Source organism: Cellulosilyticum sp. (assembly GCF_982396655.1).
Genome location: NZ_CEVXFV010000026.1, coordinates 1 through 51,969, shown reverse-complemented (window position 1 = coordinate 51,969; position 51,969 = coordinate 1). Strand labels below are relative to the sequence as shown.

General features: G+C 34.6%; 47 protein-coding genes, 12 tRNA genes and 1 other annotated feature. Of the genes, 50 read left to right on the top strand and 9 right to left on the bottom strand.

Annotated elements, in window-relative coordinates:
• The first annotated feature begins 244 nt into the window (after nt 1-244).
• The 24 genes from pth (at nt 245) to AC1VAQ_RS12095 (ending at nt 13,212) form a co-directional block, all read left to right on the top strand.
• Nucleotides 245-808 (top strand): aminoacyl-tRNA hydrolase, encoded by a 564-nt coding sequence (pth, locus tag AC1VAQ_RS12210; protein ID WP_302600132.1) that lies wholly within the window; start codon nt 245-247, stop codon nt 806-808.
• A gap of 14 nt (nt 809-822) precedes the next feature.
• Nucleotides 823-4,380 carry a transcription-repair coupling factor gene (gene mfd, locus AC1VAQ_RS12205; RefSeq protein WP_303244275.1) on the top strand — a complete coding sequence of 1,186 codons (3,558 nt, stop codon included), beginning with the start codon at nt 823-825 and terminating at the stop codon, nt 4,378-4,380.
• Between the two features lie 67 nt (nt 4,381-4,447).
• Nucleotides 4,448-5,443 carry a peptidylprolyl isomerase gene (locus tag AC1VAQ_RS12200; RefSeq protein WP_302600130.1) on the top strand — a complete coding sequence of 332 codons (996 nt, stop codon included), beginning with the start codon at nt 4,448-4,450 and terminating at the stop codon, nt 5,441-5,443.
• A gap of 189 nt (nt 5,444-5,632) precedes the next feature.
• Nucleotides 5,633-6,181 (top strand): stage V sporulation protein T, encoded by a 549-nt coding sequence (spoVT, locus tag AC1VAQ_RS12195; protein ID WP_302600129.1) that lies wholly within the window; start codon nt 5,633-5,635, stop codon nt 6,179-6,181.
• Nucleotides 6,182-6,345: 164 nt separating this feature from the next.
• A complete protein-coding gene (gene mazG / locus AC1VAQ_RS12190; protein ID WP_303244276.1) occupies nt 6,346-7,047 on the top strand; it encodes a nucleoside triphosphate pyrophosphohydrolase in 702 nt (233 codons plus the stop codon).
• Nucleotides 7,048-7,183: 136 nt separating this feature from the next.
• A complete protein-coding gene (locus AC1VAQ_RS12185; RefSeq protein ID WP_302600127.1) occupies nt 7,184-7,462 on the top strand; it encodes an HU family DNA-binding protein in 279 nt (92 codons plus the stop codon).
• An 82-nt stretch (nt 7,463-7,544) separates the two neighbouring features.
• On the top strand, nt 7,545-7,784 hold the full coding sequence (locus tag AC1VAQ_RS12180) for an RNA-binding S4 domain-containing protein (protein ID WP_302600126.1): 240 nt from the start codon (nt 7,545-7,547) through the stop codon (nt 7,782-7,784).
• A 69-nt stretch (nt 7,785-7,853) separates the two neighbouring features.
• A complete protein-coding gene (gene yabP / locus AC1VAQ_RS12175) occupies nt 7,854-8,135 on the top strand; it encodes a sporulation protein YabP (RefSeq protein WP_302600125.1) in 282 nt (93 codons plus the stop codon).
• A gap of 14 nt (nt 8,136-8,149) precedes the next feature.
• Nucleotides 8,150-8,830: a spore cortex biosynthesis protein YabQ gene (gene yabQ / locus AC1VAQ_RS12170; RefSeq protein ID WP_303244277.1), complete on the top strand. Its 681-nt coding sequence runs from the start codon at nt 8,150-8,152 to the stop codon at nt 8,828-8,830.
• A gap of 105 nt (nt 8,831-8,935) precedes the next feature.
• Nucleotides 8,936-9,214 (top strand): FtsB family cell division protein, encoded by a 279-nt coding sequence (locus AC1VAQ_RS12165; RefSeq protein WP_302600123.1) that lies wholly within the window; start codon nt 8,936-8,938, stop codon nt 9,212-9,214.
• Between the two features lie 44 nt (nt 9,215-9,258).
• A tRNA-Met gene (locus AC1VAQ_RS12160) sits at nt 9,259-9,332 on the top strand.
• 110 nt (nt 9,333-9,442) lie between these two features.
• Nucleotides 9,443-10,553, top strand: a protein-coding gene (prfB, locus tag AC1VAQ_RS12155; protein WP_303244278.1) for a peptide chain release factor 2 whose coding sequence is annotated in 2 segments (ribosomal slippage) — nt 9,443-9,517 and nt 9,519-10,553 — 1,110 coding nt in all. Because the reading frame shifts where the segments join, the coding sequence is not laid out codon by codon here.
• A gap of 20 nt (nt 10,554-10,573) precedes the next feature.
• Nucleotides 10,574-11,029 (top strand): chemotaxis protein CheW, encoded by a 456-nt coding sequence (locus AC1VAQ_RS12150; RefSeq protein WP_302598939.1) that lies wholly within the window; start codon nt 10,574-10,576, stop codon nt 11,027-11,029.
• 73 nt (nt 11,030-11,102) lie between these two features.
• Nucleotides 11,103-11,696, top strand: a complete 594-nt coding sequence (locus AC1VAQ_RS12145; RefSeq protein ID WP_302598938.1) for an XTP/dITP diphosphatase — start codon at nt 11,103-11,105, stop codon at nt 11,694-11,696.
• A gap of 64 nt (nt 11,697-11,760) precedes the next feature.
• Nucleotides 11,761-12,303, top strand: a complete 543-nt coding sequence (locus tag AC1VAQ_RS12140) for a metallophosphoesterase family protein (protein ID WP_302598936.1) — start codon at nt 11,761-11,763, stop codon at nt 12,301-12,303.
• Between the two features lie 109 nt (nt 12,304-12,412).
• Nucleotides 12,413-12,483: transfer RNA gene (locus tag AC1VAQ_RS12135), tRNA-Gly, on the top strand.
• A gap of 6 nt (nt 12,484-12,489) precedes the next feature.
• Nucleotides 12,490-12,562, top strand: a tRNA-Arg gene (locus AC1VAQ_RS12130).
• Between the two features lie 7 nt (nt 12,563-12,569).
• Nucleotides 12,570-12,643: transfer RNA gene (locus AC1VAQ_RS12125), tRNA-His, on the top strand.
• Between the two features lie 28 nt (nt 12,644-12,671).
• Nucleotides 12,672-12,743 (top strand) — tRNA-Gln (locus tag AC1VAQ_RS12120).
• 5 nt (nt 12,744-12,748) lie between these two features.
• Nucleotides 12,749-12,821 (top strand) — tRNA-Lys (locus tag AC1VAQ_RS12115).
• Nucleotides 12,822-12,874: 53 nt separating this feature from the next.
• Nucleotides 12,875-12,956: transfer RNA gene (locus AC1VAQ_RS12110), tRNA-Leu, on the top strand.
• A 28-nt stretch (nt 12,957-12,984) separates the two neighbouring features.
• A tRNA-Gly gene (locus tag AC1VAQ_RS12105) sits at nt 12,985-13,055 on the top strand.
• Nucleotides 13,056-13,061: 6 nt separating this feature from the next.
• A tRNA-Arg gene (locus tag AC1VAQ_RS12100) sits at nt 13,062-13,134 on the top strand.
• A gap of 6 nt (nt 13,135-13,140) precedes the next feature.
• Nucleotides 13,141-13,212 (top strand) — tRNA-Gln (locus AC1VAQ_RS12095).
• Nucleotides 13,213-13,334: 122 nt separating this feature from the next.
• On the opposite strand, the gene AC1VAQ_RS12090 is transcribed toward AC1VAQ_RS12095, so the two are convergent.
• Nucleotides 13,335-13,790: a CYTH domain-containing protein gene (locus tag AC1VAQ_RS12090; RefSeq protein ID WP_302598934.1), complete on the bottom strand. Its 456-nt coding sequence runs from the start codon at nt 13,788-13,790 to the stop codon at nt 13,335-13,337.
• Between the two features lie 243 nt (nt 13,791-14,033).
• Here AC1VAQ_RS12090 and AC1VAQ_RS12085 point away from each other — a divergent pair, with 243 nt between their 5' ends.
• Nucleotides 14,034-14,579 (top strand): DJ-1 family glyoxalase III, encoded by a 546-nt coding sequence (locus tag AC1VAQ_RS12085; RefSeq protein ID WP_302598933.1) that lies wholly within the window; start codon nt 14,034-14,036, stop codon nt 14,577-14,579.
• A gap of 166 nt (nt 14,580-14,745) precedes the next feature.
• Here the strand turns inward: AC1VAQ_RS12085 and AC1VAQ_RS12080 are convergent, their stop codons facing one another.
• A complete protein-coding gene (locus tag AC1VAQ_RS12080; protein ID WP_479903961.1) occupies nt 14,746-15,189 on the bottom strand; it encodes a hypothetical protein in 444 nt (147 codons plus the stop codon).
• Nucleotides 15,190-15,501: 312 nt separating this feature from the next.
• On the opposite strand from AC1VAQ_RS12080, the gene tig reads away from it, so the two are divergent.
• From tig to AC1VAQ_RS12030, 10 genes are all read left to right on the top strand, one after another.
• A complete protein-coding gene (gene tig, locus AC1VAQ_RS12075) occupies nt 15,502-16,800 on the top strand; it encodes a trigger factor (protein ID WP_302598930.1) in 1,299 nt (432 codons plus the stop codon).
• Nucleotides 16,801-16,965: 165 nt separating this feature from the next.
• A complete protein-coding gene (clpP, locus tag AC1VAQ_RS12070; protein ID WP_302598929.1) occupies nt 16,966-17,547 on the top strand; it encodes an ATP-dependent Clp endopeptidase proteolytic subunit ClpP in 582 nt (193 codons plus the stop codon).
• An 18-nt stretch (nt 17,548-17,565) separates the two neighbouring features.
• Nucleotides 17,566-18,855, top strand: coding sequence for an ATP-dependent Clp protease ATP-binding subunit ClpX (gene clpX, locus AC1VAQ_RS12065; protein WP_302598928.1), 1,290 nt, complete (start codon nt 17,566-17,568; stop codon nt 18,853-18,855).
• 148 nt (nt 18,856-19,003) lie between these two features.
• Nucleotides 19,004-20,650: an ATP-dependent protease LonB gene (lonB, locus tag AC1VAQ_RS12060; RefSeq protein WP_302598927.1), complete on the top strand. Its 1,647-nt coding sequence runs from the start codon at nt 19,004-19,006 to the stop codon at nt 20,648-20,650.
• Between the two features lie 65 nt (nt 20,651-20,715).
• Nucleotides 20,716-23,022: an endopeptidase La gene (gene lon, locus AC1VAQ_RS12055; protein WP_302598925.1), complete on the top strand. Its 2,307-nt coding sequence runs from the start codon at nt 20,716-20,718 to the stop codon at nt 23,020-23,022.
• 32 nt (nt 23,023-23,054) lie between these two features.
• Complete coding sequence (yihA, locus tag AC1VAQ_RS12050) at nt 23,055-23,648, top strand: ribosome biogenesis GTP-binding protein YihA/YsxC (RefSeq protein WP_302598924.1); 594 nt, start codon at nt 23,055-23,057, stop codon at nt 23,646-23,648.
• Between the two features lie 31 nt (nt 23,649-23,679).
• A complete protein-coding gene (locus tag AC1VAQ_RS12045; protein WP_303244002.1) occupies nt 23,680-24,312 on the top strand; it encodes a hypothetical protein in 633 nt (210 codons plus the stop codon).
• Between the two features lie 97 nt (nt 24,313-24,409).
• Nucleotides 24,410-24,482 (top strand) — tRNA-Gly (locus AC1VAQ_RS12040).
• A gap of 6 nt (nt 24,483-24,488) precedes the next feature.
• Nucleotides 24,489-24,563, top strand: a tRNA-Pro gene (locus AC1VAQ_RS12035).
• Between the two features lie 70 nt (nt 24,564-24,633).
• The gene (locus AC1VAQ_RS12030; protein WP_302598922.1) at nt 24,634-25,173 is read left to right on the top strand and encodes a hypothetical protein; all 540 of its coding nucleotides are present in this window, start codon (nt 24,634-24,636) and stop codon (nt 25,171-25,173) included.
• A gap of 244 nt (nt 25,174-25,417) precedes the next feature.
• Here AC1VAQ_RS12030 and AC1VAQ_RS12025 read toward each other — a convergent pair whose 3' ends face one another.
• The 3 genes from AC1VAQ_RS12025 to AC1VAQ_RS12015 all read right to left on the bottom strand — a co-directional run bounded on the left by AC1VAQ_RS12025 (nt 25,418) and on the right by AC1VAQ_RS12015 (nt 27,777).
• On the bottom strand, nt 25,418-25,945 hold the full coding sequence (locus AC1VAQ_RS12025) for a DUF4364 family protein (RefSeq protein WP_302598921.1): 528 nt from the start codon (nt 25,943-25,945) through the stop codon (nt 25,418-25,420).
• Between the two features lie 57 nt (nt 25,946-26,002).
• Nucleotides 26,003-26,926, bottom strand: coding sequence for a tRNA modification radical SAM protein MnmL/YtqA (mnmL, locus tag AC1VAQ_RS12020; RefSeq protein ID WP_479903960.1), 924 nt, complete (start codon nt 26,924-26,926; stop codon nt 26,003-26,005).
• 416 nt (nt 26,927-27,342) lie between these two features.
• The gene (locus AC1VAQ_RS12015; protein WP_302598917.1) at nt 27,343-27,777 is read right to left on the bottom strand and encodes a hypothetical protein; all 435 of its coding nucleotides are present in this window, start codon (nt 27,775-27,777) and stop codon (nt 27,343-27,345) included.
• 153 nt (nt 27,778-27,930) lie between these two features.
• Here AC1VAQ_RS12015 and AC1VAQ_RS12010 point away from each other — a divergent pair, with 153 nt between their 5' ends.
• Nucleotides 27,931-28,635 carry a winged helix-turn-helix domain-containing protein gene (locus AC1VAQ_RS12010; protein WP_302598916.1) on the top strand — a complete coding sequence of 235 codons (705 nt, stop codon included), beginning with the start codon at nt 27,931-27,933 and terminating at the stop codon, nt 28,633-28,635.
• 3 nt (nt 28,636-28,638) lie between these two features.
• Nucleotides 28,639-30,030, top strand: a complete 1,392-nt coding sequence (locus tag AC1VAQ_RS12005; RefSeq protein WP_479903959.1) for an ATP-binding protein — start codon at nt 28,639-28,641, stop codon at nt 30,028-30,030.
• 120 nt (nt 30,031-30,150) lie between these two features.
• On the opposite strand, the gene AC1VAQ_RS12000 is transcribed toward AC1VAQ_RS12005, so the two are convergent.
• Entirely contained in the window at nt 30,151-31,320 is a 1,170-nt protein-coding gene (locus AC1VAQ_RS12000; RefSeq protein WP_302598914.1) for a THUMP domain-containing class I SAM-dependent RNA methyltransferase, read from the bottom strand.
• Nucleotides 31,321-31,634: 314 nt separating this feature from the next.
• On the opposite strand from AC1VAQ_RS12000, the gene AC1VAQ_RS11995 reads away from it, so the two are divergent.
• The 7 genes from AC1VAQ_RS11995 to phoU all read left to right on the top strand — a co-directional run bounded on the left by AC1VAQ_RS11995 (nt 31,635) and on the right by phoU (nt 39,230).
• Nucleotides 31,635-33,482 (top strand): 5'-nucleotidase C-terminal domain-containing protein, encoded by a 1,848-nt coding sequence (locus AC1VAQ_RS11995; RefSeq protein ID WP_479903958.1) that lies wholly within the window; start codon nt 31,635-31,637, stop codon nt 33,480-33,482.
• Nucleotides 33,483-33,696: 214 nt separating this feature from the next.
• Nucleotides 33,697-34,599 carry a phosphate ABC transporter substrate-binding protein gene (locus tag AC1VAQ_RS11990; protein ID WP_302598912.1) on the top strand — a complete coding sequence of 301 codons (903 nt, stop codon included), beginning with the start codon at nt 33,697-33,699 and terminating at the stop codon, nt 34,597-34,599.
• 644 nt (nt 34,600-35,243) lie between these two features.
• Nucleotides 35,244-36,068: a phosphate ABC transporter substrate-binding protein gene (locus AC1VAQ_RS11985; RefSeq protein ID WP_302598911.1), complete on the top strand. Its 825-nt coding sequence runs from the start codon at nt 35,244-35,246 to the stop codon at nt 36,066-36,068.
• Between the two features lie 57 nt (nt 36,069-36,125).
• Entirely contained in the window at nt 36,126-36,989 is an 864-nt protein-coding gene (pstC, locus tag AC1VAQ_RS11980; RefSeq protein ID WP_302600252.1) for a phosphate ABC transporter permease subunit PstC, read from the top strand.
• Nucleotides 36,980-37,768: a phosphate ABC transporter permease PstA gene (gene pstA, locus AC1VAQ_RS11975; RefSeq protein ID WP_302600251.1), complete on the top strand. Its 789-nt coding sequence runs from the start codon at nt 36,980-36,982 to the stop codon at nt 37,766-37,768. Before pstC ends, pstA begins: the two co-directional genes overlap by 10 nt.
• An 18-nt stretch (nt 37,769-37,786) precedes the next feature.
• Nucleotides 37,787-38,536 (top strand): phosphate ABC transporter ATP-binding protein PstB, encoded by a 750-nt coding sequence (gene pstB / locus AC1VAQ_RS11970; RefSeq protein ID WP_302600250.1) that lies wholly within the window; start codon nt 37,787-37,789, stop codon nt 38,534-38,536.
• 16 nt (nt 38,537-38,552) lie between these two features.
• Nucleotides 38,553-39,230 carry a phosphate signaling complex protein PhoU gene (phoU, locus tag AC1VAQ_RS11965; protein WP_302600249.1) on the top strand — a complete coding sequence of 226 codons (678 nt, stop codon included), beginning with the start codon at nt 38,553-38,555 and terminating at the stop codon, nt 39,228-39,230.
• Between the two features lie 100 nt (nt 39,231-39,330).
• On the opposite strand, the gene AC1VAQ_RS11960 is transcribed toward phoU, so the two are convergent.
• A complete protein-coding gene (locus AC1VAQ_RS11960) occupies nt 39,331-40,851 on the bottom strand; it encodes a methyl-accepting chemotaxis protein (RefSeq protein ID WP_479903957.1) in 1,521 nt (506 codons plus the stop codon).
• A 190-nt stretch (nt 40,852-41,041) separates the two neighbouring features.
• Here AC1VAQ_RS11960 and AC1VAQ_RS11955 point away from each other — a divergent pair, with 190 nt between their 5' ends.
• Entirely contained in the window at nt 41,042-41,653 is a 612-nt protein-coding gene (locus AC1VAQ_RS11955) for a thiamine phosphate synthase (RefSeq protein ID WP_302600247.1), read from the top strand.
• A gap of 185 nt (nt 41,654-41,838) precedes the next feature.
• Entirely contained in the window at nt 41,839-42,489 is a 651-nt protein-coding gene (locus AC1VAQ_RS11950; protein WP_479903956.1) for a cytidylate kinase-like family protein, read from the top strand.
• A gap of 209 nt (nt 42,490-42,698) precedes the next feature.
• On the opposite strand, the gene AC1VAQ_RS11945 is transcribed toward AC1VAQ_RS11950, so the two are convergent.
• The gene (locus AC1VAQ_RS11945) at nt 42,699-44,705 is read right to left on the bottom strand and encodes a methyl-accepting chemotaxis protein (RefSeq protein ID WP_479903955.1); all 2,007 of its coding nucleotides are present in this window, start codon (nt 44,703-44,705) and stop codon (nt 42,699-42,701) included.
• A 195-nt stretch (nt 44,706-44,900) separates the two neighbouring features.
• Nucleotides 44,901-45,590, bottom strand: a complete 690-nt coding sequence (locus AC1VAQ_RS11940) for a hypothetical protein (RefSeq protein WP_302600187.1) — start codon at nt 45,588-45,590, stop codon at nt 44,901-44,903.
• Between the two features lie 226 nt (nt 45,591-45,816).
• Between AC1VAQ_RS11940 and deoC the strand changes: the two genes are divergently transcribed.
• The 4 genes from deoC to aspS all read left to right on the top strand — a co-directional run bounded on the left by deoC (nt 45,817) and on the right by aspS (nt 51,509).
• Nucleotides 45,817-46,500, top strand: a complete 684-nt coding sequence (deoC, locus tag AC1VAQ_RS11935) for a deoxyribose-phosphate aldolase (protein ID WP_302600188.1) — start codon at nt 45,817-45,819, stop codon at nt 46,498-46,500.
• 346 nt (nt 46,501-46,846) lie between these two features.
• Complete coding sequence (locus tag AC1VAQ_RS11930) at nt 46,847-47,743, top strand: chemotaxis protein (protein ID WP_302600189.1); 897 nt, start codon at nt 46,847-46,849, stop codon at nt 47,741-47,743.
• 53 nt (nt 47,744-47,796) lie between these two features.
• Nucleotides 47,797-48,041: a binding site (T-box leader), on the top strand.
• Nucleotides 48,042-48,168: 127 nt separating this feature from the next.
• Nucleotides 48,169-49,440: a histidine--tRNA ligase gene (gene hisS / locus AC1VAQ_RS11925; protein ID WP_302600190.1), complete on the top strand. Its 1,272-nt coding sequence runs from the start codon at nt 48,169-48,171 to the stop codon at nt 49,438-49,440.
• Between the two features lie 269 nt (nt 49,441-49,709).
• Nucleotides 49,710-51,509 carry an aspartate--tRNA ligase gene (gene aspS / locus AC1VAQ_RS11920; RefSeq protein WP_302600191.1) on the top strand — a complete coding sequence of 600 codons (1,800 nt, stop codon included), beginning with the start codon at nt 49,710-49,712 and terminating at the stop codon, nt 51,507-51,509.
• Nucleotides 51,510-51,969: the final 460 nt, after the last annotated feature.

The window sequence follows — 51,969 nt, the reverse complement described above, 5'->3', positions numbered from 1 at the left end:
ACGGTGGTGTGAGAGGTCGGATAATCAATTAATGGTTATCCTCCTACTCGATTAGAGTAGGAAATAATTAAGAGGCATAGAGACTTGATGAAAATAACATATTATAACATACTGAGGTGAAGAGAAGAGTTAGCAAAATAGTCATTAGATGATTTAGAAGTAGACTTATGAATTGGAAAACGTAGTTAAATCGTGCTATGATAGAGAAAAAGAAATAATTGTTAATAGAAATTTGGAGGAAGATATGAAGTTAATAGTAGGGCTTGGAAATCCAGGCATGCAATATGCGGCAACACGTCATAATATCGGTTTTGAGGTTATAGATAGCCTTGCAGAAACGTATAATATACAAGTAAACAAAAATAAATATAAGGCGCTGATCGGAGAAGGCAGAATTGGTGGTGAGCGTGTAATTTTAATGAAGCCTCAAACATTTATGAACTTAAGTGGTGAGGCTATCCGTGCATGCATGGATTTTCAGAAGATAAGTAATGAAGATGTGATTGTAATTTATGATGATATCTCATTAGATGTAGGACAAATTCGCATTCGTGGTAATGGAAGCGCAGGTGGGCATAATGGGATTAAGAGTATTATTGCACATATGAATACACAAGAATTTCCTAGAATTAAAGTGGGCGTAGGACAAAAGCCACCAGGCTGGGACCTTGCAAATTATGTTTTAGGAAGATTTTCAGAAGATGATATGAAAATTATAGGGCCTAAGCTTAATGATGTTGTGAAGGCTGTAGAGTGTATGGTAACAGCAGATATTAATAAGGCAATGAATCTATATAACAAAAAATAAGATGGTGATGAATAGTGACTTATAAATATAAAGGCCTTGTAGAGCCTCTTAGAGAGCTTTCAGGGATGAAGGAAATGATTAGCCAGCTCGAAGTTAAGTCGGTTAATGCATTTGGAAATAATGTAGGAATTAAAGTTACCAATATGGTGGATGCTTGTAAAGGCCACTTTATTTATGGTGTCAGCGAATTTGTAAATTTACCGTCTGTAATTATTACTTATGATGAAGTAAGTACAAAAAGGATATTTGAGGATATGGAAGCACTTAAAGGGAAGGGAAAAGTGTATACGTATCCTTCTCGTGATATCCTTTTTTATAATGCGGACGTGCATAGTATGGACATTACATCTGCTCGTATTCGTGTTATTGAAGCATTAAATAATGAAGAGGATATTACACTGATTATTCCGGTACAGGCTCTTTTAAACCCACTATCGCCTAAAGCAACGTGGCAAAGTTATACAACAACTGTAAAAGTAGGGGAAATTATTAATATTACAGCCTTACAGAATAAATTAGTACAAATTGGTTATGAGCGTGTAGGGCGTGTGGAAGGAATAGGACAGTTTGCTGTAAGAGGTGGAATAATGGATATTTATCCACCTACAATGGATGAACCTTATCGTATTGAGCTATGGGATGATGAAGTAGACTCTATTCGAAGTTTCAATGTCCAAACGCAGCGTTCTATAGAAAAGGTAGAAGAACTTTTAATTGTCCCAAATCAGGAAATTGTATTTTCGCCTTCTGTTCTGCGAGATGCTGTACCTGCTATTAAAGAAGATCTTAAAAAGATTGTTTCCAAGCTGCAAGAGGAAGGAAAAAGAGAAAGTGCTGAGAAGATTAAAGAACAAGTAAATGAAGCAATTGAACAGATTCAAAATGACATTAGCCCTAAAGGGCTAGAACTCTATGTGCCATATACGGAACTTGAAACAGTTTCTATATTAGATTATTTACCAAAGCATACGATTATTTTTATAGATGAACCAGTTAAAGTAAAAGATAAAAGTGAGCGTACTTTGTTTGAATATAGAGAGAGTATGAAAGATCGTTTAGAATATGGGCATATTTTACCTAAGCAGGTGGAACTAATTTTTGAATATGAAGCAATTAGTCAAAGAATAGAAGACTTTAAAAAAGTATATCTTATGAAATTTGATTCCAGTGAAGAGCAGCTTCCAATAAGTCTTACGATGTCGTTAAATGTACATGAGCATAGTAATGTATATCGTAATATAGAAATACTAGAAGAAGATCTTAAGAAGTGGAAGGAAGATAAAGAGCGCGTTATGATTTTGTGTGGCATGCGTGCTAAGGCCCAAAGGTTAAGTGATGCCTTAGAGGAGCGAGGCTTACTCGTAAGTAATACAGAAAATCCAGAAGAAGAGGTACAGCCAGGGCAAGTTTTAATTTATAAAGGTGCCCTTGAGCGAGGATTTTATTATAAAGATCTAAACTGGCATATTGTAGCAGATAAAGATTTGTTTGGACAAGATAAGAAAGCTAGGAAGTCTAAGAAAAAATTTAGCGGTGCTAAAATACAAAGCTTCTTGGAACTCTCTCCTGGAGATTATGTGGTACATGAAATGCATGGTATTGGCGTGTTTAAAGGGATTGAGCAGATTGTCTTTGAAGGGATAAGCCGTGATAATTTAAAAATAGAATATGCAGATAATAATATTCTGTATGTTAATATTAATCAAATGGATATGGTACAGAAATATGTTGGTGCAGAAGGAAAAGCACCTAAACTTAGTAAATTAGGCGGTTCAGAGTGGAGAAAGTCTAAGGCAAAAGTAAAAAGTGCCATTAAGGATATTGCAAAAGACCTTATTAAACTATATAGCCAAAGACAATATAACAGAGGTTTTAAATACGACCCAGATAATGTATGGCAAAGAGAGTTTGAAGAGATGTTTCCTTATGAAGAGACAGATGATCAGTTAGAAGCCATTGAAGATGTGAAGAAGGACATGGAAAGTGATAAGATCATGGACCGTCTTATTTGTGGTGATGTAGGATATGGAAAAACGGAGGTTGCTATTCGTGCAGCCTTTAAAGCCGTTCAAAGTGGTAAGCAAGTTGCTTATCTTGTGCCAACGACTATATTGGCTCAGCAGCATTATAAGCGATTTGCTGAACGTATGGCAGATTATCCGATTAATGTAGAACTCCTGTCAAGATTCCGTACAGCTAAACAAGTCAAGCAAACGATAGAAGGACTTGCAAGTGGACGTGTAGATATTGTCGTTGGGACACATAGACTACTTTCTAAAGATGTGAAATTTAAAGACCTTGGACTTGTTATTATAGATGAGGAACAACGCTTTGGCGTAACACATAAAGAGAAATTAAAGCAAATGCGTACACAGGTAGATGTGATGAATTTAACGGCGACACCTATTCCTAGAACGCTTCATATGAGTCTTATAGGAATAAGAGATATGAGTGTCTTGGAAGAAGCACCCCTTGAAAGAAAACCAGTACAGACATATGTTATTGAATATAGTGAGGACTTTATCAAAGACGCCATTAATAGAGAACTAGGCCGCGGTGGGCAGGTTTACTATCTTCATAATCAAGTTAAAAATATTGAGGATGAAGCTATGAAAATTCAAAGGCTGGTACCGAATGCAAGAGTATCATTTGCCCATGGTCAAATGAGCGAGCGAGAGCTTGAGAAAATTATGATGGAATTTATTAATCAAGAGATAGATGTCTTAGTATGTACGACAATTATTGAAACAGGATTAGACATCCCTAATGCGAATACAATCATTATGAATGATGCAGACCGTATGGGCTTAAGTCAGCTCTATCAATTACGCGGCCGTGTAGGACGTTCAAATAAAATGGGATATGCTTATCTTATGTATCAGAAGAATAAGGTACTTAAGGAAATCGCAGAGAAGAGACTACAGGCTATTAAGCAGTTTACAGAACTAGGTGCTGGATTTAAAATTGCGATGCGAGATTTAGAAATTCGTGGCGCTGGGAACCTTTTAGGTGCACAGCAGCATGGGCATATGGAAAGCATAGGATATGATTTATACTGTAAGATGCTTAGTGAAGTTGTAAATGAAGAAAAAGGTGAAATCACTGAGGAAGAATTTGAAACAACTATTGAGATTAAGATTAATGCATATATTCCAGGTGGCTATATTCCAGATGAAGTTCAAAAGTTAGACATTTATAAGAAGATTGCCTCTATCCATACAGAAAGCGAATATATGGATATTGGAGAAGAAATAGAAGATAGATATGGTAATATTCCTCAATCTGTTTATAACCTTTTAGATATTGCTATGATTAAAGCAATGGCTCATGATTTATATATGACGCTTGTGTCTGAAAATCAAAAGATTGTAACTTTTAAATTTAAAGAAGATGCACCGCTTAACGCAGCAGTAATCCCAGAAATTGTGGCGGCTTATCGTGGTGGAATGAAGTTTGTAGCAGGTAAAGAACCTATGATTAAAATAGCAGTACAAGACATACCTAAAAAGGAATTACTTGCTTATATTAAGAATGTGTTACGTGAGCTTAAAAAATTGAAGAGTGACAATTAATAGGCTATAATAAGTATAAATAAAACTTATATAAAGCATAAGAAAAGCTATAAGGAGAGAGATGCAAGTGAAGGGCAAAAAAAGAATATTAGCTTATATATTAATAATTGTCATATCAACAATAGGTATAACCGGTTGTATGAATTCAGATAAAACAGTGGCAACTATAAATGGGGAGAAAATATCAGAACCAGTTTATAGAATTTGTCTCTGGATGACTCAAAAATACTTTGAAAGTGTGACAACAAATATATGGGAATTAGACAGCGTTGAAGGAAAAACACCAGAAGAATACGCAAAGGATAAGGCACTTAATTCATTAAAGCTTTCGGTAGCAGCTAAACAAAAGGCAGATGAGTTAGGCATTAAACTCACAAAAGAAGATAAAAAGCAGATTAAAGAATTCGCTAAGGAGTATATGAAAGATAATGAGGAGTTTGCAAAAGCCTTTGGAATCAAACAAAGAGACTTTGAACAATTTGTTACTTACAGTACCTTAGTAGATGAAGTGATTCAAAAGTTAGGTGAAAACTATATGCCTAATGAAGAAGAGCTTAATAAAGCAGTTAAGGATATAAGAAGTCAGCAAGAGAGCGTAGTAATAGAGCATATCCTTATTTCAAATCGTAATGAGCAAGGTGATTTATTGCCAAGTGACAAAGACGAGGCAGTGCGAAATAATGCAAAGCAGATACTTGAGAAAGCTTTAGCTGGCAACGAAGATACCTTTAAAGAATTGATTACAACGTATTCTGAAGATGGTTCAGTAGGAGATAATCAAGGCGTTTATACAATCTTAAGAGGTCAAGTGGATAGTAACTTAGAGAAAGTAGCATTTGAACTAGGCGAGGTTGGCAAGGTGTATCCTGAAATCATAGAAACGTCTTATGGTTATGAGATTGTAAGAATTGTGAAAAGAGATTTTCTAGAGGATGAAAAAGCTGAAGAGTTAGCACTAGCAGAAGTTAGATCACAGTTTGCATCCAATGAATTAGCTAAGATGAGTGAAACGCTTAAAATTGAAAAATTAGAGGCTTATGACCAAGTTAATGTAATGAAATAAGCTTTTGTATATGTGGAATCCATATGAAAATAAGGCTACAATGTTTAAAATTGTAGCCTTATTTTTGTATAAATAGTTGTAAAAAAGTAACTGTATATGCATATTTTTGTAAATTATGTAGCATAATAGTTTTAAACGAAGATATGAAACATATATATATACTTTTAGACATTAAGGAGGTTGTTTTGTTTGAAAGCAACAGGCATCGTTAGACGAATAGACGATTTAGGACGTGTAGTTATTCCCAAAGAGATAAGAAGAACGTTGCGCATTAGAGAAGGCGACCCACTGGAGATTTTTACAGATAATGAAGGACAGGTTATACTTAAAAAGTATTCGCCTGTAGGAGAACTTAGTTCATTTGTAAAGGAATATGCGGATGCCTTAGCACAAGCTACAGGACACATTACATGTATCGCAGATAAAGACCAAGTCATAGCTGTTGCCGGAGGCTCCAAAAAAGAGTTTTTAGATAAAAGTATTAGCAGTAATTTAGAAAAGGTGATTGAAAGTCGTACTATATTTAAAGCATCAAAAGATGATGCTAAATTCGTCCCTATTTTATCTGAAGGTAATACAGATGTCTATCAATCAGAAGTGATTTCTCCTATTATATGTGAAGGAGATGCCATCGGTGCAGTTATTTTCCTATCTTCAAATAAAGATGAGATGGGAGAGGTGGAGGAAAAGTTAGCTTATTCCGCATCAGGCTTCATTGGGAAACAAATGGAACAATAGAAATAAAGGCCAATAACTTTATAAGTTACTGGCTTTTTTCTATAAAAATAGAAAATAAATCATAAATAAAGTACAAAGTTATGTTAAAATGCAAGTAGTATACATATGGTGTTATAAAAAGTTAGTATAGTTAAAAATAGATAAACAGATGAAAGGAGAAAAAAATGGAAAAAAGGTATAGCTATGAGGATTTACTTGAAATTATTGCTAGATTAAGAGGAGAGAATGGGTGTCCTTGGGATATAGAGCAAACACATGAAAGTCTTACAAGCTGTTTGCTTGAGGAAAGTTATGAATTGGTAGAGGCTATTCAAAATAAGGATGTGCCCAATATGCAAGAAGAGCTTGGTGATGTATTATTACAAGTTGTGATGCATGCACAAATTGCTAAAGAAGCCCAAGAATTTACAATGGAAGATGTGGTAAATGATATTGCAAGTAAAATGGTATATCGTCATCCTCATGTATTTGGTGACATAAAGAATGTGAATACGGCAGAAGATGTGCTTGTAAATTGGGAAAGGTTAAAACAAGAGGAAAAAAATGAAGTTACACCTTATGAAGCTATGGAAAGGGTGGCGAAAGCCTTGCCAGCTCTTACAAGAAGTCAAAAGGTTTACAAAAAAGCAAAGAAATCAGGACTTGTACAAGAAGAGATTTCGGAGGTTTTTAGTCAGATAAAAGAAAAGCTTGAAAGCCTTGAAAATAGCCTACAAACAGCGGAAAATGTGCAATATGATGAAGAAATAGGGAATTTACTGCTTGACATAGTAAATTTATCCACTTTTTTTAACATAAATGCGGAATTTGCCTTGACAAAGTCAGTGGAAAAGTTTATAAATAGATTTAGATATATTGAAAACTAAGGCTTTACGCAAGGAAAACAGGTTTTGAATTTACTTTTTATAAAAGCAAATTTAGGACAAATGTGGAGTATTGAGTAGAGATTAGTATTCAATACATATATCCATGTTAAACGCATGAATAGAGGAGGAAGAAATAATGAACAAATCTGAATTAGTAGCAGCTATGGCTGTAAAAGCTGAATTAAGCAAAAAAGATGCTGAGAAAGCACTTAAAGCATTCGAAGATGTTGTTATGGAAGAACTTAAAGCTGGGGGAAAAATTCAATTAGTAGGTTTCGGAACATTTGAAGTTACAGAACGTAAACCACGTGTAGGAAGAAATCCTAAAACAAACGAAGAAATGCCTATCCCAGGTGGAAAAGCACCTAAATTCAAAGCTGGTAAACAACTTAAAGACATCGTTAAAGAAGGCTAATTAATAAAAGAAAAATCTACACGTAAGTGTAGATTTTTTTGCTTTAATAGAGTAGAAAATTTTACATTAAGAGGAGGCACTTATGCGTATTGATAAATATTTAAAGTTAAGTCGTATTATTAAAAGAAGAACAATTGCTCAAGAGGCATGTGATGCTGGTAGAGTTATGATTAATAACAAAGTAGCTAAAGCTAGTACAGATGTAAAAATTGGTGATGTGATTGAAATCAGATTTGGTGAACAAACTACTAAATACGAGGTTGTAGAGATTAAGGAACATGTAAAAAAAGAAGAAACGAGTGACTTGTACCGCATTTTGTAATAAAACAATTTTACCTTCATATAAATAGATAATAGGTAATGCCTACTATTTTATGAAAGGGTGAGCAAGATGGATGATAAAGTAAATAAGAAGCATGTCATTAATATGATTGATAGGCAGAGATTATCTATAACAGGCGTTAGTGATGTGTTTTCTTTTGATGAAAATATAATAGAGCTAGAGACCAATCAAGGCTATGTAGATATTAAGGGTGATGGGCTGCATATTGTAAAAATGAGTATAGACGATGGAGAGTTAATTGTGGAAGGCATGGTAGATGAAGTGCTTTATCATGATAATCAAGGCCCTGGTAAGAAGAAGGGCTCCATCATCTCAAAACTATTTAAGTAAGATGGTGATGATGGATGAATGAAATCGTAAGCAGCCAAGCTCTATTATTTATTACCTCTATCGAAATTGGAATTGTTATGGGGATGATTTTTGACCTCATAAGAGTTATTCGAAAAATTGTAAAGCACCCTAGCTTTTTTGTTCAAGTAGAAGATTTACTATATTGGATTGTGTGTGGTCTGATAAGCTTTTATATGTTGTATGTTACGAACTATGCAGATATTAGGCCATTTATCTTAATAGGGATTATATTAGGGGCAGTGTTTTACTTTGCCACATTTAGTATTGTATTTATGAAAGCTGCAACAGCCGTTATCAACTATGTAAAGGCTTTGTTAAAAAGGCTCTGGCAGCTTTTTTTAATCCCTGTTAAATGGTGTATTAAGACGATTAAACGCCCTATTATTTATGCTAAAAAACAACTGGCTATAGAGAAAGAAAGACAATATGTAGCATATAGGAAAAAACAAAGAGTGAAGTATCAGCAAGAGGCAGATAGACAAACAGAAAAATATATAAATGAGAAGCTTAAAAAGATTAACCTAGAAGAAAAACGAAATGAAAAGCTTAAAAAACAAGCGGAAGAAGCACATAAGAAAGAGATGTTAGTTAAAAAGAAGAATGAAAATGAAGCAGAGCAAAGACCGGTAAAAAAGAGAAGGCCGATGGAAGAAAGAAAGAAGTCAGCCCAATAAAATAAAAGAAGAAATATATTTACAAAATACTGTAAAATGACTAATATTATATATAGATAATCTTTACATAGTTTATCTAAATATAATACAAAAGCAGGGATGCACATGAGACAAAAGAAACTGATTAAACGCATAACAGTTATTATAACAGTGTGTAGCTTGATGGGATTAGTAGTTAGTACATATAATATTGATAGACTTACTAAAAAAGTAGAAATTGATATTACTACAAGTCAAGATGAACTAGATAAAAATAAGAATAAATTAAACGAGTTACAAAAAGAAATGGAAGACATGGATTCAATAGATTATATTGAGCGTGTAGCCAGAGAACAGCTGGGAATGGTAGACTCTGATACAATTATTATTAGAGAGAAACCTTAGCCTTGACAAATAGAAAAATAAGTTTATACTGAACTTATAAATATCGCGGGGTGGAGCAGCTAGGTAGCTCGTCGGGCTCATAACCCGAAGGTCATAGGTTCAAATCCTGTCCCCGCTATGGAGATCCTTAAAGCCAGTTCGGCTTTAGGGATTTTTTTTATAAAAGTACTTCCTATAAATCAGAAGGTAATATATGATTAAAGAGAGAAGACAATAAGGAGTGATAAGATGTTAGAGATGGAACAGTTACAAGCGGCACTGGTACCATACAGAGCAAAATTAAGTGAAATGGGGAACTCTCTTTGACATCGATAAGTGTAAAAAGCGAATTGAAGAACTAGAAACCTTATCGATGCAAACTGAGTTTTGGAATGATATAGACAGAGCGCAGCAAACGTTACAGCAACTAAAAGGATACAAGGATACAAATGAGAAGTATGACAAATTGTGTGCAGACTATGAAGATGTAATTGTACTTATAGAAATGGCTAATGAAGAAGATGATGATGAGTTAGCTGGTGAAGCCAAGGAGGCAGCAAAGCAGTTTGAAGAAGATTATAACGAGATGCTTATCGCTACCTTATTAGATGGTGAATATGATAAAAATAATGCAATTTTAGAACTTCATCCGGGTGCAGGTGGAACAGAAGCTTGTGACTGGGTTGCAATGTTACTTCGTATGTATACAAGATGGGCAGAAAGCCGTGGATTTAAGGTAGAAGTACTTGACTATTTAGATGGTGATGAAGCTGGTGTTAAATCAGTGACATTACAAATCAGTGGTGAAAATGCTTATGGCTACTTAAAGTCAGAAAAAGGAATTCATAGGCTTGTACGTATTTCACCATTTGATTCATCGGGTAGAAGACATACGTCATTTGCATCTTGTGATGTGATGCCAGAAATCACAGATGAGATTGAAGTAGAAATTAAAACAGAAGATTTACGTATTGATACGTATCGTTCAACTGGTGCAGGTGGACAGCACGTTAATACAACAGATTCAGCTGTTCGTATTACACATATTCCGACAGGCATCGTTGTTCAGTGTCAAAATGAACGTTCTCAGATTCAAAACCGAGAAAAAGCAATGCAAATGTTAAAGGCCAAATTACATGAAAAAGAAGAACAAGAGCGCATGGATACTTTAGATGGTATTCGTGGTGAAAAGAAAGATATTGCTTGGGGAAGCCAAATCAGATCTTATGTTTTCCACCCATATAATATGGTGAAAGATCATAGAACAGGTGAGGAGACAGGAAATACTGGTGCGGTTATGGATGGCAATATTGATAAGTTTATGAATGCTTATTTAGCTTGGATTCATCAAAAAGATTAAACATGGGGGTTGATTGTTTTATGGCGACTAAACAGCTTGTAGTATTTAAGTTACAGGGGCAAGAATTTGGTATTGATATTATGAAAGTGCTAGAGATTTTAAATTATTGTACCATTAGAAGTGTACCAGAAGTACCCAGCTATATTGAAGGCATTGTAAATGTAAGAGGAGTAGTATATCCGATTATTAATTTACGTACAAGGCTTGAGCTTACGCCTTATGAAGATGAAAGTGTATGTAAGTTTATTTTGTTAAATTTAGAAGCAGTTAAAGTTGGATTTATGGTGGACAGTGTATCAGAAATACTTACAGTTGAAGAGGACGACATAGAGCAAGCGCCACAAATTCATCAAACAGACAAAGTTAGTTGTTTAGATGGTATTGTAAAAAAAGAAGAACGCATGATTCTTATTTTAGATGTAGATGTACTAGTTTCGGAAGCAGAAAATATTGTGCTTGAAGAAATTGGTTCATAGTAGATGCGGATAAAGAGGGGTGGACACCTAAAGGTGTAGCATCCCTCTTTTGTAGAAAATGAGGAGGAAACTTATGAAACAAATTATTGTAGCAACACAGAATCAAGGAAAGGTTAAAGAAATTAAAGCGGTATTAGGAGATTTGCCAGTAGAAGTAAAGACAATGGGTGAAATAGGTATTGATATTGATATAGAAGAAAATGGTACAACGTTTGAAGAAAATGCCATTATTAAAGCAGAAGCGTTAACAAAGTATACAGATGCTCTTGTTATTGCTGATGATTCAGGACTTGAGATTGATTATTTAAATAAAGAACCAGGTGTATATTCAGCAAGATATTTAGGGAAAGATACACCATATACAGAAAAGAATCAAATTATATTAGAGCGTTTAGAGAATGTAGAAAAAGAAAAACGTACAGCAAGATTCGTTTGTGCAATAGCTATGGCGATGAAAGGCAAAGAAACACAAACAGCTGTAGAGGCCATGGAAGGTTATATTGGCTATGAAGCACAAGGTACAAATGGTTTTGGGTATGATCCGATTTTCTTTGTACCAGGACTTGAGCGTTCTACGGCTACACTCACAATGGAAGAAAAAAATGAAATTAGTCATCGTGCTAAAGCCCTTCGTGTCATGAAGGAAAAGATTAAGGGTATGTTGTAGACAAGGGTTAGACTTGTAAGAAAGATATTAAGTTGGTGGTCAAAGAAGTAGAAGGAGTTAGTGGATGAAAGTACTAGTAATAAGTGACACACATAGAAATATTAAGAATGTAGAGATGATATTAGAAAAAATAATGCCAAGAGGTGTAAAAACTGTATTACACTGTGGAGATAATATTGATGATGCGAGAAAGATTCAGGAGTTATATCCAGAACTTACTGTTCATGCCGTATATGGTAATTGCGATGGACTTGGCTATGGCGATGACTATACAAAGGTAGTGGAGGTAGAGGGCGTACCTATCTTCATGACACATGGCAATCGCTATGATGTTAAATGGGGAGATTATCAGATGCTTATGATGGATGCAATGGCTCATGATGCACAGATGGCAGTATGTGGACATTCTCATTGTGCTTACTTAGAAAAAAGTGAAGATTTTGTAATGCTAAATCCAGGGAGTATAAGTGAGCCAAGAGATGGATGTGGATATTCTTATGCAATTTTAGACTTAGAAGAAGGCAAAATAAGAGATGTTTCCATTATGCAAATAACCGGAAATGATTGTATATCAAGGCATCCAGCAAATACAACAAGGTTTTTGTAAAAAAACTAAAAAAAAGTGTTGACGTATGCAAAGGTATTAGCTATAATATGTTTTGTCAGCGAGCGAGAAAAACTTCTAGTAAAGCTTGTTGATAAAACATATGAGATATGCGGGTGTAGTTCAATGGTAGAACTTCAGCCTTCCAAGCTGACTACGTGGGTTCGATTCCCATCACCCGCTCTTGTATATCCATAGCTCAGCTGGATAGAGCAACGCCCTTCTAAGGCGTGGGTCCGGGGTTCGAATCCCTGTGGATACGGTATATGGTGGGTATAGCTCAGTTGGTAGTAGCACTGGATTGTGGTTCCAGGTGTCGTGGGTTCGAGCCCCATTACCCACCCTGTTATGAAAATCATAACTTGTAATGTAGGGTTATCGCCAAGCGGTAAGGCACAGGATTTTGATTCCTGCATTCCAAGGTTCGAATCCTTGTAGCCCTGCTTTTGGGTCACTAGCTCAGTCGGTAGAGCACTTGACTTTTAATCAAGTTGTCCGGGGTTCGATTCCCCGGTGGCTCATTCTTGACATGACAATCACCTTGTGATAAGATGTTGAGGAGGTTAATTAATATGCGGGCGTGGCGGAATTGGCAGACGCACTAGACTTAGGATCTAGCGCCGCGAGGTGTAAGGGTTCGACTCCCTTCGCCCGCATGTAATATAACAAACACAAGCGTATTTTGCGGGTGTAGTTCAATGGTAGAACTTCAGCCTTCCAAGCTGACTACGTGGGTTCGATTCCCATCACCCGCTCTTGTATATCCATAGCTCAGCTGGATAGAGCAACGCCCTTCTAAGGCGTGGGTCCGGGGTTCGAATCCCTGTGGATACGGTATATAGGGTTATCGCCAAGCGGTAAGGCACAGGATTTTGATTCCTGCATTCGAAGGTTCGAATCCTTCTAGCCCTGTATGAAGAGAAGCTGTAAGACTTATGTCTTACAGCTTTTTTGCATATAGATTTATAATTATATCAAATAGAGGAGTTGAGGTGCATTTTTGCAACCTAACTCCTCTATTTATATAAATGTATTTATGAAGTAGGTTTGCCATATAGACTAAGCTGATTATTTTTGTATCTGGCGTCAAAGGTAATATCAGCGCCAAACCATGTAGGTGCTATAAATTGATTTGCAGCATCTTCACTATCAAACTCTACTTCGACTGTTAAAAGCCCTTCTAGGAATCCATGATAAAGATCTAATTCGGCAGTTAGGTGCTTGTTCAAAGGAATATAATATCTTGTTTTTTCAATAGGATTTCCTTCTACTTTGTTATAAAGAGATAAATACTCTTCTTTTTCAATAGGCATTTCAAATTCTTCTCGTATAAGATGACCACTGGATTTAACTGTTAAAAAGAAATCATCACCCATTTGACGAAGTCTAATAACTGGTTTTGTGCTGATATAAGCTTGTGTTAATTCCTTATAAGGACATGAAGTTAAATCGGGTAAGGTTTTAACTAAATATTTACGTTCGATTTCCATAATAAACTCCTTTAATCATTGAGGGATATGCATTTTATCGCATGAATATTCATATAGCTATTATAGCATGAATTGAAATAAAATTAGAGATATAGAGGATACAAAGATGTGGTTTCAGTAGCAGGATTTGTTATAAGTCATGAAAAAGTAATATAAAATATAATGCCAAAAGAAATATATTGTATTAAAATAGTATAAGAAACATATTATAAGAGAAAAATGTAATGAGAGAGGATGTTGTGAATGAAAGTAGCAGTATATTTTGCAACAGGTTATGAGGAAGTTGAAGCATTAGCTGTAGTCGATGTTTTAAGAAGAGGTGGCATTGATGTTACCATGGTAGGTGTAACAGGTAAAAGTGTTGCCAGTGCACGTAATATTAGCATTAATATGGATCAGACTATTGAAGAAGTTGACCATAGCCAAATTGATATGATGGTATTGCCAGGCGGTATTCCAGGTGTAGACAATTTAAAAGCTAATGATACTGTTGTAAAAAATTTAAAAGCCTTTAAACAAGAAGGTAAGTGGCTTGCAGCCATTTGTGCAGGACCAAGTATATTAGGTGAACTTGGTTTATTAGAAGGTGAGAAGGCAACTTGCTATCCAGGATTTGAAGATAAGTTAGTAGGTGCGGAGGTTGTAGGTGATCGTGCTGTAGTAAGTGGCAAAGTAATAACAGGTAAAGGTGCAGGAGCTGCTTTAGAGTTTGGCCTTACTATTCTTAGTGTTATTAAAGGTGAAGAAGCTGCTAAGAAAATTGCTAAGGCTATGATTATTGCAGAATGATACTATAAAAGGTGCTACATAATCGCATGTAAGAAACAAGTCACATGGCACTTATGTAACACCTCTAAAATATAGTGATAAATCATACAAATATAACATATTAATAGATTAGTGTATTAAAGTTACTTTAATAAATTATTTTTGTCTTTAAAACTTGGAATACATATTAAAACTTGAAGATAGAAATATGTATACGTTTAAATACCTCCATAAGCTCGTGTTCATAGACAATATCCACGCCTAATTCTTTAAAGGCAGTTTCTACTTTATGGATATTAAGTGTATAAATATGAGCAATCATTTCTGCTGTGTAATGAGGTGCATTTTGATATTGCCATTGTCTCTGTATAAGGTGGCAAATATCATGAGGTAAGTGGCATATCAGTGTAAAAAAGCTTAAGCGATCTAAAGAGGTTAGACTAAGCTCGTTCATCACCCTTAAAATATTATGAGTAGTTGTCTCAAAGAGTGTAGCGACCGCATTAATGTCGTAAGGCGCCGCTGCTGTTTTTAAAAAAGTATCTATAGCCTCTAGTTTTGGTCTTATATTTGTATTGTATATGTGTTCAAAATTTGTAAGAGACATATAGCTACTTGCGAAATTATCCATGCTACTTAAACCTTCCTGTATTAAAGTACATATTAAAAAGTATTACATAAGAATATTATACGGTAGGGGGGCATAAAAATACTAGATGTAATACTTGGAATATCAAAGAAGTATTACAAAGCAAAAAAATATGACAAAAATATAATAAAACCTATAATAATTTAAAATATTACAGATGAAATATTACAAAATATATTATAGATTTTCTTAAAGAACTATGATATAATAACGAAATGTTAGTTTAAAATGCTATATTTATGCGTTGACATTACAAAAAACATGTGATTTAAACCTTAAGGAGGATAAATTTAAATGAGTACACAAGTAGAAAAAATGGAAAAAAGCCAAGTAAAACTTACAGTAGAGGTAGAAGGCGCTAAAGTTGTAAAAGCAATCGACAAAGCGTATGAAGCAATGAAAAAAGACTTCAACGTACAAGGATTCCGTAAAGGTAAAGTGCCAAAAGCTATGATCGAAAAAATGTATGGCGTTGAAGTATTCTTCAATAAAGCAGCTGATATCTTAATCGATGAAACATTATTCGAAGCAATCGAAGAAAATAAAATCGAAATTGCTGCACGTATCAGACCAAATGAATTAGAAGTAACAGAAATGTCTAAAGAAGGTATGAAATATACAGCAATCATCACAGTTAAACCAGAAGTAACACTTGGTGATTACAAAGAATTAACAGTAGAAGTAGAAAAAGCTGAAGTAACAGACGAAGAAGTAGATGCTAAAGTAAATGCTGAAGCGCAAAAAAATGCTCGTGAAATCACAGTAACAGATAGAGCTGTAATGCCACAAGACAAAACAGTTATCGATTTCGAAGGATTCGTTGATGGTGTAGCATTCGAAGGTGGAAAAGGTACAGACTATCCATTAGTAATCGGTTCAAAATCATTCATCGACAACTTTGAAGATCAATTAATCGGTAAAAACATCGGTGAAGAAGTAGAAGTTAACGTTACATTCCCAGCTGACTACCACGTTGCTGACCTTGCAGGTAAACCAGCTATGTTCAAAGTAACAGTTAAATCTATCACAGTAAATGAATTACCAGAAATCAACGATGAATTTGCAGCAGATATTTCAGAATTTGAAACACTTGCTGAATACAAAGCTGATATTAAGGCAAAACTTGAAAAAGAAAAAGAAACAGCTAACAAAGCAGCTGCAGAACAACAAGCAATTGACAAAGCTGTAGAAAATGCTAACATTGAAGTACCAGAAGCTATGATCGAAGAAAACGTTGATAGAAATGTTGACACATTTGCTAGCCGTATGCAAGCTCAAGGTTTACAATTAGATCAATACTTACAATTTACAGGACAAACAATGGAAGCTTTCAGAGAAAACTTCAAAGCAGACTCTGAAAAACAAATTGCTACACGTCTTGTACTTGAAAAAGTTGCAGAAGTAGAAAATGTTACAGTTTCTGAAGAAGAATTAGACGAAGAATTAAAACACATTGCATTACACTACAACATGAAACTTGAAGAAATCAAAAAAGCTTTCGCTGGTTTCCAAGGTGAATCTTTAAAACAAGATCTTAAAGTTCAAAAAGCTGCAAAAGTAATTACAGAATCAGCTAAAGTTGTAGAAAAATAATAATAACAACTTTTAAGTGCGGGTTAAGAAATAAAGCGGATAAGCCGATTTATTTTTTAACTCGGCATTTATATATTATCTGAATTATTTTTATAATTGCAATGAGTGGTTGTATGATTTAATATTTGATAATATAAAATGAAATGATGTGAGGAGGCTACGAAGATGAGTTTAGTTCCAATGGTCGTTGAACAAACCAATAGAGGTGAACGTTCATATGATATTTACTCAAGATTATTAAAAGACCGTATCATTATTTTAGGGGATGAGGTTAATCAAGTAACTGCTAACCTTGTTGTAGCTCAATTATTATTCCTTGAAGCTGAAGACCCAGATAAAGATATTATGCTTTACATTAATAGTCCAGGTGGCTCAATTACAGATGGTATGGCAATCTTTGATACAATGAATTATATCAAATGTGACGTATCAACAATCTGTATGGGTATGGCTGCAAGTATGGGCGCCTTTTTACTTGCAGGGGGAGCAAAAGGAAAACGTTTTGCCCTTCCAAATGCTGAAATTATGATTCACCAACCATTAGGTGGTGCAAAAGGCCAAGCAACAGACATTCAAATTACAGCAGAACATATTATTCGTATTAAAAAACGTATGAATACTATGATGGCTGAATTTACAGGTCAAGATTATGAAACAATCTGTAATGATACAGAACGTGACAACTATATGACAGCTGAAGAAGCACTTGAATATGGTTTAATTGATAAAATCATTAAATCTAAATAATAAAAAAGGAGGTGCAGAATGCCAACAAAGTTTGATGATACAAAACAACTTAGATGTTCATTTTGTGGTAAAACACAAGAGCAAGTAAAACGACTTATTGCAGGACCTAATGTATATATTTGTGATGAATGTATTGAGTTATGTTCAGAAATTATTGAAGAAGAACTTGAAACAAGTTACGAAGAATCAGATTTAATGGATATTCCAAAACCACAAGAAATCAAAGCACACCTTGATGAATATGTTATTGGTCAAGATGATGCTAAGAAAGCATTAGCTGTTTCTGTGTATAATCATTACAAACGTATTAGTAAGGCACCTAGTAAAAATGATGATGTTGAGATTCAAAAAAGTAATATTTTACTTTTAGGTCCTACAGGTTCAGGAAAGACACTTCTTGCACAGACACTTGCAAAAATGTTAAATGTACCATTTGCTATTGCTGATGCCACATCACTTACAGAAGCTGGTTACGTAGGGGAAGATGTTGAAAACATCTTATTAAAACTTATTCAAGCAGCTAACTATGATGTAGAGAAAGCACAAATGGGTATCATCTATATCGATGAGATTGATAAGATTTCTAGAAAATCTGAAAATCCATCTATTACACGTGATGTAAGTGGTGAAGGTGTGCAACAAGCACTTCTTAAAATATTAGAAGGAACTGTAGCATCTGTACCACCACAAGGTGGAAGAAAACATCCACATCAAGAATTTATACAAATCGATACAACTAATATCTTATTTATCTGCGGTGGTGCTTTTGATGGTTTAGATAAAATCATTGAAAACAGAACTGGTAAGAAAACAATGGGATTTGGTGCAAATGTCGTAAGTAAAAAAGATAAGAGTGTAGGTGAACTCTACAAACTCGTAGAACCACAAGACCTTATTAAATTTGGTTTAATTCCTGAGTTTGTTGGGCGTATTCCTGCCATCGTTTCACTAGATAGCTTAGATAAAGAAGCACTTATAAAAATCTTAACAGAGCCAAAAAATGCTCTTGAGAGACAATATAAGAGACTATTCCAATTAGATAATATTAACCTAGAATTTGATAAAGATGCATTAGTAGCTGTAGCAGATCTTGCTATTGAAAGACAAACTGGTGCAAGGGGGCTTCGTGCTATTCTTGAAAACATTATGAGAGATATTATGTATGATGCGCCATCTATGGGTGAATCATTAGAAAAAGTTATCATTCATGAAGATGTTATTAAAGAAGGTAAACAACCTACACTTGTTTATAATGATAAAACAAATCCTAGAGATAAAAATAAGAAATCTAATAACGAGTCAGCTTAATAGATATAATCTAAAAAAGCAGCTTTCAAGCTAAATAAAATAGGTGCCTAAAATTACTTTTAGGCACCTATTTCTATTTTAAACTGTATCCTTTTTACCATTATGGGCAATACTTCAAGAGTATAAAACCATAATGGGAGGACTTTTTATGTTAGAAGGTTTATTAATAGGTGTACAGTTATTTTTTTCATGTGTTATAGGCATGTACTTTTTATTACAACTTAAAAATCAAACAACATCTAAATCAAATATATACAATGAATCTAGTAAAAGATTTGATAAGATGAAATCACTTAGGAAGATCAGCTTAACAGAGCCCTTATCGGAAAAACTACGACCTAAGGAAGAGGCGGATATTATCGGGCAAGAAGAGGGAATGAAAGCGCTTAAGATTGCCTTATGTGGGCCTAATCCTCAGCATGTGCTTATTTATGGGAATCCTGGAATTGGCAAGACGGCAGCAGCGCGAATTGCACTAGAGATTGCTAAGAATTCTCCTGGTACACCTTTTGAAGCCAATGCCAAGTTTATAGAACTAGATGCAACGACCTTAAGGTTTGATGAAAGAAGTATTGCAGATCCACTGATTGGCTCTGTTCATGACCCAATTTATCAAGGGGCGGGTGCTTATGGGCAAGCAGGGGTACCTCAACCTAAACCTGGCGCTGTAACGAAGGCACATGGTGGTATTTTATTTATTGATGAAATAGGTGAACTACATGGTGTGCAAATGAATAAGCTACTTAAGGTACTAGAAGACAGGAAAGTGTTCTTAGAAAGTGCTTACTATACAGAAAATGATGAGAATATTCCAAGGGATATTCATGATGTATTTCAAAATGGTTTACCAGCAGACTTTCGTTTAGTGGGTGCCACAACTAAAAGACCTGAGGATTTGCCACCAGCACTTCGTTCAAGATGTATGGAAATCTTCTTTAAAGATTTATCTTATGATGATATTCTATCTATTGTAGATCACACAATAAGTAAAGAACATATCGAGATAGATGCTGAGGCAAGAAAGCTTGTAGGACAGTACTGCGAAAATGGGCGTGATACAGTGAATATGTTACAAACTGCATATAGTTTAGTGAAGCTAGATGGTAGAATGAATATTATGCTTAAGGATATAGAATGGGTGGTAAAGGTTGGTCATTACAATATGCGTTATAGCAAGAAAGTGGATCCTACTAAAGCTAGCATCGGAAAGGTGAATGGATTAGCTGTCACTGGTACTGGAACAGGATTACTCCTAGATATAGAAGCTGTAGCCTTTAAAACTGGTAAAGAAGGCAGTAAGGTCAAGGTAACAGGTATTATTGAGCAAGAGGACTTACAAATGCGTGGTAGCACAGCTAAAAGAAAAAGTATGGCTGCAAATTCTGTAGAAAATGTACTCACTATTTTAAAAATGAGATATAATGTAAATACAGACGAATATTTACTACATGTTAATTTTGCTTCGGGTCTACCTGTAGATGGGCCATCTGCAGGACTTGCTATTTTTTGTGTTTTATATTCAGCAGTTTTAAATGAACCTATTCCAAATGATATTGCTATGACAGGAGAAGTATCTATTCAAGGATTAGTTTGTCCAGTAGGCGGTGTATATGAGAAAATTATGGCTGCTAAAGAAGCTGGCGTTAAGAAGGTTATTATTCCTAAGGAAAATATGCAGGAGCTATTTAAAGAGATAGATATAGAAGTTATACCAGTAGAAACAGTTGAAGAAATGGTCACACAGGTTTTCGGGGAAAGTATTATAGATGCAGCTAATCGCGCTATACATGCTTAGTTTGGTATAATAAAATTAAATGCCCAAGTAGAAAAAAGAAATGCAGAAATTAAGAGGGTGGATATATGAAAAAAGAAATAAATGCTATACCAGTATTACCACTTAGAGGAATTACAGTTTTTCCAGAGATGGTAATGCACTTCGATGTAGGTCGTGCTAAATCATTGAAAGCTATTGAAGAAGCAATGAAACAAGATGAAAAGCTTTTTGTAGTAGCACAAAAAGATGCTAGTGTAGACGAACCTAAAGAAGAAGATTTATATACAGTAGGAACTATTGTACACATTAAACAAATGGTGAAAGTAACTGAAGGACAAGTTAAGGTACTTGTAAAAGGTAAGTCTCGTGCTAAAATCATTAGTTTAGAAGAAGGGGACTATGTTTGTGCAAATGTAGAAGTTGTAGAGGAAGAAAAAGTTATGGATAAGGAGTATGAAGCATTACTTCGTACAATTGGTGAGCTTTTTGAACGTTATGCAGAACTTAGTCCTCGTATTACCGAAGAAATACTATATGGTATTTTAGGTGTTAAAGATAGTGTAGAGATGATTGACCTTATGATTGGGCATATTCCAGTAGAGGTAGCAAAAAAACAAGAAATTTTGGGCTGCTTAGATTTAAATGAACGTATGTATAAGGTTATTGAAATCTTAAATTCAGAGATTGAGATCTTAGATATTCAAAAAGATATTTATTCTAAGGTGAAAAAGAATATTGATAAGGCACAGAAGGAATACTTCTTAAGGGAACAAATTAAGATTATTCAAGAGGAATTAGGTGACAAAGATGGACTGGGGGCAGATATTGAGAAATATGAAGAGAAATTAAAAGCCCTTACGTTACCAGAAGAAGTTAGAACAAAGATAAAAAAAGAAATTAGTAGACTTAAGAAGACCTCTACAGCATCTCCGGAAAGTGGTACAATCAGAGGCTATATTGATACAGTTTTAGACTTGCCATGGGGTGTAGAGACTAAAGAAAACTTAGATTTAAAAAAAGCTTCAACAGTACTTGAAAAAGAACACTTTGGACTTACTAAGATTAAAGAGCGTGTGCTAGAATATTTAGCAGTTAAGAAGTTAGCGCCAGAGGGCCAACCGCCTATTATTTGCCTTGTGGGACCACCAGGTGTAGGAAAAACATCTATTGCACGTTCTATTGCAAAAGCCACAGGTAGAAACTATGTAAGAGTTTCACTAGGTGGTGTACGTGATGAAGCTGAGATTAGAGGACATAGAAGAACTTATGTAGGTGCTATCCCAGGTAGATTTGTTTATGGTCTTACAGAAGCGAAGTCAATGAATCCACTTATGCTTTTAGATGAGGTAGATAAAATGGCTGGTGACTTCAAAGGAGATCCAGCAGCTGCACTCTTAGAGATTCTTGACAGCAATCAAAATAGTCAATTTAGAGATCATTACTTAGAAGTACCACTAGATTTATCAAAAACTTTATTTATTGCTACAGCAAATACTTTATCAACAATTCCTAAGCCACTTCTTGATCGTATGGAAGTTATTGAAGTTAATAGCTATACAGAAATTGAAAAATTAGAGATTGCACAAAAATACTTACTGCCAAATCAACTTAAAAAACATGCTTTAACAAATAAAAATTTAAAAATTAGTAAAGCAAATATGTTATATTTAATTAGTAACTATACAAAGGAAGCAGGCGTAAGAGGTTTAGAACGAACAATTGGTAAGGTTTGTAGAAAAGTAGCTCGTGATATTGTAGAAAATGAGTTAGAAACTGTTCAAGTGACACCAGCTAAGTTAAAAACTTATTTAGGTGCGCCTATTTATACTTATGATAAGAAAAATGATAAACCGGAAATAGGTGTTGTAAGAGGCCTTGCATGGACTAGCGTTGGTGGAGATACTTTATCTATAGAAGTAGGTCGCATGAAAGGTAAAGGACGTCTGCAACTTACAGGACAAATGGGAGATGTAATGAAAGAATCTGCACAGACTGCAGTAAGTTACATTCGCTCACAAGCGGATAAACTGGGTGTGTCAGAAGACTTCTATGAAAAGGAAGACTTACATATCCATATTCCAGAAGGCGCTGTACCTAAAGATGGTCCTTCGGCTGGTATTACTATGGCAACTGCTATGATTTCAGCACTTACAGATAAGCCTGTTAAAGCTAATTTAGCTATGACAGGAGAGATTACAATTACAGGTAGAGTACTGCCTATTGGCGGCTTGAAGGAAAAATTACTTGCAGCTAAGCGTGCTAACATTAACGAAATTATTGTACCTGTACAAAACAAGAAAAATGTAGAGGAAATGGATGCAAATATTGTAGAGGGCCTACATATTGTCTATGCAACAACAATGAATGATGTATTGGCTCATGTATTTGCATAAATTGCAATCTACACGCATAAAGGAGAAAACTAATGAACGTAACAAAAGCAGAAATGGTCATCACAGCTGGGATGGCATCACAATTCCCAACACATGATATGCCAGAGATTGCATTCGCAGGAAAGTCTAACGTAGGAAAATCATCTCTTCTAAACACACTTTTAAACAGAAGAGCATTAGCGAGAACAAGCTCACAACCAGGAAAAACACAAACTATTAACTTCTATTCAGTGCAAGACACTTATATGTTTGTAGACTTACCAGGGTATGGCTATGCAAAAGTATCAAAATCAGAGAGAGAAAAATGGGGGAAACTCATTGAGGGTTACCTTGAAAAAAGAGAAAATCTCCAAAAGATTATTCTTTTAATTGATATTAGACATGAAGTTGGTGCTAATGATAAAATGATGTACGATTGGATTTCACATTATCATGATGAGGTAATCGTAGTAGCTACTAAAATGGATAAAATTAAACGTAGTCAAGTTCAAAAACATTTATCTATGATTCGTAAAGGATTAGGATTAACACCTCAAGATAAATTAATTGCCTTTTCTTCTGAGACCAAACAAGGAAAAGAAGAGTTATGGAAAATTATAGAAGAAAAAGTTGAAATAGTAGAATAAAAATTTATTGATATACAAGTGGGGGGAGACTATGAATAAGTTTGATAAGTACTATTTAAAACACGGTAAACTGGAGTTATCGATATTAGATGAAGATGATGATGAGAAGGTAGAAGAAAAACATATTCATCATGAAGAAGATAATAATGAAACGAGGCAACCGCGTATTAAGCTGACAGAAGATATTTATAATACGCTTCAAACAATGGGAAAATTTCTTACTAAAAAAGTTGAAGGTGAAGATGAGACAAGTCTTCCGGATGAAATTCAAGAGAAAGAATGTAGTCTATTTAATCAAAGTAAACTTATAAGACCAGAGGCTATTAAATCCATACAAGCAAAGCAGTTAGAGGAAGCAGTAAAGTCTATGTATGCTAAGGTAGCTGAAGAAGCAGAAGATATAGAGACAAAAATAGCTAAACCAATAGGGCTGGTAGAGAAAGAAGTACAACTAAGAAGCCACAAAGAAGAAAAAAAATCAACAGTTAGCAATAAGAAGCCGTTTATCTTTGAAGAGGATGACGAAGATAGACAACTGGCACAAAGTAGTATTGATCAAATTTTACTGGATTACTTCGGTAATGTACAGCCCCAATATGAGTATGCAAAGCGTCTTAAACGTCATATTGACAAAAAAATCGCTTTAATAGAAAATTATCAATAAAAAAATAAAAATTATTGTTTTATGTGTTGACACATAAAAAGTAATATGATAATATAATCTTCGTCAGGTGAGGAAAACAAGCACTTGATGAAGATATGCGCGAATGGCTCAGTTGGTAGAGCATCTCCTTGCCAAGGAGAGGGTCGCGGGTTCGAGTCCCGTTTCGCGCTCTATATCGGGGTGTGGCTCAGTTTGGCTAGAGCGCCTGATTTGGGATCAGGAGGCCGCAGGTTCGAGTCCTGTCACCCCGATGGCACAAAAAGAGTTACAAGACTTAGTCTTGTAACTCTTTTTTTTGTTATTCTGTGAAGGAGAGCGATAATGCAAAAGAAACTATCAATAATGCTTTTATGCAGTCTATTAATATTCGTACTTGTGACATGTGGCAACAATACCAATAAAGAAGCTGTCAGTCAAGGTGAATATAGCATCTCAAAAGATAATGATATATGGGAAGTTGGAAGTGTTGCTAAGAATCTTTTTGATGGAGGAGGTACAAGAGAAGAAACTGATGAATATGTATTATATACTTATGCTGAACGAATGATTATAACCGAGAAGTCAGCTAAGGGGGAAGTGATACGATATATAGGAACCAAAAATACTGATGATCTAACCTATCGTAAGGTTTCGGTAGGAGATTCATTAGAAGTTTTACTTAATGCATATATGAAAGAGGAACTTGTGCTTCAGCCGCTATGGGTAAATAATCATTTACAGGATAGGGAATATGACAAAGTATATAAATACGCAGCAGTTAATGATAGCAGGCAAATCATATTCTCTCTTAAAGCGGACAAGATAGTTATGATACAAATTGCATCAAACCAAATAACTAATAATACGACACTACACCTATAAATATTTTAGATTAATATTAAATGAGCCAATTGAGGGCTCACTGTATCTGTTAACGCTAGCTTTTAGCCAAAGTGCCAGACGCTACCACCTTTTTTAGAAGACTCACTGGGTGTGGATAAGTTGAATATATATTTTTATCTCGACTTCGACCAAAGGGAGGGAGAAGGAAAAATATATATTCAACTTATCCACACCCCTCAAATACCCCAACAAAAAAGGTGGTAGCACTTCGGCTAACCACCCTTTAGTTTTTCATCAACGCTTGTAAAATCTCACCATAAAGACTTGTAGCATTTTCCCTCCAATTGCTACAGAGTTCTACAGCTTGCTTTTTGGAACCCACACTAATACTTAAGTCAATGAGTGTGGAGTTGTTTTCTGTTACGGTACAGTGAACAACGTAATCATTGCTTTTATTCGGCATGTATTCTGCATGAATATCAAATTCGCTTTTTAATTGACGCCAGTTTTTTTCTATGAAGGCGTCTAATTCTTTTCTAATAAAATCAGGAATTCTAGAAGCAAAGAATTCTAGCGTTTCTCTACCTTTATCACTAATCTCAAAATAAGAGGTGTTATTTTGCTTATAACTTTCAATGAAAGTAGACTTTTCTAGTTCAGTTAAATATTGCTGAAGAGAGAAATAGTCTGTATATCCTCGCTCCAGGATGATTTGTGACATTTGAGATAAGGAAAGAGGCATTTTTACCTGAGATAATAGATAGAGTATGATGAGTTTATTGATTGTAAAATCTTCATGATTTAAATTCACAGTTTGCCTCCCTACAACATTTATTATTATATATTGTATCTTAAAAAACAATGAAACTCAATATGTGTTTAAAGATTTACCTTGATAGATGTCAGCTTCTTTTAGATAACGATTAAGATCATTAAGAACTTTTTTCTTATTTTTAGTCCAGAGTGGTGCAATAAGATGAGCAGCTGGACCATCACCTGTAAGTCTATGAATAACTAACTTAGGAGGTAATATACAAAGTATTTCTCCAATTAATGCAATATATTCCTCTTCAGAAAGAATTGGAAAAGGATTTTCTAAATAATATTTGCCTAAAGGGGCATTATCTAGTATGTGAAGCATATGGAGTTTAATACCTTGAAGTGGAAGTTTGCTTACGTATCTCGCAGAAGCCAACATTTGCTCTCTTGTTTCATAAGGTAAACCTAATATAAGGTGAACAACTGTTTCGATGTTTTTGGCATGAAGTTTACTTACGGCTTCATCAAAACAATTAAGTGAATAACCACGATTAAAAAACTTAGCAGTATCTTCATGTATTGTCTGGAGACCGAGTTCTACCCAAAGGTGTGTACGTGTACTAAGTTCTGATAAGTAGTCAATAATCTCATCATCAAGACAATCTGGTCGTGTAGCAATAGCTAGTCCAACTACGCCTGGAAATGCAAGAGCTTCTTCGTATTTTGCTCTAAGAACTTCTACAGGTGCATAAGTATTGGAGTAAGATTGAAAATAAGCAATATATTTTTTTGATTCCCCCCACTTAGCAGAAAGTAAAGAAACGGCACTTTCAAGTTGTCTTGTAATATCGCCTTTTTCTTTAGGGGTAAAATCACCACTACCATGACTGCTGCAAAAAGTGCAGCCTTTGGTGGCAACGCGTCCATCGCGATTAGGACAAGTGAAGCCACCATCTATAGATAGTTTAATAACTTTTTCACCATGACGCTGGCGTAAAAAGTTATTAAGACTATTAAAACGTTGGGTTTGCATAAAAAAAATCCTCTCTAAAGTTATACTTAGTTTATGTATAGATTTCACATTTACAAATTTTAGTTATTCATAGTTTTTAGTCATGTGAAATCATTGGGAGAAACTTATTTGCCTACATGTATATTTCAAGCTTTTAGTTGGTTTCTCTATATAGATTTCACATTTATAAATTTGTGTTATTTAGTGTGTATGATGTGAAATACATATTTCAAATTTATAGTTTGCTATAGATTTCACATCTATAAAATTTAGTTATTCATAATCTTTAGTCATGTGAAATCATTGGGAGAAAACAACTTACGTACATGTATATTTCAAGTTTTTAGTTGGTTTCTCTATACTTGTTTGAAATGATAAACTTAAGTAGCAAGAAAACTAAGTTTCTTTTACTACTTAAGTTTATTATGATATAGAAGTTAGCTAAGTGCAAGGAGCATTTCTTCCTTACGTTGTCTAATTTGCTCGCAAGTATCAATGATATGTCTCCATTGATCGTCGGTAGTAGCTGTACGTGAGAAAGCAATAAAATCATCACGTAGTTTTTTGGTGAAAAATTTTTTGATAGTAGTTACTTCATCATCATTTGCAGCATTATTTAAAGCTGCCATAAATTCTGAGGCACGCACACCAGAGGTAAATGGGAGATAAGGTTGTATATAATCAAGTTTTTCCTGAAGTGCATTATATTGAAGTTCAAATGGATTGCCTTTTACATTGTCCATATAAGCATAAAAAGCATCTAGATTTAAAAAGGTAACGTTTTTAAGTGATGAATAATCAAAGTGTGCAAGAAGCTCGCGGAAATCTAGAATATGACGCTCTAGCTCCTGTTTAGTAAGCAGTGTTGCCATTTTGTTGCCCCCCTTTAAAGCTATAAAAATATTAGTCTACATAGCTTATTATATCCAACATAAAAATAAAAAGTGTATGTAAAATTTACTTTAAAAATAAAAGTAGTTGTAATATATTAGAGGAGAAGTGTTAAATCTAAAAGAGGTGAAAAAATGGAAAAGAAGCGTGTTGTAATAATTGATGATGAAGAGCATATTTTAGAGCTAATGAAGTATAATTTAGAGGCAAATGGTTTTATAACAGAAGTCTTTACAAGTGTGGAAGAAGCAAAGCCATACCTTGAAGCAGAAGGTGCCGATGTTATTTTGCTTGATATTATGCTGCCAGGCATGGATGGGATTAGTGCGCTTCAACAATTTAGAGCAAATGAGGTGACTCAAAATATACCTATTCTTTTAGTGAGTGCGAAAAGTGAAGAGATTGATAAAATTTTAGGATTAGAATTAGGTGCAGATGACTATATTACTAAACCATTTAGTGTACGAGAATTAGTGGCAAGGGTAAAGGCCACCGTAAGAAGAAATGAACGTACAGCAGCGGTTCCTAAAATAGCAGAACATAAGCTAGCTTATAAGGGATTGGAGCTTGATGTTGAAAGTCATGTACTTACTTATGAGGGAGAAAGTATTGAACTTACATTTAAGGAATTTGAAATTCTAAAGTTATTAATGAGTAATAAAGGAAAGGTACTCACTAGAGAAATGATTTTAGATCAAATATGGGGATATGATTATTATGGTGAGACACGTACTGTAGATGTACATATCCGTTATTTACGTTCTAAATTAGAGGAACATGGGCTTGGTGGATATATTGAGACAGTACGTGGTGTGGGATATAAGTTTACAAAGGAGTAGACGATGAAAAGTAAAATAACTTGGCCAGTAGTTTTGGCCTTCATTGTGCTATGTTTAGTTATTTCAGGAGAGATATTATTATTATTCAATGATATTACAGTAGCGGTGCGCACAGATACATGGTCAGATTATAGTTATCATTATGTACTTTATCGCATTTTATTTGAGATTATTGCTACAGGTATTATTTTATATATAGTAATAAGTAAAAATGTAAAGAAAATTAGTGGACCAATTGAAGAGCTTACGAAAGATGCTAAGAATTTTAAATCAGATTCGTATATTTATCCAATAAGGGATTATGAGATAGAAGAAGTACAGGATTTAGCGTCTGCCTTTGATTATATGGGAGATGAGTTGGGGAGTACTATCCGAAAACTGAAGCATCAAAAAGAAAAGTTAGAAATTATGCTTGAGGCCTTAGAAGAAGGGATTATTGTTCTTAATAAAGAAGGATTTATAGGGCAGGCGAATGAACTTGCTAAGAAGATGCTTCATTTAAAAGGTGATTTAAAAGGAAAACAAAAGTTAACGCATATTATTCGTAATGAAGAGTTTAAAAAATTGGTGGATGAAGGCTTAAAAAAAGGCGGACATCATACAGTAGAGCTGACACTTGATGAGCAGATTGTATTTCTGAGTTTGTTGCCTATTGGCAAGCAAGAAGAAGCTTATGAATATTTATTGGTGATTAGAGATGTGACACAGCTTAGGAAGTTAGAGGAAATGCGTTCACAATTTGTAAGTAATGTGTCTCATGAGTTAAAAACACCACTTACAAGTATTCAAGGTTTTGTAGAGACGCTTCAAGGTGGCGCTGTAGAAAACCCTAAAGTGGCATATAAGTTTTTAAATATTATTGATATCGAAACAAAGCGTTTATATAGACTTATTCAAGATATACTCACACTTTCAGAAATTGAAAGCATGGAAGAGCAACAGTATGGTGAAATGAATATAACAGATGCAGTTGATGAAATCTTTACATTGGTTCACAAAGAAGCTGAAACTAAATCAATAGAACTTATTTATGAACCTAGGAATGAATTAAAAGTTAAAAATATTAGCGAAGACCATATGAAACAGCTATTAATGAATTTAATATCCAATGCTATTAAATATACAGATCATGGTGAGATTAAGGTCATTGTTGAAAAGAATCATATTTCTGTACAGGATACGGGAATAGGAATACCAGAAGAAAGTATATCGCGTATTTTTGAACGCTTTTATCGTGTAGATAAAAGTCGTTCAAGGCAAAGTGGGGGAACAGGATTAGGTTTATCTATTGTAAAGCATATAGCTCAGTTATATGGAATTATAATCAGTGTTGAAAGTGAAGTAGGAAAAGGAAGTAAGTTTACACTAAGCATTGATGAAGCAAATATTGTTTGAGATATAAAAAGAAAGTCAATGAGAAAAGTTAATAAACCATTATGAAAATATAATAGGGTGCCTGCGAAACTAGTAAATAGTTTCGCAGGCACCCTATTGTGGTTCGCATATCTAAGTCAATTAGTTTTCTAATGCTTTGAAGTTTTCACCATCTTTAGGTGGTCTTGGTCCAAAGTATTGGTAGAAGTCAACTTTTAAGTTACCATTAAATAATTTACGTTTTTTATTTGCTTTCTTTCCAAAGTCACGTTCGAAGGTATCAACGCTAGTAATTGCATATAAGCTCCAAGTTGGATTTGTATCCATAAGCTTGCGAAGATCTCTGTGAATTTGTTCGATTTTAGAAATATCACTAATACGTTCACCATATGGTGGGTTAACAATAACGACCCCGTAATCACCATGAGGTAAGCTCGTTTTATGCACAGGTTTAGCAAAGAACTGTATATATTCACCTACACCAGCAGCTTCAGCATTTTCTCTGGCCTTGCGAATATTGTTACGGTCAATATCTGAAGCATAAATAATAGGACTACCTTTTTGATCAATAGCTTCACGTGCTTCTTCTCGAAGTTCATCCCAAAGTTCTTTTGGAACTTGTGGCCAGAAAGAAGAAGCAAACTGGCGGTTTAAACCAGGTGCAATGTTTTTAGCAAACATTGCAGCTTCAATGGCAAATGTACCAGAACCACAGCATGGATCATAGAGAATACGTCCTTTTTTCCAGTAGCTGATTTGAAGAAGGGCGGCTGCCATTGTTTCTTTGAGTGGTGCTTCTACATTGTTAACTCTGTAACCGCGTTTATGAAGACCTTCGCGGCCTGTTGTATCAATTGTTAAAGTAGCTACGTCTTTTAAAATAGATACTTGTACTGTATAAGATGGGCCTGTTTCAGGGAACCAATCCATGTTGTAAACGCTAGATAAGCGTTTTACAATAGCTTTTTTTGTAATCGCCTGACAGTCTGAGATACTAAATAATTTAGATTTAACAGATTTACCGTTAACAGTAAATTTAGCATCTTTTGTAATCCATTTTTCCCAAGGTAGTGCAGCTACTTTATCAAAAAGTTCTACGAAAGTAGTTGCTTTAAATTCGCCCATTTTAATAAGTACACGGTCAGCACTACGAAGCCAAAGATTAGAGAGTGCAATAGCTTCTGCATCTCCTATATATGTTACTTTACCGTCACTGACACTTTCTATTTCATAACCTAAATCTTCTACTTCACGTCTTACCATGGTTTCCAGACCGAAGGTAGAAGTCGCAATGAGTTCAAATGTTTTCATATAATTCTCCTCTTAAGTAATAATTTACTATAACTCTATTGTACATCATTCAAAAACTGCTGTATAGCCTGGGGAAAAGAGTTGAAACAAAGAAAAAACATTGTCAAATATTAACTAAATTTATTTTAATTTATAAAGATTTAGAAATTATGTTATATATATAAAAGACTTTTATAATTAGTTAAAAATGTGTATAATGAATCTCGGTGGTTAAAAAAGACAATCTATTTAAAATTTAAAGTAGATTGCAAAGATATAAATCGTTTGGTAAATATAAACAGTTTATATTAGAAAGAAATAGGGAGATGAATGAAATGGCTAAGTTTTTAAAGGCTGGGAAAGTATTATGTATGGCAGCAGCTGTTGCAATGCAATTAGTGCTTCCAACAAATATTATTTTTGCAGCAGAAAGTGAAAGTAAGACAATCCAAATTGTTGCAACATCAGATTTACATGGACAATTTTATGGATTTGAATATGCAACAAACTCTGAAGTTAAAAAAGGTGGACTAACAAGAGTTGCAACTGTTGTTAAAGAGTTAAAAGCACAAAATCCAAATACAATCGTTGTAGACAATGGAGATACAATTCAGGGAAATTCATCACAACTTTTCTTTGAAGACGAAGCAGTACATCCAATGATTGCAGGACTTAATGCAATAGATGCTGTAACAATGACTTTAGGAAATCATGAATTTAATTATGGTGTTGAAACATTAGAAAAGGTATTAAGTGGCTTTGAAGATACAAAAGTACTTGCAGCTAATGTATATAAACCAAATGGTGAAAGATTAGTAGATGCGTATAGAATTGTAGAAGTAGATGGCGTGCGTATTGCTATCATTGGAACAGTTACACCAAATATTGTGAACTGGGATGCTTCTAAGTTAGTAGGTTATAAAGTAACAACGCCTCTTGAAGAAACACAAAAAGCAATCAAAGAAATCAAAGATGGCAAATTAGCAGATATTATGATTGCAGCAGTACATATGGGTAAAGATGGCGAATATGGTGATGATAGTGCAGCTGAAATCGCTGAAAAATGTCCAGAGTTAACAGCTGTTATTGCAGGACATGAACATGCTGTTCGTGAAGATGAACGTGTTAACAACATTCCTATTACAGAACCAGGAACAGCAGGGAATTATGTTTCTGTAGTGGAAATTACAGTAGATAAAAATAATAAGGTAGAAGATGTAGCAGCCCGTCTTATTAGTACAGAAGGCGTAGAGCCAGATGCGGAGCTTACAGAAACACTTAAACCTTATCATGAAAAAGCTTTAGCAGATGCACAAACTGTCATTGGCAAATTAGAAGGTGGTGCACTTGTCCCTGAAGCTGAGATGAAAGGCGTTGCTCAAGGTCAACTTGAAGATAATGCCCTTGTAGATTTAATTTTAGAAGTTCAAACATATTATGCAGAGCAAAGCGGTAAAATTCCAGCTGGCGCACATCATGTAAGTGGAGCAGCATTATTCAGTGCATCAGCGAACGTACAACCAGGTGAAATCAAACGTTCTGATACAGCAAATATGTATAAATACGATAACACATTAAAAACATTAAAAATTAATGGTAAACAACTTAAAGAATATATGGAATGGTCAGCAAGTTACTACAACACATTTAAAGATGGTGACTTAAATATATCATTTAATCCAGATATTAGAATTTATAACTATGACATGTTCAGTGGCGTAAGATATGATATCGACGTTACTAAAGAAGCGGGTTCAAGAATTACAAACTTAAGATATAGAACAGGTCATCCAGTAAAGGATACAGATGAAATTTACTTAACAGTTAATAACTATCGTTGTGATAGTGTGCTTCTTCCAAAATTATTTGCAGATGCTGAAAATGTAGAAGTTGTATATGACAATAGTACAGAAACAGTTTCAAACATCAGAGAATTAATGGCTGATTACATTGAAAATGTAAAAGGTGGTGTGATTACACCTACTGTAGATAAAAACTGGAAACTTATCGGTTATAAAATTGATGCAGAAAAGGCTGCAATTGCAAAACAACTTGTAAACGAAGGAAAACTTGAATTACCAACTTCAGAAGATGGTAGAACACCAAATGTAAAAAGCTTAACATGGGCAGACGTAGAAGCTGTATTAAATGCAGAAGAAGCAGAAGCTAATAAAGCAGCATAATAAATTACATATTTTAATCAAAGGATGTTGAAAAACTATTTAATTAGTTTTTCAACATCCTTTTTAATTTTAAACTAGTATTAAAAAATCTTAATGTGAGCTTAATGTTATTAAAATAGAAATCCAACAAAAGTTCAATATGATATAGCCATAAAGAAAAACAAATTTATCAAGAAGATAGAAAGATGTACATACATCTTAGGAGGAGATTAATATGAAAAAGAAATTTATGGCAGCTCTCGCAATGTTAGCATTAGGAACTTCTATGTTTACAGGATGTGGTGCTTCAACGCAAACAGTATCTGAAAAAACACCTGAAGTATCACAAGAGGCTACAGGAGGAGCAGAAAATAATAATATAGTAGAAACTAAAAAGGGTACAAAGATTTCAATAGTAGGTTCAACAACAATTGCAGAGCCAATGGAGAAATTAGTAGCAGCCTATAAAGAAGCAGGCAGTACAGATGACATCGAAGTACAAGGAAATGGTTCATCAGCAGGCATCAAAGCAGCGATTGATGGCACAGCAGACATCGGCATGGCATCACGTGAACTAAGTGAAGAAGAAAAGGCTTCAGGACTTAATGAAACAGTTATTGCATATGATGGCATCGCAGTTGTAGTTAATCCAACTAATACAGTAACAGCACTTACACAAGATCAAGTAAAAGATATCTTTGAAGGAAAAATCACTAACTGGAAAGATGTTGGTGGCAATGATCAAGATATTATCGTAGTGACAAGAGAAGCAGGTTCAGGAACAAGAGGCGCTTTTGAAGAAATCGTAGGTCTCTTAGATGACAGTAAAGCATCAACCATTGCAGACACAGCTTTAGTATCAGAAGGAACAGGTGCAGTCATGGCAACAGTAGCCAGCAAAGAAGCATCAATCGGCTTCATCTCATTAGGTTACATGGATGACACAGTAAAAGCCCTAGATATTGACGGTGTAACTCCAACAACAGAATCAGTAAAAGCTGGCGACTACAAAATCTCAAGACCCCTCTTACTTGTAGCACAGCCAACTATTAAACCAGAAGCCCAAGCAGTCATAGACTTCATCACAGGCAATGACGGCCAAGAAATCATGTCAGAAAAATATATTTCCATCAAATAAGTTATAAATCCACGATTAATAATATAGTCATTCCACTCACTCATTAAAATAAATCCCAACAAAAGAGGCCCTTACTAAAGTAAGGGCTTCTTTTATATATACATATAAGGGAAATAACTACAAAAAGAATGACAACTAACTCTGGTATTTACTCTTAGCTATGGAAAAGAAATAACAATTAAACAGGACTTGTGCTCTAAGTCAGAGTTAAATATTGCAGAGCTATAATGTTGGAGAGAGTTTGGAAGGAATGGTAATGCTAGTCTGCCTTTGAAGTGATTTGATGATGCCTTGTTCCATATTTTAAAGAGGTTTTAGCGCTGCTGTTTGAGCAACACTCGCTTCACCGTGTTGCGAGTTCAGTGCGTTTCTTTAAAATATGAAACTTAGAGCATCAGAAATTACGTAGAGTGCAGCTAGCAGTGCCACCAACCCAAAACGGAAATATACTCAGCCACTCCTTTGCACCCCCTATATTTAACATCAATTTAACATTCCCCCAACAAAAGCTGAACATAACTGAGTTATTATTACCGTGTAATAAAGAAAAAAGAATAAAACCCAGTCGTCACACAAACTGGATTTATATGACAATAGACAAAATAACGGACAGTGATGCACAGCATCTATTAGGAGGATATAAAATGAAAAAGAAATTATTATTAGGGCTTACAGTATTAACATTAGGAACAATGGCATTTACAGGGTGTGGTAGTTCATCATCTAGTCAAAAGGTTTCAGTAGTCGGATCAACAACAGTAGCGGAACCAATGGAAAAGCTTGGAGAAAAATATAAAGAAGTGAAACCAGAAGTAGAAATTGAAGTACAAGGAAATGGTTCATCAGCAGGTATTAAAGCGGTATCAGATGGCACAGCAGATGTAGGGATGTCTTCACGTGAACTCAGTGATTCAGAACAAAGCTTAGGGCTTAAAGAAACAGTAATTGCTCACGATGGCATTGCGATTGTAGTAAATCCAGCAAACGGTATATCAGATTTAACATTAGAGCAAGTGAAAGATATTTATGAAGGCAAAATTACAAACTGGAGCCAAGTTGGCGGCATTAATCAAGATATTATTGTAGTTACAAGAGAAGCTGGTTCAGGTACAAGAAGTGCACTCGAAGAAATTGTTGGATTACAAGATGCTGACAAAGCTTCCACTATTACAGATACAGCTTTAGTAAGTGAAGGAACAGGTTCTATCATGGCAACAGTAGCAAGTAAAGAAGCTGCAATTGGTTATATTTCATTAGGCTATATGAATGATACAGTAAAAGGCTTAAGTATTGATGGCGTGGTACCAAGTGCAGAAACAGTAAAATCAGGAGAATACAAAATTTCTAGACCATTACTTTTACTTACAAAAGAAAGTACAAATGAAAATACAACAGATTTCCTAAACTTTATAGTAGGGACTGAAGGACAAGAAATTATAGCAGAAAAATATATCTCAATTTTAGATTAAGGCTGAGAGAGAAAATTAAAATTTAACAGATTAAAAATCTGAGTAGAGGGATAGCGTATGGATAAATTAATGAAAAAGGTGTTTTGGTTATGTGCAGCAATTATGATTTTAGCTGTTGGTTTTATGGCAGTGTACATTATTGCTGGTGGAATTCCATTTTTTAGCCACACAAGCCTTGTAGATTTCCTTCTTGGTAGAAAGTGGAATCCATCTGGAGAGATTTTTGGAATCTATCCAATGTTAGTAACAAGTATCATTGCAACATTAGGTGCAACCTTAATAGGTGTAACAGTTGGTGTAAGTACAGCTATTGTGCTTGTGGAAATACTTCCTAGAAAAGTTGCAGCGGTTTTTTCAGCAGCAATTGACTTATTAGCTGGTATTCCATCAGTTATTTATGGCTTCTTTGGTCTGATGGTCATTGTACCTATTTTAAATGATTTGTTTGGTGGTATTGGCGGAGGAAGTAGTTTACTTGCAGCAATTATTATCCTTGCCATTATGATTTTGCCAACCATTATTAGAATGACAGAAGTAAGCTTAAGAGCAGTGCCTAATGAATATAAAGAGGGAGCACTTGGACTTGGTGCATCTAAATACCAATATATTTTTAAGGTACAATTAGGTGCAGCTAAGTCTGGGATTGCCGCAGGAGTTGTACTTGGTGTAGGGCGAGCACTTGGCGAAACGATGGCAGTTATTCTAGTAGCTGGTAACTCAGTAAGACTTCCACAAAGCTTAATGGACCCAGTTCGAACACTTACTGCGAATATTGCCCTGGAAATGGGATATGCAACAGGCATACACCAACAAGCACTTTTTGCAACAGGTATGGTACTTTTCGTACTCATCATTGGCATTAATTTAATCCTAACTCAGCTTATTAAAAGATCAGAAAGGAGAGCAGGGCTATGCAAATAAAACATAAAGATAATATAGTTAAATGTGGCCTCATAGCCATCTCTTCCATAACAATTTTAATGCTTATTTGGATTATCGGATATATTTTTGCAAAAGGAATTACACACATTAAATTAGAGGAGCTTATCCCACCTATTGTCTCAACGCTTTATATGGTAGCTATTGGACTTCTTATTTCTGCACCTATTGGTATTGGAGCAGCTATTTATTTAAATGAATATGCCAATAAAGGCCGTTTTGTAAAAATTATTCGTTTTGCAACAGAAACGTTAGCAGCAATACCATCTATTCTCTTTGGACTCTTTGGTATGGCATTCTTCCTGACACAATGCAAACTTGGCATATCAATATTATCTGGAGCATTAACTGTATCACTTATGGTACTTCCAACGATAGTAAAAACAACAGAAGAAGCACTTAAAACAGTACCAGTAGCTTTAAGAGAAGGTTCTCTTGCATTAGGTGCAAGTCAGTTTGCAACGATTATGAAAGTTGTCCTTCCAAGCGCACTTCCAGGAATCCTAACAGGAATAGTACTTGGTACAGGGAGAATAGTAGGGGAAACAGCAGCTATTTATTTAACAGCAGGAACAATGTTTAAAATGCCTGCAACACCAATGGATTCAGGGCGAACACTTGCAGTACATCTTTATCTTTTAGCAAAAGAGGGTATTTCTTTTGATGAAGCTTATGGAACAGCCGTAGTGCTTCTTGTAATAATTCTTTTACTCAACTTACTCACTTACTTTATTGGTCACAAGTTACGTAAAGTCAAATAATAAAAGGAGAAACATACTATGAATACAATAATGAGCATTAAAGACCTTTCATTCTATTATGGCGACTTTAAGGCAGTTAAAAATATAAACTTAGATATTAAAGAGCATGAAGTACTTGCCTTCATTGGACCATCTGGTTGTGGGAAGTCAACGCTTCTTCGCATCTTTAATAGAATGTGTGATTTAGCAGAAGCGCCAAGAGTAGAGGGTTCTATTAAGTTTAAAGGTCAAGAAATATTTAATATGGATACGATTGAACTTCGTAAAAAGGTAGGAATGGTATTCCAAAAACCAAATCCATTTCCAATGAGCATCTATGATAACATTGCTTATGGACCACGTATGCAAGGCATAAAAAATAAAGCAGAACTTGATGCTATTGTAGAAGACAGTTTAAAAAAGGCAGCAATTTGGGAGGAAGTGAAAGATAAACTTCGTAAAAATGCATTAGGTTTATCAGGTGGGCAACAACAAAGAATTTGTATTGCAAGAGCTATTGCAATGAAGCCTGAGATTTTACTTATGGATGAACCAACATCAGCACTTGACCCAATTTCAACATCTAAAGTAGAAGACCTTATTAATGAACTAAAATCACAATACACTATTGTTATCGTAACACATAATATGCAACAAGCAGCTAGAATCTCGGATCGTACAGCATTCTTCTTATTAGGAGAACTTATTGAAGTAGATGACACAGAAAAAATATTTAATATGCCAGGACAGAAGAAAACAGAGGACTATATCACAGGAAGATTCGGTTAAGAGGAGGAGACAAAAAGTGGCACCTAGAAAAGTATATGAACATAAATTAAATGATTTAAATACAAGTATTATTGAAATGGGGCAGGCTGCAGAAAATCTGATTGATCAAACAATTAAAGTGCTTAAAACTGCCGATGATGAACTCGCTAAAGTAACCATTAAACAAGATGATATCGTAGACCTTAAGCAACTTGAAATTGAAAAAGAATGTGCTTCACTTATTGCACAGCAACAGCCTATTGCCAGTGATCTCCGATTTATTCTTTCAGTTGTAAAAATCGTAACGGATATTGAGAGAATTGCAGATCAATGCAGTGATATTTGTCAGTATAGCATTAAGCTTAATGATAAGGAGTGGAGCAAAGAAGTGAACTACCATCGCCATATTGAACGTATGGCAGTAACTGCTAGAGATATGCTTAAAAATGCACTAGATAGTTTTGTAAGTAAGGATGTAGAAACTATAAAAGCCATTTGCAAAGCAGATGATAAAATGGACGAATACTTCTGGAAGGTATGGCAGGAGCTTACTGAAGAAATGAAACGTGATAGTTCATTTATCGAAAATGGTATGCATTATATGATGATTATTAAATATCTAGAAAGAATAGCAGACCATGTAACGAATATTGCTGAATGGACCTATTATAGCTTAACAGGAAAGTATATTATTCATGAACAAATTAAAGAATAGTTGCAAAATAGAGCAGCTGAGTTTTTGACTTATAAGAAAAAGAGGTACGCAAAATTGTAAATAATTTTGCGTACCTCTTTTTGGATACTCGATATTTAACTTATTTATCTTGTAATTTAATAAGTTCATCTGAATTTGCCTTTACCATTTCAGCATAAACTAGGATGTCTTGGAAGGAAGCAGTAAGTTCTTCTAAAGAAGCTGTAATATGTCCCATATTAGAACAGGTTTCCAAGCTGCCAGTGTGTGCTTCATGAGTTGATGTTTTTACAAGATTAATTTCATTTTCTAAATGCGAAATGAGTGTTTGAGAATCAATGATTTTTTGAATCATATCATTTTGAAGTTTAAACATTTTATCAAAATCTTTTTGTACATGTGTAAGTAATTTGAGATTATCCTGAACAATGATTTCAGTTTCATTAATAGCATTTAGGGAATCATCTGTATTTGTATTGACATTATGCAAAATTGTATTGACATTATGCAAAATTGTATTGATATAATCAGCAGATTGATTAGATTGTTCAGCAAGCTTTTTGATTTCTGAGGCGACTACTACGAAACCTTTTCCGGCTTCCCCTGCACGTGCAGCTTCGATAGAAGCATTAAGGGCAATAAGATTTGTTTGTTCACATACATCATTGATGATTTTTAAGGCAGATGAGATTTCGGCCGTACTATGTAATAAAGTATTGAAAAGAGATTTTGATTTGCTGCTAGAGGTATTGATTTCTTGAATCTTTTCTACCAAATTAGTGATATTTTCTTGATTAGTTAAAGCAATTTTTCCAATTTCTTCTGTTACAGAAGTTAATTCTTTGGAGTTTTCAGTAGTAGCTTTAACGCTTATGAGCATATTATCAGCAGCACGGCTACTATTTAGAACCTTCTCAGACATATTTTCAGAATCTAAGCTGACAGAAACACTTGTAGCATTAATTGTTGAAATAGCATTATTACCATGAGTTATGCGTTCATAAAGCTCTTCTAAAGCATTATTAATATCTGTAGATTTTTTTATGTTTTCTTTAAGTAATGTTTCAATATCATCACTTTGTGAAACAGATGTTAAAAAGATGTTGTTGAATTTTTGAGTCATTTTATAGAATAGGATGCCAACAGCAAGAAGTTGAAGAATGTAATAAACAGATGTGTAAGCAGACTCAACCATATTTGCTTCCATGCCATAGCCAGGTTCATTGATTACAGGAATAAGGAAAGTGGCAAGCACAAATAAAGGGATTTTAATAACAAGAATTTTCTTTACAAGACTTGTATCGAAATACAGACCAGCTATTAAAAGTGTAATAACCCAAATTAAAGTCGCATTAAGCCAAGCGGCTAAGTATAAAGTACAACTTAAAATTTCTAAAGAAATGAGACTAATTGGAACAAAGTGTTTTCTTGTTGTAGAGTATTTATAATAGAGAATAGGAATTAAAACCCAAGCAGTACTTAGTAATCCTAAATAATCATTCAACCTAAAACCAAGATTATGACGGTTAATGAAGATAGAAATAGCATTTAAAATAGTTAAAACCATACCAATATTTAAAACACGAAATAAAAGTGCATCTGATTCTAACTTGTTTTTTTCTAACATTGAGTGTGTAGACACAATAAAACCTCCTTATAATGTAAAAATTTTCAAGTATGTAGTTTTTATCGGTATATCCAAAGGGAAACTTTATATGTAAACTTAGTTTCTTTTAAAAGATTAAAGATATACTAAAAAATAAAATCTGAATTAAGTTATAATATAAAGAAATAATCTAAAAATTGTAAACTATAAACGTAGGGAGGCAGATATGATTTACTTTGTAACAGACAGAAAAGGTTTAAATGAAAAAGTATGGCTTGAATGTATGATAAGGCGAATGGAGGAAGGTGTGGATTGTATTATTGTAAGGGACAAAGGATATTTTGATGTACAATTAGTAAGGCAGTTAATGAAGTATAAAAAAGCCCATGCAGATGTGAAAACAAAAATATTAATACATAGCCAATTAGAATTGGCACAGGAACTAGATGCAGATGGCGTTCATTTCCCATATATGTTATGGGAAAAATATAAAAAAGAGCAAAAAGAAGTACTTGAAGCATGGCAAAAAAATAAGTTGATTGGTTTATCAATTCATGGAGAAGTGGAAGCAAAAATGGCAGATGGCTGTGTAGATTACATGTTTTTAAGTCCAGTATTTCATCCCTCGTGTAAACCTGTAGAAGGAAAGGGGGTAAGTTGGTTTAAGAAGGTGCAAGGTGAGGTTAAAACACCTCTTGTAGCATTAGGCGGAATTACTGCAGAAAATGTACAAGTACTTTATGCGTCAGGAATTAATCATGTTGCGGTGATGTCATACCTGATGGATATGGGCAATAAAGTAAAAAATTTAAGAATCAGAGAAAACAACTATGAATAACTAAAATTTATAAATGTGAAATCTATATTTAGGAGTAACTTGTTCGAAGTAAATTGAATAATATAAATTAGTGTAGTATAATTATTATATAAAATAACTAATTATTTTTGAGAAATAAAATAAAAATTGTATAATAAGTGGTTTCTGTATCATATAATGAAGGCACTACCAAGGGAGGGGTTTATATGGCAGAGAATTTAGTGATCACAATCGGAAGAGAATATGGCAGTGGCGGAAGAGAAATCGGTAGAAAGCTTGCTGAAACACTAGGAATCAAGTTTTATGATAAAGAATTAATAGATATGGCAGCCAAAGAAAGTGGAATGAGTAAAGAGGTCTTTGAAAAAATAGATGAAACAGCAGCAAGCAGTTTGCTATACTCTATTGTTTCAGGAACCTATATGATTGGTAATCATATGTCACCATTATTGGACTTACCTATTAATGATAAACTTTTCATATTAGAATCTGATATTATTAAGGAAATAGCTGCTAAAGAAAGTTGTGTTATAGTAGGCCGTTGTGCAGATTATATTTTAAGAGATTACAAAAACTGCATTAATATATTCATTCATGCACCACTAAAAACAAGGATAGAGCATGCCATTACACAGTATAATCTCCCGGCAGAAAAGGCAGAGCAGAAAATTAACAAAATAGATAAAAAACGTGGAACTTATTACAATTATTATACAGGGAATAAATGGGGACAGACACAGCTCTACGAACTATCTGTAGATAGCAGTGTACTTGGTATAGATGCTACTGCAGAATTTATTAAGGGCTTTATTCAAACGTATCAAGCTGCCCAAAGAGGTAGGGAGGCTGCGAAATAAGCCGTTGATGTATCTTTTTACAAACATAAAAAGAAAAGTAAAAGGTTAATGAGTTATTTTGAAAAGGGATAGAAATGAATGAAATATAATAGGTAGTTATAAGCCATAATAAAAAGCGGTATTGCTCAAGTGAGTAATACCGCTTTTTTTATGGCAGGAAAGTTCTATTTTCTTAGGTAAGATGACTAGTTGAATGTTTCATGATATAGCTATATAGCTTCATCTTGCTGGACTTTGAAGATGGAAACAGCATGATCGAGTGATTCCATATTTTCTTTAAGTGAGGCAGAAAGATTGCTAAGTTCTAGCATGATACTATGTTGTTCTTGGCTTAAACTATTGACTTCTTCTGTGCAAGCAGCAGATTCTTGGGTAATGGTAGAAATGTTATTGATTTGTTCAACCATAGTTTCTTTAAGGACGTTCATCTCTTTAGTATGAGAAGTCACATCGTCTAATTCTTGATTCATATTTTTTAGAATATCAATGATTTTGAAGAGGATTGAACTTGTTTCTGTGACAATTTGGGCTTGTTCTGTAAAAATACTTTGTGAGTTTTGAGCAAGCTTGGTAGTTTTATTCATTTTAACCTCAATATTATTTAAGATTTCACGAACATTGGTAGCGGAACTTTTAGAGGCTTCAGCTAAGCGCCTTACTTCATTAGCAACGACAGCGAAACCGTGACCAGCATCGCCAGCACGGGCGGCTTCAATGCTTGCATTAAGCGCTAGAAGATTAGTTTGCTCACTAATACTAGAAACTAAGGTCATGACTTCTTCAATGGTTTGATTAAGGGCGGTGAGTTCGGACATACTTGAAGCAATATGAGTAGAAGTTTCAAGGGCCGTGTTCATAGAAGTTGTAAGGTTTTCCATAGTATGCATACCATTTTCAATAAGAGATGCAACACCTTTATTATTTTCTAAAATAGAAGTAGTTTTATCAATGACAATTTGGATGCTCGTAGCAAGCGTTGCCATTTGAGAATTGGTTTTTTGTGCATCAATAGCTTGATTAGTTGTACCTTCTGCAATATTTGTAATGGAGGTAGTAAGCTGACTAATGGCTTCTACAGAACGAGTAGTAGAATGACTTAGAAATTCGCTACTATCTAAAGTTTGAGTAATAGTTGTTTTTGTGTTTGTAAGTACCTGGCTTATTTGATGAAGCATTTTATTAAAGCTATGACAGAGTTGACTAATTTCATCTTTTCCTTTTTCGGGCATTTTTACGGTGAAGTCGCCATCTTCTACTTGTCGCATAAGATTTGCAAGCTGTTTAATAGGTTTGCAAAAGCGTTTAGCGAACCAGAGAGCAATCCAGAGAGCAAGTAGGGCAACTATGCTAAGCAAAAGAATAAAGAGTGGCAGAGAACTGCGAAGTGCGCTGACAAGAGAAGTGGTTGGTACAGTAATAACAATTTTCCAACCATTGTGAAGTGGTGCATAAGAAATCAGATTCCCATTGGCAGTAAATGAGTTAGAGCTTGTCTCATTCTTAAAGTTATTCCAGAGAGAGGAATCAAAACCTGACGTAGTATCGGCAGATGTATAAATAGTTTGCCCGACTTCATCTAATAAATATAAATGGGAGTCAGGTAAAAGCTGCATAGAATCAAAATTAGTTGTGATAGTTGTAAGATCTACCATAGCAGCAACGGTAAAACAATTCGCATTAGCCTGATCCTTGTATTTGCGAGTGACTAAAACAGAGTTTGAGTCAGAGGTAGCCACATTAAGCCAAGTAAAGGTATCTGAAACTTCAGTTGGAAGTAGTGCAAGTAATTCGCTTTCAGAAAGGGTGCCACAGGAACCAACGAATACATTATCAGGCAGAAGGAGTGCGGAACTTAGGATGCTAGAATCTAATTCTTCGAGATAAATAAGTTGATTGCGAATCGAGGTATGTGCAGATAATTTTTCTTGAACCTTCTGAGAGTTGTAACTTGTGAGCAAGTTACTTTGTACAAGATTTGTAACTACGAACTTGGAAATATTGTTTTCTACACTTTGAGAAAGCGTATCCGTACTATAGGCAGCTTGATTAACAAGCTCGGTGCTTAAATTGGAACTGGTATCACTAAGTGCATGAGTAGAAATGAACGTATAAAAAAGACTCACGATAAACATTGGAATAAGTGATAGGCCTAAGCATACTAAGATAAGCCGCGATTGAATGGAGTGTGCAACATTAGTGAGAAGTTTTCGTTTCATCTTAAAGCCTCCTTTGACAAAAAAGTTATTATATCTATATAGTAACAGAATATAATAAAAATATTAATAAAAATAAATAAAATTTTTAAATATTTTAATTATATTAAAATTACTGCATAAAAAAAGAAACTATTTATAGAAAGCCTAAAAATAGTTTCTAATTTTTAATGAAAAGTTTTTAATAGAAGCGGACCATTATTGAACAATTTCTTCTTGGATGATAGAAGCGTGAGTTTCGTCAGAAGCATTATCACTAGTGTCTTCAGCTGACGTTTCCGTACCCTCACTAGAATTTGTATCAGTAATCTCGACAGACTCATTATCTTGTGCTTGAGAAGTATTATCCTCTAATTTTGCAGATTCTGTATAATCTTCATCGCTAAATTCATCTACAAATACTTCATCTTGATCTGTAACATCAAGTTTTTCGTAAGTAGAGAGAATTTGAGCATGTTCATCATCTGAAAGAGCAATCTTGACTGCATCCATAAGCATATTAGTAGCTGGAGAAGTTGTAGCATTAGCAGGAAGTTCAATAGACTGTGTTGCTGTAACATAAGTATTTACATAATCAATACCAGATATAAGATCATTGTAAAGATCAGTAGAGCCTTCTGTTAAACCGTCTAAAGAAACAGAAGCAATTTGGCCATCTGTAACTTGCACAACAAGATCCATTGTAGTATCTGCTAAAGAAATGCCTGCTATGTACTGTCCATCCTGATAGGTATCAGATGGGGCAAAGGTTTGAGCACTTGCTTTGTTCCTAAAGAGTAAAAAGATTAGTAAAATGACAGCCACTAAAATAATGAGAACAGGGATTTTTAAATCTTTTAATTTGAATACAAAAAACTTAGGACTAGACATAAACACCCTCCTTTTCAAATAAGATGTCCTAATACATATATATGACAAGCCATATAATTTATTCCTTGTGTATGAAAAATATTAAAATAGTCAGTAGTTTATAGTAATACAATTAAGAGTTTAGAAAAAGACATGCATAAAGCTTGTACTTATATAGAAGCCTATGATAATATAGTAAAGACTAAAAGAACACCGGTAAAAGACCAGTGAGACAAAAATCATCAGAGAAAGAAGGCTTACACAAATGAAAGATTTAGCACAATTAATTGATCATACTGCATTAAAGGCAACAACTACAGAGGATGATATCAAACAACTTTGCAGCGAAGCAATTGAATATAACTTTAAAACAGTATGTGTACCTACTTGCTACGTAGGTATGGCAAATCATTTATTAGCAGATACAGGTGTGGGTATTACAACAGTTGTAGGTTTTCCTTTAGGAAATGAAACACCAGCAGCTAAAGCTTTTGAAGCAAAAGAAGCAATCTTAAATGGTGCAACAGACGTAGACATGGTTATCAACGTAGGTGCACTTAAAGATGCAAAATATGATTATGTTAAATTTGACATCGAAGAAGTTGTAAAAGCATGTAAAGAAACTGATGCAAATACAATTGTAAAAGTAATCGTAGAGACATGTTACCTTACAAGTGAAGAAATTGAAAAAGTAACAGAGATTGTTGTAGAAGCTGGTGCGGACTTCATCAAAACATCAACAGGTTTTGGAACTGGTGGTGCAACAATTGAAGATGTAAGTCTTATGAGTAAAGTGGCAGCTGGCCGCATTAAAGTTAAAGCATCTGGTGGTATCGGAGATACAAAAACTGCTGAAGCTATGGTAGAAGCTGGAGCAGAAAGACTTGGCGTGAGCAAAAGTATTGCTATTATGACAGGTGCAAAATCAGAAGATAACGGAAGTTACTAAGATTAAAAAGGTGGTGGTACGAAAGTGCTATCACCTTTTTTAGTTTAGAAGACATAAATTGAGTTTAGAAGGCATAAATAAGGCATAAATAAGGTAGGAACATAGCACTTTCGTAAAGCTTAGGGAAAACGCTAAGCAAAGGACTACTTAACTTTTTCCTATATGTTTCATGTACTCTCAAAGGCCAATAGCATCTAGGGATCTAGTAGGCCTATTTTGCAACATCCTTTTTGAAATTTCATTTACAGAAAATGTTAAGGAATTTATATTTTTAGCCGATACATATAAGAGAATAATGTCAAAAAATACAGTACTGTATTTTAAATATAGAGAGGGAAGTGAGTACATGGAAGAATCAATTTTATTAGATGTAGGAACTGGGGAATTAGAGGTCATCGTATTCGTTGTAAACGGCAATAGCTATTGTATTAACGTATTAAAAGCAAAAGAGATTATTCAATTAAGTGCAGTAAGACCAGCAGCTGATCAGAATAAGAGTATTTTAGGACTTACAAATGTTCGTGATCAGGTTATGACAGTTATCGATTTAAGCTATATTTTAGATAAAAAAGAAACAGACTTATCAGAAAGAAAAATGGCACTTGTATGTGAGTTTAATAAGAAACAAGTAATGTTTGCAGTAGATAGCATTACAGGTATTCAAAGAATTAAATGGTCTGATATTACAAAACCAGATTCACTTGTTAGAGGATCACTAGCTGTAGGAAATATTTTAACAGACAATGGTATTTTACTAATGCTTGACTTTGAAAAAATCATTGCAGATTTAACAAGTGATGGTAATAGCGAATATAAAGTAGGTATTGCCTTAAAAGAAGAACGTAAAAGCAAACGTATTTATATGGCAGATGATTCTAAAACAATTAGAGAGTTTTTAAAAGAAACTTTAGGGGCAGCTGGATATGTAAACATCGTTGAGTTTGATAATGGTAAAGATGTATTAGAAGCCATTATGAATCTTAAAGAAAAATATGGTGAAAGTTTCAGACAAGAGATTGATTTACTAATTACAGACATTGAAATGCCTATTTTAGATGGACATACTGTAACACGTAAAATCAAAGAAGATAGCATATTAAGTACATTACCAGTTGTTATATTCTCATCACTTATTACAGATGACCTTCACCACAAGGGTGAAAAAGTAGGTGCTGATTATCAAATCAGCAAGCCATCTATTGGTGAACTTGTAGAAGCGGTAGATAGTTTATTATTTAAATAAATACTAGGGCTTGACTAAAGCAAAAACTTTGGTACAATATAAAATAATACACTATTAAATCGATGATAAGAACCAGTAGAAGCTTACCTATCAGAGAGTGAACCTAGGCTGAAAGTTCACACTAGCTTTGAAGACATCTTGGAGAGTGTCTCTGAAAATTGCAGTAGGAGACGACGCCTAAGCAGCGTTATCAGCTAATTAAGTGCAAAGCACTATGTTTTAGAAGTATTCTAGATGGATATACTATAAATACATAAGCTTTGAAACAGGGTGGCAACACGGTAATATCGTCCCTGACAGTTATGTCAGGGGCGTTTTTTATTGCTTAAAAAATTATATTTCAGTGTAATTTACAAGTGTGAACTTACAAATAAGAAATTGCAAGTTTTTATTAAAGTAAGTTTATAATACGAAAGGAGTAAGACATGGAACTTCGTGCCCTTAAAGGAACCAAAGATATTTTTGGTGAAGAAATGAGAAAATGGTTAGATGTAGAAGAAATCATTAGAGGTCTATGCGATGACTTCGGATTTAACCAAATTAGAACACCAATGTTTGAGTTTACTGACCTTTTTGTAAGAGGTGTTGGTGAAACAACAGACGTTGTAAATAAAGAAATGTATTCTTTCACAGACAAAGGTAAGAATAATATTACTTTAAAACCAGAAAGTACAGCAGCAGTAGTAAGAGCTTTCTTAGAACATAATATGTATGCTGATACACAGCCTACTAAACTTTACTATATTTCTCCTACATTTAGATATGAAAGACCACAAGCTGGTCGTCAAAGACAATTCCACCAATTCGGTGTAGAAATGTTTGGAACAGACTCAGCAACAGCAGATGCAGAAGTTATTGCATTAGGTTCAACACTTCTTAAACGCTTAGGCATTAAGAAAGTAGAACTTCACATTAACTCTTTAGGCGGTCCTGAGTGTAGAAAGAAATACAATGAAACACTTAAAGCCTTCTTAAATGAAAAAAGAGAGCACCTTTGCCCACTTTGTCAGGAAAGAATGGACAAAAATCCACTCCGTGTTTTAGATTGTAAAAACCCAGAGTGTCAAGAACACTTAAAAGCAGCGCCAACTGTTTTAGATACTTTAGGACCAGAATGTAAGGCACACTTTGAAGAACTTCAAAGCTTACTTACAGCTATGGAGATTCCATTTGTTGTAGACCCAGGTATTGTACGTGGTCTTGATTACTATACAAAAACAGTATTTGAATTTATTTCAAATGATATCGGTGCACAAGGTACAGTTTGTGGTGGCGGTCGCTATGATAAACTTGTAGATGAAATCGGTGGCAAACACGTACCAGCAGTAGGCTTTGGAGCAGGTATGGAGCGTCTTATCATTGTTCGCGATGCAGAAAACAAAGAAGCTCTTGCACCAGCGACAAGAGATATCTTCATCGGCTTTAGAGGAGAAGAAGCTAAAATGGAAGCTTTCAAACTCGTAAATGCTCTAAGACAAGAAGGCATCAGCGCAGAAAGCGACCACCTTGCAAGAAGTATCAAAGCCCAAATGAAATACGCCAATAAAATAGGTGCCCGCTACTCAGCCATCTTAGGCGAAAGCGAACTAGAAAACGGCGAAATCCAACTCAAAGAAATGGAATCAGGAGACACCGTAACTATTCCACTAAACCAATTCGTCCAAGTAGTCAAAACGACAATTAAAGGAATCGAATAAAAACAGTGAAGAGTGAAAAGTGATAATGAATAATTAATAATGAAAAATTGGCAAGTAATGAAGAGAAGTACTTATTTTATAAGGAAGACAAATCATTTTTGTCAGATATAGAGTTATCATTTTTAACTATGCTTCACTATCATTAGCTTGATTAAATAAAACGAAATACGAAAATTTTAGTTGAAATAGGAGACTAGGGGATGTAGGCTTTGGTGACATCAACTCCTGTAGCCCCGGCCCTATTCAATTACTTAAATAGGAGGATTATTATGTCAGAATCAATGCATGGTTTAAAAAGAACTCATCGTTGTACAGAACTTAGTGCTGCTAATGTTGGCCAAGAAGTTGTTGTAATGGGATGGGTACAAAGAAGAAGAAACTTAGGACAAATTTTATTCATTACACTTCGTGACCGTTCAGGTCTTTTACAATTATCTTTCAATGAAAATACAGAGAAAGAACTTTTTGAAAAAGCTAGTACACTTAGAAGTGAATATGTAATTGCAGCTCGCGGTATGGTAGTATCTCGTGGTGCAGATGCAAACAAATCTATGCAAACTGGAGATATCGAAATTGATGTTAAAGAACTGCGTATTCTTTCAGAAGCAGAAACAACACCTTTCGAAATCTTAGAAAATATTGATACAAAAGAAGAGCTTCGTTTAAAATATCGTTACCTTGATCTTAGAAGACCAGATGTACAAAAAAATCTTATTCTTCGTAGTAAAGTAACTCAAAGCGTACGTCGTTTCCTTGAAACAGAAGGTTTTATTGAGGTAGAAACACCAATTCTTCAAAAATCAACACCAGAAGGCGCACGTGACTACTTGGTACCATCTCGTGTACACCCAGGTCACTTTTACGCATTACCACAATCACCACAATTATTTAAACAATTATTAATGGTATCAGGTTTTGACCGCTACTTCCAAATTGCTAAATGCTTCCGTGATGAAGACCTTCGCGCAGATAGACAACCAGAATTCACACAAATTGATATGGAGCTTTCTTTCGTAGAGCCAGAAGATGTTATGGCTGTTAATGAAAGATTAATCCAAGCTGTATTTAAAGAAGCTTTAGATGTAGATGTACAGCTTCCAATTCAAAAAATGACATATAAAGAAGCTATGGATCGTTTCGGTTCTGATAAACCAGACCTTCGTTTTGGTGTTGAGCTTCAAGATCTTACAGATGTAGTTAAAGGTTGCGGCTTTGCTGTATTTGAAAATGCTATTGCTGCTGGCGGTACAGTAAGAGCAATTAATGCAAAAGGTATGGGAGACTTAGGTCGTAAACAAATAGATGCATTAGTTAAATATGGACAAGACTTCGGTGCTAAAGGGGTAGCTTGGCATCAAATTAAAACAGATGGAGAAGAAAAATCTTCATTTGCTAAATTCTTAAGTGAAGAAACACTTGCAGCTATCAAAGAAAAAATGGGCGCAGATAAAGATGATTTAATCTTAGTAGTAGCTGATAAACCATCTGTAGTATTTGCTACACTTGGTGCGCTTCGTCTTGAAGTAGCTAGAAGACTTGATCTTATCAACAAAGATGAATTCAGATTCGTATGGATTACAGAATTCCCACTTCTTGAGTATGATGAAGAAGCTGGCAGATACGTAGCAATGCATCACCCATTCACAATGCCAATGGATGAAGATTTAGACCTTATGGAAACAAATCCTGGTGCTGTAAGAGCTAAAGCTTATGACTTAGCCCTTAATGGTTGTGAACTTGGTGGCGGTAGTATCCGTATTTACCAAAATGATGTTCAAAAAAGAATGTTCAACCTTCTTGGTTTCACAGACGAACAAGCAGAAGAACGTTTCGGATTCTTATTAAATGCTTTCAAATATGGCGTACCACCACATGGCGGACTTGCATTTGGTCTTGACCGTATGATCATGCTTATGTGTAAAGCTGATAGTATCAGAGACGTTATTGCATTCCCTAAAGTAAAAGATGCAAGCTGTCTTATGACTAATGCACCAGACGTAGTAGATCAAGTACAATTAGATGAATTAAGTATCGACGTTGTAAAAACAGAAGAAACAACAGAAGAATAAGATACGAGGGGGTCACTTACAGAAAGAAATGGAGGTAAGTGACTCCTTTTATATGCAGAAAATATTTTAGGGAGCTGACACTAATGAATTTTTATGGCAAGTATATTAAAGCCAGTTTTAGTTAAAAGTTATGTAGATTTAAAGCCTTTAATAGGAATAAGATGTCAGTAAAATACATAAGATGTATGAATTTTAGGGGTAAAATACAAAGAAAAGGTAGGGGTTTTAGGCAAAATTTTATTTAGCAGTCATTTTGACGGATTACTGGGATTAAATTTTGAAAATTTATTAAGTTTACACATTGTTAAAATTAAGTCATTTAAGTATAATAATTATAAACCATAAAGTTATTTGTATATGAACATAAATACAAGGGCACATACCATTTCGTATGTGTCCATTTTGTATGGTGTGCCCAGCATGGGCGTAGTCTAACGGGTGAAAGTCCCGAGTGTGGGTT

Excerpts from the sequence above, each read along its gene's own strand:
- pth (WP_302600132.1), top strand. The coding sequence starts at position 245 with ATGAAGTTAATAGTAGGGCTTGGAAATCCAGGCATGCAATATGCGGCA.
- mazG (WP_303244276.1), top strand. The coding sequence starts at position 6,346 with ATGGAAAAAAGGTATAGCTATGAGGATTTACTTGAAATTATTGCTAGA.
- AC1VAQ_RS12185 (WP_302600127.1), top strand. The coding sequence starts at position 7,184 with ATGAACAAATCTGAATTAGTAGCAGCTATGGCTGTAAAAGCTGAATTA.
- AC1VAQ_RS12180 (WP_302600126.1), top strand. The coding sequence starts at position 7,545 with ATGCGTATTGATAAATATTTAAAGTTAAGTCGTATTATTAAAAGAAGA.
- yabP (WP_302600125.1), top strand. The coding sequence starts at position 7,854 with ATGGATGATAAAGTAAATAAGAAGCATGTCATTAATATGATTGATAGG.
- yabQ (WP_303244277.1), top strand. The coding sequence starts at position 8,150 with ATGAATGAAATCGTAAGCAGCCAAGCTCTATTATTTATTACCTCTATC.
- AC1VAQ_RS12165 (WP_302600123.1), top strand. The coding sequence starts at position 8,936 with ATGAGACAAAAGAAACTGATTAAACGCATAACAGTTATTATAACAGTG.
- AC1VAQ_RS12150 (WP_302598939.1), top strand. The coding sequence starts at position 10,574 with ATGGCGACTAAACAGCTTGTAGTATTTAAGTTACAGGGGCAAGAATTT.
- AC1VAQ_RS12145 (WP_302598938.1), top strand. The coding sequence starts at position 11,103 with ATGAAACAAATTATTGTAGCAACACAGAATCAAGGAAAGGTTAAAGAA.
- AC1VAQ_RS12140 (WP_302598936.1), top strand. The coding sequence starts at position 11,761 with ATGAAAGTACTAGTAATAAGTGACACACATAGAAATATTAAGAATGTA.
- AC1VAQ_RS12090 (WP_302598934.1), bottom strand. The coding sequence starts at position 13,790 with ATGGAAATCGAACGTAAATATTTAGTTAAAACCTTACCCGATTTAACT.
- AC1VAQ_RS12085 (WP_302598933.1), top strand. The coding sequence starts at position 14,034 with ATGAAAGTAGCAGTATATTTTGCAACAGGTTATGAGGAAGTTGAAGCA.
- AC1VAQ_RS12080 (WP_479903961.1), bottom strand. The coding sequence starts at position 15,189 with ATGGATAATTTCGCAAGTAGCTATATGTCTCTTACAAATTTTGAACAC.
- tig (WP_302598930.1), top strand. The coding sequence starts at position 15,502 with ATGAGTACACAAGTAGAAAAAATGGAAAAAAGCCAAGTAAAACTTACA.
- clpP (WP_302598929.1), top strand. The coding sequence starts at position 16,966 with ATGAGTTTAGTTCCAATGGTCGTTGAACAAACCAATAGAGGTGAACGT.
- clpX (WP_302598928.1), top strand. The coding sequence starts at position 17,566 with ATGCCAACAAAGTTTGATGATACAAAACAACTTAGATGTTCATTTTGT.
- lonB (WP_302598927.1), top strand. The coding sequence starts at position 19,004 with ATGTTAGAAGGTTTATTAATAGGTGTACAGTTATTTTTTTCATGTGTT.
- lon (WP_302598925.1), top strand. The coding sequence starts at position 20,716 with ATGAAAAAAGAAATAAATGCTATACCAGTATTACCACTTAGAGGAATT.
- yihA (WP_302598924.1), top strand. The coding sequence starts at position 23,055 with ATGAACGTAACAAAAGCAGAAATGGTCATCACAGCTGGGATGGCATCA.
- AC1VAQ_RS12045 (WP_303244002.1), top strand. The coding sequence starts at position 23,680 with ATGAATAAGTTTGATAAGTACTATTTAAAACACGGTAAACTGGAGTTA.
- AC1VAQ_RS12030 (WP_302598922.1), top strand. The coding sequence starts at position 24,634 with ATGCAAAAGAAACTATCAATAATGCTTTTATGCAGTCTATTAATATTC.
- mnmL (WP_479903960.1), bottom strand. The coding sequence starts at position 26,926 with ATGCAAACCCAACGTTTTAATAGTCTTAATAACTTTTTACGCCAGCGT.
- AC1VAQ_RS12015 (WP_302598917.1), bottom strand. The coding sequence starts at position 27,777 with ATGGCAACACTGCTTACTAAACAGGAGCTAGAGCGTCATATTCTAGAT.
- AC1VAQ_RS12010 (WP_302598916.1), top strand. The coding sequence starts at position 27,931 with ATGGAAAAGAAGCGTGTTGTAATAATTGATGATGAAGAGCATATTTTA.
- AC1VAQ_RS12005 (WP_479903959.1), top strand. The coding sequence starts at position 28,639 with ATGAAAAGTAAAATAACTTGGCCAGTAGTTTTGGCCTTCATTGTGCTA.
- AC1VAQ_RS12000 (WP_302598914.1), bottom strand. The coding sequence starts at position 31,320 with ATGAAAACATTTGAACTCATTGCGACTTCTACCTTCGGTCTGGAAACC.
- AC1VAQ_RS11995 (WP_479903958.1), top strand. The coding sequence starts at position 31,635 with ATGGCTAAGTTTTTAAAGGCTGGGAAAGTATTATGTATGGCAGCAGCT.
- AC1VAQ_RS11990 (WP_302598912.1), top strand. The coding sequence starts at position 33,697 with ATGAAAAAGAAATTTATGGCAGCTCTCGCAATGTTAGCATTAGGAACT.
- AC1VAQ_RS11985 (WP_302598911.1), top strand. The coding sequence starts at position 35,244 with ATGAAAAAGAAATTATTATTAGGGCTTACAGTATTAACATTAGGAACA.
- pstC (WP_302600252.1), top strand. The coding sequence starts at position 36,126 with ATGGATAAATTAATGAAAAAGGTGTTTTGGTTATGTGCAGCAATTATG.
- pstA (WP_302600251.1), top strand. The coding sequence starts at position 36,980 with ATGCAAATAAAACATAAAGATAATATAGTTAAATGTGGCCTCATAGCC.
- pstB (WP_302600250.1), top strand. The coding sequence starts at position 37,787 with ATGAATACAATAATGAGCATTAAAGACCTTTCATTCTATTATGGCGAC.
- AC1VAQ_RS11955 (WP_302600247.1), top strand. The coding sequence starts at position 41,042 with ATGATTTACTTTGTAACAGACAGAAAAGGTTTAAATGAAAAAGTATGG.
- AC1VAQ_RS11950 (WP_479903956.1), top strand. The coding sequence starts at position 41,839 with ATGGCAGAGAATTTAGTGATCACAATCGGAAGAGAATATGGCAGTGGC.
- AC1VAQ_RS11945 (WP_479903955.1), bottom strand. The coding sequence starts at position 44,705 with ATGAAACGAAAACTTCTCACTAATGTTGCACACTCCATTCAATCGCGG.
- deoC (WP_302600188.1), top strand. The coding sequence starts at position 45,817 with ATGAAAGATTTAGCACAATTAATTGATCATACTGCATTAAAGGCAACA.
- AC1VAQ_RS11930 (WP_302600189.1), top strand. The coding sequence starts at position 46,847 with ATGGAAGAATCAATTTTATTAGATGTAGGAACTGGGGAATTAGAGGTC.
- hisS (WP_302600190.1), top strand. The coding sequence starts at position 48,169 with ATGGAACTTCGTGCCCTTAAAGGAACCAAAGATATTTTTGGTGAAGAA.
- aspS (WP_302600191.1), top strand. The coding sequence starts at position 49,710 with ATGTCAGAATCAATGCATGGTTTAAAAAGAACTCATCGTTGTACAGAA.